At 45.9% G+C, this 57,671-nt stretch carries 57 protein-coding genes, 2 tRNA genes and 1 pseudogene (2 of these 60 cut by a window edge); 17 read left to right on the top strand and 43 right to left on the bottom strand.

Annotated features, from left to right (window positions below; all coding sequences use genetic code 11):
* The 5 genes from EAE30_RS08650 to EAE30_RS08630 form a co-directional block, all read right to left on the bottom strand.
* On the bottom strand, positions 1 to 290 hold the 5' end (the start) of the coding sequence (locus EAE30_RS08650; RefSeq protein WP_123015563.1) for a flagellar hook assembly protein FlgD. It extends 421 nt beyond the left edge of the window; 290 of the gene's 711 nt are visible here — the first part of the coding sequence; the start codon lies at positions 288 to 290; the stop codon falls past the left edge of the window.
* A gap of 11 nt (positions 291 to 301) precedes the next feature.
* Positions 302 to 715: a flagellar basal body rod protein FlgC gene (gene flgC, locus EAE30_RS08645; protein ID WP_123015562.1), complete on the bottom strand. Its 414-nt coding sequence runs from the start codon at positions 713 to 715 to the stop codon at positions 302 to 304.
* 4 nt (positions 716 to 719) lie between these two features.
* Entirely contained in the window at positions 720 to 1,118 is a 399-nt protein-coding gene (gene flgB, locus EAE30_RS08640; protein ID WP_123015561.1) for a flagellar basal body rod protein FlgB, read from the bottom strand.
* A 267-nt stretch (positions 1,119 to 1,385) separates the two neighbouring features.
* Positions 1,386 to 2,216, bottom strand: a complete 831-nt coding sequence (locus EAE30_RS08635) for a CheR family methyltransferase (RefSeq protein ID WP_123015560.1) — start codon at positions 2,214 to 2,216, stop codon at positions 1,386 to 1,388.
* 11 nt (positions 2,217 to 2,227) lie between these two features.
* Entirely contained in the window at positions 2,228 to 3,154 is a 927-nt protein-coding gene (locus EAE30_RS08630; protein ID WP_123015559.1) for a chemotaxis protein CheV, read from the bottom strand.
* Between the two features lie 78 nt (positions 3,155 to 3,232).
* Between EAE30_RS08630 and flgA the strand changes: the two genes are divergently transcribed.
* From flgA to EAE30_RS08615, 3 genes are all read left to right on the top strand, one after another.
* Positions 3,233 to 3,976 (top strand): flagellar basal body P-ring formation chaperone FlgA, encoded by a 744-nt coding sequence (gene flgA, locus EAE30_RS08625; protein WP_123015558.1) that lies wholly within the window; start codon positions 3,233 to 3,235, stop codon positions 3,974 to 3,976.
* A gap of 108 nt (positions 3,977 to 4,084) precedes the next feature.
* Positions 4,085 to 4,408 (top strand): flagellar biosynthesis anti-sigma factor FlgM, encoded by a 324-nt coding sequence (gene flgM / locus EAE30_RS08620; protein WP_123015557.1) that lies wholly within the window; start codon positions 4,085 to 4,087, stop codon positions 4,406 to 4,408.
* A 28-nt stretch (positions 4,409 to 4,436) separates the two neighbouring features.
* The gene (locus tag EAE30_RS08615; RefSeq protein WP_123015556.1) at positions 4,437 to 4,862 is read left to right on the top strand and encodes a flagella synthesis protein FlgN; all 426 of its coding nucleotides are present in this window, start codon (positions 4,437 to 4,439) and stop codon (positions 4,860 to 4,862) included.
* Between the two features lie 79 nt (positions 4,863 to 4,941).
* Here EAE30_RS08615 and EAE30_RS08610 read toward each other — a convergent pair whose 3' ends face one another.
* Both EAE30_RS08610 and EAE30_RS08605 read right to left on the bottom strand, forming a co-directional pair.
* Complete coding sequence (locus tag EAE30_RS08610; protein WP_123015555.1) at positions 4,942 to 5,382, bottom strand: LPP20 family lipoprotein; 441 nt, start codon at positions 5,380 to 5,382, stop codon at positions 4,942 to 4,944.
* Positions 5,383 to 5,392: 10 nt separating this feature from the next.
* A complete protein-coding gene (locus EAE30_RS08605) occupies positions 5,393 to 6,028 on the bottom strand; it encodes a FlgO family outer membrane protein (RefSeq protein ID WP_164711818.1) in 636 nt (211 codons plus the stop codon).
* Between the two features lie 165 nt (positions 6,029 to 6,193).
* Between EAE30_RS08605 and EAE30_RS08600 the strand changes: the two genes are divergently transcribed.
* The 3 genes from EAE30_RS08600 to EAE30_RS08590 all read left to right on the top strand — a co-directional run bounded on the left by EAE30_RS08600 (position 6,194) and on the right by EAE30_RS08590 (position 8,278).
* Complete coding sequence (locus EAE30_RS08600) at positions 6,194 to 7,342, top strand: flagella assembly protein FlgT (RefSeq protein WP_123017311.1); 1,149 nt, start codon at positions 6,194 to 6,196, stop codon at positions 7,340 to 7,342.
* 126 nt (positions 7,343 to 7,468) lie between these two features.
* Positions 7,469 to 7,544: transfer RNA gene (locus EAE30_RS08595), tRNA-Arg, on the top strand.
* Positions 7,545 to 7,771: 227 nt separating this feature from the next.
* Entirely contained in the window at positions 7,772 to 8,278 is a 507-nt protein-coding gene (locus tag EAE30_RS08590; RefSeq protein ID WP_123015553.1) for a Fe3+-citrate ABC transporter substrate-binding protein, read from the top strand.
* 143 nt (positions 8,279 to 8,421) lie between these two features.
* Here EAE30_RS08590 and gltX read toward each other — a convergent pair whose 3' ends face one another.
* On the bottom strand, positions 8,422 to 9,855 hold the full coding sequence (gene gltX, locus EAE30_RS08585) for a glutamate--tRNA ligase (protein ID WP_123015552.1): 1,434 nt from the start codon (positions 9,853 to 9,855) through the stop codon (positions 8,422 to 8,424).
* A gap of 240 nt (positions 9,856 to 10,095) precedes the next feature.
* Between gltX and EAE30_RS08580 the strand changes: the two genes are divergently transcribed.
* Together EAE30_RS08580 and EAE30_RS08575 are read left to right on the top strand one after the other, a co-directional pair.
* Positions 10,096 to 12,801 carry a heavy metal translocating P-type ATPase gene (locus tag EAE30_RS08580; protein ID WP_123015551.1) on the top strand — a complete coding sequence of 902 codons (2,706 nt, stop codon included), beginning with the start codon at positions 10,096 to 10,098 and terminating at the stop codon, positions 12,799 to 12,801.
* A 149-nt stretch (positions 12,802 to 12,950) separates the two neighbouring features.
* Entirely contained in the window at positions 12,951 to 13,826 is an 876-nt protein-coding gene (locus EAE30_RS08575; protein WP_123015550.1) for a TraB/GumN family protein, read from the top strand.
* 147 nt (positions 13,827 to 13,973) lie between these two features.
* Here the strand turns inward: EAE30_RS08575 and EAE30_RS08570 are convergent.
* Positions 13,974 to 14,050: transfer RNA gene (locus tag EAE30_RS08570), tRNA-Pro, on the bottom strand.
* 443 nt (positions 14,051 to 14,493) lie between these two features.
* Between EAE30_RS08570 and smrA the strand changes: the two genes are divergently transcribed.
* The gene (gene smrA / locus EAE30_RS08565; protein ID WP_123015549.1) at positions 14,494 to 15,072 is read left to right on the top strand and encodes a DNA endonuclease SmrA; all 579 of its coding nucleotides are present in this window, start codon (positions 14,494 to 14,496) and stop codon (positions 15,070 to 15,072) included.
* 94 nt (positions 15,073 to 15,166) lie between these two features.
* Positions 15,167 to 16,075 (top strand): annotated as a pseudogene (gene rluF / locus EAE30_RS08560) (23S rRNA pseudouridine(2604) synthase RluF); the annotation flags it as partial.
* 162 nt (positions 16,076 to 16,237) lie between these two features.
* Here the strand turns inward: rluF and upp are convergent.
* Complete coding sequence (gene upp, locus EAE30_RS08555; protein WP_199287084.1) at positions 16,238 to 16,864, bottom strand: uracil phosphoribosyltransferase; 627 nt, start codon at positions 16,862 to 16,864, stop codon at positions 16,238 to 16,240.
* 246 nt (positions 16,865 to 17,110) lie between these two features.
* Here upp and purM point away from each other — a divergent pair, with 246 nt between their 5' ends.
* Entirely contained in the window at positions 17,111 to 18,151 is a 1,041-nt protein-coding gene (purM, locus tag EAE30_RS08550; protein ID WP_123015546.1) for a phosphoribosylformylglycinamidine cyclo-ligase, read from the top strand.
* Positions 18,152 to 18,154: 3 nt separating this feature from the next.
* Positions 18,155 to 18,793 (top strand): phosphoribosylglycinamide formyltransferase, encoded by a 639-nt coding sequence (gene purN / locus EAE30_RS08545; RefSeq protein ID WP_123015545.1) that lies wholly within the window; start codon positions 18,155 to 18,157, stop codon positions 18,791 to 18,793.
* Positions 18,794 to 18,869: 76 nt separating this feature from the next.
* Here the strand turns inward: purN and EAE30_RS08540 are convergent, their stop codons facing one another.
* The 4 genes from EAE30_RS08540 to dnaQ form a co-directional block, all read right to left on the bottom strand.
* Complete coding sequence (locus EAE30_RS08540) at positions 18,870 to 19,712, bottom strand: class II glutamine amidotransferase (RefSeq protein WP_123015544.1); 843 nt, start codon at positions 19,710 to 19,712, stop codon at positions 18,870 to 18,872.
* A 67-nt stretch (positions 19,713 to 19,779) separates the two neighbouring features.
* A complete protein-coding gene (lpcA, locus tag EAE30_RS08535) occupies positions 19,780 to 20,355 on the bottom strand; it encodes a D-sedoheptulose 7-phosphate isomerase (protein ID WP_123015543.1) in 576 nt (191 codons plus the stop codon).
* Between the two features lie 169 nt (positions 20,356 to 20,524).
* Positions 20,525 to 21,775, bottom strand: coding sequence for a TIGR03503 family protein (locus tag EAE30_RS08530; protein ID WP_123015542.1), 1,251 nt, complete (start codon positions 21,773 to 21,775; stop codon positions 20,525 to 20,527).
* Between the two features lie 8 nt (positions 21,776 to 21,783).
* The gene (dnaQ, locus tag EAE30_RS08525) at positions 21,784 to 22,518 is read right to left on the bottom strand and encodes a DNA polymerase III subunit epsilon (RefSeq protein ID WP_123015541.1); all 735 of its coding nucleotides are present in this window, start codon (positions 22,516 to 22,518) and stop codon (positions 21,784 to 21,786) included.
* 58 nt (positions 22,519 to 22,576) lie between these two features.
* Between dnaQ and rnhA the strand changes: the two genes are divergently transcribed.
* Entirely contained in the window at positions 22,577 to 23,044 is a 468-nt protein-coding gene (gene rnhA, locus EAE30_RS08520; RefSeq protein ID WP_123015540.1) for a ribonuclease HI, read from the top strand.
* Here the strand turns inward: rnhA and EAE30_RS08515 are convergent.
* Positions 23,036 to 23,797, bottom strand: a complete 762-nt coding sequence (locus EAE30_RS08515) for a class I SAM-dependent methyltransferase (protein ID WP_123015539.1) — start codon at positions 23,795 to 23,797, stop codon at positions 23,036 to 23,038. The two genes, rnhA and EAE30_RS08515, sit on opposite strands and share 9 nt — an antisense overlap.
* Positions 23,798 to 23,834: 37 nt before the next feature.
* On the opposite strand from EAE30_RS08515, the gene gloB reads away from it, so the two are divergent.
* Positions 23,835 to 24,593, top strand: a complete 759-nt coding sequence (gene gloB, locus EAE30_RS08510) for a hydroxyacylglutathione hydrolase (RefSeq protein ID WP_123015538.1) — start codon at positions 23,835 to 23,837, stop codon at positions 24,591 to 24,593.
* 72 nt (positions 24,594 to 24,665) lie between these two features.
* Positions 24,666 to 26,240 carry a lytic transglycosylase gene (locus tag EAE30_RS08505; RefSeq protein ID WP_123015537.1) on the top strand — a complete coding sequence of 525 codons (1,575 nt, stop codon included), beginning with the start codon at positions 24,666 to 24,668 and terminating at the stop codon, positions 26,238 to 26,240.
* Between the two features lie 33 nt (positions 26,241 to 26,273).
* Here EAE30_RS08505 and EAE30_RS08500 read toward each other — a convergent pair whose 3' ends face one another.
* The 21 genes from EAE30_RS08500 to rpsB all read right to left on the bottom strand — a co-directional run bounded on the left by EAE30_RS08500 (position 26,274) and on the right by rpsB (position 48,740).
* Positions 26,274 to 27,119: an endonuclease/exonuclease/phosphatase family protein gene (locus EAE30_RS08500; RefSeq protein ID WP_123017310.1), complete on the bottom strand. Its 846-nt coding sequence runs from the start codon at positions 27,117 to 27,119 to the stop codon at positions 26,274 to 26,276.
* 82 nt (positions 27,120 to 27,201) lie between these two features.
* Positions 27,202 to 27,540 carry a nitrogen regulatory protein P-II gene (glnB, locus tag EAE30_RS08495; protein WP_077311394.1) on the bottom strand — a complete coding sequence of 113 codons (339 nt, stop codon included), beginning with the start codon at positions 27,538 to 27,540 and terminating at the stop codon, positions 27,202 to 27,204.
* 95 nt (positions 27,541 to 27,635) lie between these two features.
* Positions 27,636 to 27,944: a c-type cytochrome gene (locus tag EAE30_RS08490; RefSeq protein ID WP_123017309.1), complete on the bottom strand. Its 309-nt coding sequence runs from the start codon at positions 27,942 to 27,944 to the stop codon at positions 27,636 to 27,638.
* Positions 27,945 to 27,990: 46 nt separating this feature from the next.
* Positions 27,991 to 29,307 carry a tRNA lysidine(34) synthetase TilS gene (gene tilS / locus EAE30_RS08485; protein WP_123015536.1) on the bottom strand — a complete coding sequence of 439 codons (1,317 nt, stop codon included), beginning with the start codon at positions 29,305 to 29,307 and terminating at the stop codon, positions 27,991 to 27,993.
* Positions 29,308 to 29,410: 103 nt separating this feature from the next.
* Positions 29,411 to 30,370: an acetyl-CoA carboxylase carboxyl transferase subunit alpha gene (gene accA, locus EAE30_RS08480; RefSeq protein ID WP_123015535.1), complete on the bottom strand. Its 960-nt coding sequence runs from the start codon at positions 30,368 to 30,370 to the stop codon at positions 29,411 to 29,413.
* Positions 30,371 to 30,412: 42 nt separating this feature from the next.
* Complete coding sequence (gene dnaE / locus EAE30_RS08475) at positions 30,413 to 33,892, bottom strand: DNA polymerase III subunit alpha (protein WP_123015534.1); 3,480 nt, start codon at positions 33,890 to 33,892, stop codon at positions 30,413 to 30,415.
* Between the two features lie 76 nt (positions 33,893 to 33,968).
* Positions 33,969 to 34,589: a ribonuclease HII gene (gene rnhB / locus EAE30_RS08470; protein ID WP_123015533.1), complete on the bottom strand. Its 621-nt coding sequence runs from the start codon at positions 34,587 to 34,589 to the stop codon at positions 33,969 to 33,971.
* The gene (gene lpxB, locus EAE30_RS08465) at positions 34,582 to 35,730 is read right to left on the bottom strand and encodes a lipid-A-disaccharide synthase (RefSeq protein ID WP_123017308.1); all 1,149 of its coding nucleotides are present in this window, start codon (positions 35,728 to 35,730) and stop codon (positions 34,582 to 34,584) included. The genes rnhB and lpxB overlap by 8 nt, the downstream gene beginning before the upstream one ends.
* A gap of 128 nt (positions 35,731 to 35,858) precedes the next feature.
* Positions 35,859 to 36,647, bottom strand: a complete 789-nt coding sequence (gene lpxA, locus EAE30_RS08460; protein WP_123015532.1) for an acyl-ACP--UDP-N-acetylglucosamine O-acyltransferase — start codon at positions 36,645 to 36,647, stop codon at positions 35,859 to 35,861.
* Position 36,648: 1 nt separating this feature from the next.
* Positions 36,649 to 37,080 carry a 3-hydroxyacyl-ACP dehydratase FabZ gene (fabZ, locus tag EAE30_RS08455; RefSeq protein WP_199287100.1) on the bottom strand — a complete coding sequence of 144 codons (432 nt, stop codon included), beginning with the start codon at positions 37,078 to 37,080 and terminating at the stop codon, positions 36,649 to 36,651.
* A 114-nt stretch (positions 37,081 to 37,194) separates the two neighbouring features.
* Entirely contained in the window at positions 37,195 to 38,226 is a 1,032-nt protein-coding gene (gene lpxD, locus EAE30_RS08450; RefSeq protein WP_123015530.1) for a UDP-3-O-(3-hydroxymyristoyl)glucosamine N-acyltransferase, read from the bottom strand.
* Between the two features lie 8 nt (positions 38,227 to 38,234).
* Positions 38,235 to 38,744: an OmpH/Skp family outer membrane protein gene (locus tag EAE30_RS08445; RefSeq protein ID WP_123015529.1), complete on the bottom strand. Its 510-nt coding sequence runs from the start codon at positions 38,742 to 38,744 to the stop codon at positions 38,235 to 38,237.
* Between the two features lie 14 nt (positions 38,745 to 38,758).
* Positions 38,759 to 41,173: an outer membrane protein assembly factor BamA gene (bamA, locus tag EAE30_RS08440; RefSeq protein ID WP_123015528.1), complete on the bottom strand. Its 2,415-nt coding sequence runs from the start codon at positions 41,171 to 41,173 to the stop codon at positions 38,759 to 38,761.
* 47 nt (positions 41,174 to 41,220) lie between these two features.
* Complete coding sequence (gene rseP / locus EAE30_RS08435; protein WP_123015527.1) at positions 41,221 to 42,579, bottom strand: sigma E protease regulator RseP; 1,359 nt, start codon at positions 42,577 to 42,579, stop codon at positions 41,221 to 41,223.
* Positions 42,576 to 43,784, bottom strand: coding sequence for a 1-deoxy-D-xylulose-5-phosphate reductoisomerase (gene ispC, locus EAE30_RS08430; protein WP_123017307.1), 1,209 nt, complete (start codon positions 43,782 to 43,784; stop codon positions 42,576 to 42,578). The genes rseP and ispC overlap by 4 nt, the downstream gene beginning before the upstream one ends.
* 51 nt (positions 43,785 to 43,835) lie before the next feature.
* The gene (locus EAE30_RS08425; RefSeq protein WP_123015526.1) at positions 43,836 to 44,681 is read right to left on the bottom strand and encodes a phosphatidate cytidylyltransferase; all 846 of its coding nucleotides are present in this window, start codon (positions 44,679 to 44,681) and stop codon (positions 43,836 to 43,838) included.
* 15 nt (positions 44,682 to 44,696) lie between these two features.
* A complete protein-coding gene (locus EAE30_RS08420) occupies positions 44,697 to 45,449 on the bottom strand; it encodes an isoprenyl transferase (protein ID WP_123015525.1) in 753 nt (250 codons plus the stop codon).
* A gap of 99 nt (positions 45,450 to 45,548) precedes the next feature.
* The gene (gene frr, locus EAE30_RS08415; RefSeq protein WP_123015524.1) at positions 45,549 to 46,106 is read right to left on the bottom strand and encodes a ribosome recycling factor; all 558 of its coding nucleotides are present in this window, start codon (positions 46,104 to 46,106) and stop codon (positions 45,549 to 45,551) included.
* A 25-nt stretch (positions 46,107 to 46,131) separates the two neighbouring features.
* The gene (gene pyrH / locus EAE30_RS08410; RefSeq protein WP_123015523.1) at positions 46,132 to 46,872 is read right to left on the bottom strand and encodes a UMP kinase; all 741 of its coding nucleotides are present in this window, start codon (positions 46,870 to 46,872) and stop codon (positions 46,132 to 46,134) included.
* A 164-nt stretch (positions 46,873 to 47,036) separates the two neighbouring features.
* A complete protein-coding gene (gene tsf / locus EAE30_RS08405) occupies positions 47,037 to 47,879 on the bottom strand; it encodes a translation elongation factor Ts (RefSeq protein ID WP_123015522.1) in 843 nt (280 codons plus the stop codon).
* A gap of 132 nt (positions 47,880 to 48,011) precedes the next feature.
* Positions 48,012 to 48,740: a 30S ribosomal protein S2 gene (rpsB, locus tag EAE30_RS08400; RefSeq protein ID WP_123015521.1), complete on the bottom strand. Its 729-nt coding sequence runs from the start codon at positions 48,738 to 48,740 to the stop codon at positions 48,012 to 48,014.
* A gap of 347 nt (positions 48,741 to 49,087) precedes the next feature.
* Between rpsB and map the strand changes: the two genes are divergently transcribed.
* On the top strand, positions 49,088 to 49,930 hold the full coding sequence (gene map / locus EAE30_RS08395) for a type I methionyl aminopeptidase (protein ID WP_123015520.1): 843 nt from the start codon (positions 49,088 to 49,090) through the stop codon (positions 49,928 to 49,930).
* 110 nt (positions 49,931 to 50,040) lie between these two features.
* Positions 50,041 to 52,665, top strand: coding sequence for a bifunctional uridylyltransferase/uridylyl-removing protein GlnD (gene glnD, locus EAE30_RS08390; RefSeq protein ID WP_123015519.1), 2,625 nt, complete (start codon positions 50,041 to 50,043; stop codon positions 52,663 to 52,665).
* A gap of 38 nt (positions 52,666 to 52,703) precedes the next feature.
* Here glnD and pgpA read toward each other — a convergent pair whose 3' ends face one another.
* The 7 genes from pgpA to ribD form a co-directional block, all read right to left on the bottom strand.
* Positions 52,704 to 53,204, bottom strand: coding sequence for a phosphatidylglycerophosphatase A (gene pgpA, locus EAE30_RS08385; protein ID WP_123015518.1), 501 nt, complete (start codon positions 53,202 to 53,204; stop codon positions 52,704 to 52,706).
* Positions 53,201 to 54,172 (bottom strand): thiamine-phosphate kinase, encoded by a 972-nt coding sequence (thiL, locus tag EAE30_RS08380; RefSeq protein ID WP_123015517.1) that lies wholly within the window; start codon positions 54,170 to 54,172, stop codon positions 53,201 to 53,203. The genes pgpA and thiL overlap by 4 nt, the downstream gene beginning before the upstream one ends.
* A 114-nt stretch (positions 54,173 to 54,286) precedes the next feature.
* Positions 54,287 to 54,757, bottom strand: a complete 471-nt coding sequence (gene nusB, locus EAE30_RS08375; RefSeq protein ID WP_123015516.1) for a transcription antitermination factor NusB — start codon at positions 54,755 to 54,757, stop codon at positions 54,287 to 54,289.
* Positions 54,757 to 55,227, bottom strand: a complete 471-nt coding sequence (gene ribH, locus EAE30_RS08370) for a 6,7-dimethyl-8-ribityllumazine synthase (protein WP_077311345.1) — start codon at positions 55,225 to 55,227, stop codon at positions 54,757 to 54,759. Before ribH ends, nusB begins: the two co-directional genes overlap by 1 nt.
* A gap of 139 nt (positions 55,228 to 55,366) precedes the next feature.
* Positions 55,367 to 56,476, bottom strand: a complete 1,110-nt coding sequence (gene ribBA, locus EAE30_RS08365) for a bifunctional 3,4-dihydroxy-2-butanone-4-phosphate synthase/GTP cyclohydrolase II (RefSeq protein ID WP_123015515.1) — start codon at positions 56,474 to 56,476, stop codon at positions 55,367 to 55,369.
* Positions 56,477 to 56,548: 72 nt separating this feature from the next.
* Complete coding sequence (locus tag EAE30_RS08360) at positions 56,549 to 57,205, bottom strand: riboflavin synthase (RefSeq protein WP_123015514.1); 657 nt, start codon at positions 57,203 to 57,205, stop codon at positions 56,549 to 56,551.
* A 15-nt stretch (positions 57,206 to 57,220) separates the two neighbouring features.
* Positions 57,221 to 57,671 carry the final stretch of a bifunctional diaminohydroxyphosphoribosylaminopyrimidine deaminase/5-amino-6-(5-phosphoribosylamino)uracil reductase RibD gene (gene ribD / locus EAE30_RS08355; RefSeq protein ID WP_123015513.1) on the bottom strand. The gene runs 662 nt beyond the window's last position, so the window shows 451 of its 1,113 coding nt (coding positions 663-1,113); its start codon lies off the right edge, out of view; its stop codon occupies positions 57,221 to 57,223.

Raw genomic sequence — 57,671 nt, 5'->3', positions numbered from 1 at the left:
AATGCTTTATTTGAGGTCATCGATGAGTTCAAGCTTTCGAACTGCTTATTCATCTTACCGATGCCATCCACAGTGGCAAATGATGCCATTTGGGCAATCATTTTGTCGTTGCCAACCGGCTTAAACGGATCTTGCTGAGAAAGCTGCTTGGTGAGCAAAGATAAAAAATCTTCTTGTTTCAGATCTTTTTTCCCTGTCTCTTCCGTGGGCTTTTTCTTATCTTGCAAGCTTTTAAGCTGGTCAACATAGGACAAGCCGCTTTGACCAACGTTATTTACTCCACCAGCCATACGTTATCCCCTTATTGACCCATCTGCAGCGTACGCAGCAGCATTTGTTTACTTGCATCAGCAACTTGTACATTCGTTTGATACGAGCGCGATGCTGAAATCATATTCGCCATTTCTTCCATCACATTGACGTTTGGCTTATAAATGAAGCCATCTTCATTGGCCAATGGGTGCTCAGGATTGTATTCCGCTCGTAGCGGCTTATTACTTTCTACAATCCCCAGCACTTTGACTGGAACATTGGGATCGTTACGGTTTGCTTTATTCAGTTCAGCACCAAAAATAGCGTGACGCGCTTTATACGTATCTTTCGCCGAGCTGCTGACACTATCAGCGTTCGCCAAGTTACTAGAGGTGGTATTTAGACGAACAGATTCTGCACTCATTGCTGAACCAGTCACATTAAATACATTAAATAAGCCCATCTTGTTACTCCCCTTTCAGTGCCTTGGTTAAACCTTTAAATTTTCCACCAAGAAAATCTAAAGACGCTTGATGACGCAATTGATTTTGCATAAACAGGTTACGCTCTAAATTGACATCAACCGTATTACCATCTCCGGTATCTGGTTGCGTTGGTGTGCGGTAAAGCACTTCTCCGGCAGCCATACTGGAAGAGGCAGAGATATGCCGACTGTTGGTTCTATCTAGCCCGATACTGGTACCAGATGTTGCCGCCTGCAATGCCTGTTGAAAGTCCATTCCTTTTGATTTGAACCCTGGAGTATCCGCTTGGGCAATGTTGGTCGCAATTAACTCAGCATTGCGCTCACGAAGGCCCACCGTGTATTGATGAATCCCAAGAGCTTTGTCAAAAGAAATAGCCATACTTGCCTCTTTAAATGGAAATGACCATTGTTAACCGTGTTGATAAATAATTAGCAATTTTCGTACCAACTTTTTCAAGTTATCACGGCAGCTCGCTTGTGAACTTTGCTTGCAATTGGCAAGCCAATTTTTGGAATGTCAGTACTATTTATATACCACTAGCGTCAATCATGATACATCTCTCAATATCATGCCCCAGAGCGTATCAACAAAAAAGCCCAAGCAACAGGGCTTGGGCTTTGGCTTTCATTGATATTACAAACTGAATTAGGCTTTAAGCTTATAAATGATACCAGGGTTACAACGCACCATCTCAAAGCGATCGGTTAAGCCAGTTAGCGATTCAGACGCGCCTAACAGCAAATACCCACCGGGGTTCAAACTGCTTGCCATTTGATTGAGTACTTTAGACTTCATATCCGCAGAAAAGTAGATCAACACATTACGACAGAAAATAATGTCAAACTTGCCTAAGGCTGAATAACTTTCCATTAAGTTCTGAGGGCGGAAGCTCACCAAGCGCTTTGCATTGTCTTTGATTTTCATACGACCATCACCCGCATCTTCAAAGAAGGCACGACGACGCTCCGGCGACAAACCTCGGCCTAATGCCAAGTTGTCATACACCCCAAGGCGACACATGTCCAACATGCTTGCGGAAATATCAGTGGCGGTAATCGATACATTCGGTAAAAAACCGGGACGCTTCTGCTGCATTTCCAATACGGTCATTGCCATAGAGTACGGTTCTTGACCAGAGGAACTGGCCGCAGACCATATTTTAATCGGTCGCTTGTTGGCGGCCATTTCTGGCAACAACCGTTCAGCAAGGACTTGGAATGGGTAAGTATCACGGAACCAGAGTGTTTCATTGGTCGTCATTGCATCAACAGCAGCAACACGCAACTCTCGATTACGCCCAGTTACGACATCTCGCAACAAGCTTGATAACGAATCACATTTGAATTTCGTGATCAGAGGACTCAATCGGCTACGTACGAGATACTGTTTACTATCTCCGAGTACAATGCCGCATTGAGATTCTAAAAACCGACAAAAATCACGATATTCTTGATCGCTTATTGTTATAGCAGTCATTCAATTCTCTTTTATTTAATAAGTGCCGTTTTAACCGCATTACCAAGCTCATCTGGGTTGAATTTCGCAATAAACGAATTTGCCCCTACCCGCTCAACCATCGCTTGGTTAAATACCCCACTCAGTGAAGAGTGTAGAATCACGTACAGATCTTTCAATTCACTGTTACGTCGAATTTCAGCAGTCAAAGTGTACCCATCCATCTCAGGCATCTCAATATCAGAAATCACCAAAGATATCTGTTCATAGATACTACCTTCTTTCGCCATTTCTTCTAATTTTTCATAGGCATCCTTACCGTCTTTGGTAAGGATACACTCGAAACCGATAGATTCAATAGCTCGTTGCACCTGTTTTCTTGCCACCGTCGAGTCATCGGCAATAAGAATGCGACGAACAATATCTGTATCTTGTTCAGCTTCAGCAAAAGATTCAGTGATGGATGAGTCCATCGTTTCATTCACTGGAGCGATTTCAGCGAGAATTTTTTCAACATCGATAATTTCGACCAGCTCGTTATCGATATTCGTTACAGCCGTTAAATAATTCGAACGACCCGCGCCACTTGGCGGGGGTAAGATCGCTTCCCAATGCATATTGATAATGCGTTCTACCGAGCTCACTAAGAACGCTTGGATAGTGCGGTTAAACTCCGCAATCACGACAAAACTTTTTTCAATGTCAGCGGTTGGACGTCCCCCCGTCGCGAGGCTCATGTCGATCACAGAAACCGTTTGACCACGAATGTGCGCGACACCGCGCACAAGACGGTGTAAATTTGGCATGGAGGTCAATTTGGGGCACTGCAACACCTCTTTAACTTTAAAGACGTTGATTCCATAGCGTTGTCGTCCATTTAAACGAAATGTAAGTAATTCTAATCGGTTCTGGCCGACGAGTTGCGTACGCTGATTCACAGAATCGAGAATACCCGTCATAAGCTTATCTCCATCTCAAACTTTTCTTTTAAAAGTGATAGTCTACTAGTGGCTATTAAAGAAACTAGAGAATTAATCATGAAAACAAAACCACATTTTGCCTTGCATGCTTCTCTTAAGTGTAGAACTTCCTATAAAACTTTTAATACCTTTATCGGCTTTTTATTGCTTTTCTTTAGTACAAATGTGCTATCTGCAACAGTCCAACAAATAAAATCAATTCAGCATGCTGCAGAACAACACGTTTTGAACACAGTTGACGCTCCTAGGGGTGGCAAGGTCAGTGCTGTTGCGGCCGATATTGACCGTCGAGTGTATGCCACTCAATGTCCCCAGCCTCTGCAGACGTCCTCGTCTTCCCATAATGGTTCTGCCAGCCATATTACCGTCTTGGTCGAATGTGCGGCGGATAACTGGAAGTTGTATGTTCCCGTTAAATTGACGTTGAGAGTCCCGATGGTAACGGCGGCAACGTCACTTGCCCGTGGACAAATCATTACGTCCCAAAATATTAGTATAAGTATGGAAGATATGCTGCGTTTTCGTCGCCAAAGCTTTAGTGTGCCCGATATGCTTTTCGGTGCTAAAGTGAAACGAAGCCTGCAAGTTGGCGATGTGATCACACAAAACGATGTATGCATCATCTGCCGCAACGATACCGTCATCATTCATGCAGGGTCCGGTGGTATGTCGATTACTACGAAGGGAACGGCGTTAAGCGATGGTATATTGGGGGAGCAAATAAAAGTAAAAAATAATAAATCCAACCGCATTATTGATGCAAAAGTGAGCGGAGTTGGTAAAGTTTTGGTACAATTTTAATGGGTGTATACACAAGTGCAGATATTTCTGGTAAAACTGCTAAAGAAAATGTATGCAGGGTCGATACTAGAAAAGACAATACTACTACTTTGATTAAAGGCTCCGCTTATGGCAGGCATTGATAATATACGTTCAGGACAATCGTTGACGACAACGAATCGCAGTTCTGTGCGTTCAGAAAACAATGTTTCTTCTCATCAAGCTGGCGAAACAAAGCAGACATCACATCATCGTCATGATGCCGTCTCTTTAAGTTCGCAAAGTAAAGCAATGGAAGAAATGAAAAGCAGTATGGCAAGCAGCCCGAGCTTCGATAGTGCAAAAGTTGCCGCGATTAAAGACGCGATTGCGAATGGCTCTTATGTGGTTGATCCAGATAAACTCGCTGATAGTATGATCAGATTTGAAAATGAGTTAAATGGTCAAATTTAATCACGGCACACTGGTGGCGAAATAACTTATGGCAGCATTAAGAGATTTAGTCGAGTTTCAACTTCAGAACGCGCAAGCGCTCAATGAACTGTTAGAAAACGAAAAAATAGCGATTACGTCGCGCGTTTCTGCAGACATAGAAGCCTGTGCCAAACAAAAGCTCACGCTGGTTTCACAGTTAAATAATACGGACCAGCGTATTGCCAACCATCCTGAAGTGTCGACCCTTGCCGAAGATAACGAACTCAGCCAGATGGTCACAGAGATTCGTACTTTGGTCGCTCGCTGCCAAGAAGCGAACACCGTCAATGGTGAAGCGTTAGCGCGCGCAAAAATGAGTTTCAATAAGCTCAACAACCTAATGCAGCAAAGCTTAGGGAAAACAGGCATGACTTATACAGAAACAGGTAAGACGCGCGGTGTCTCAACTTTGGGCACCAACCTAAAAGCCTAACACCAAACCAGACTGCCGATAAAAAACGCCCAGATAAAATCTGGCCGTTTTTGTGAAGAGAAGATGAAAGAGTAACGCTTTAGTATAAAGTGGATTGTCGGTTATCTGGAACTTGTTGAATTTCGCCAAAGCCCCGCAGTTTGGACATAACCTCGACATTCACTCGCATTTCAGTGACATAGCTATCTCCCACTTTATAACTCCGTACGACTTCGGCACCACGAATGATACCATCGACGGAATTTTTCGTTTCCTCTAATCCCAAGCGTTGATCTCGAACATTGGCACGACCACTGACTCTGACTCCATACACTTGCTCTGCTAGCTCTTTATAGGCGTCCATTTTTGATGCGCGCATCGCTCTGACTTGCTTTTCGTGCTCATCACGACCTTTTTGTTCACTGATCGTCGCATACCCCACCGCGTTGAGATACACCGGCTTATGCATTGCGGTTAAAGGCTGACATCCTGCAAGTGCACATAAGGCAAAGATAACCAATACACTATAAATTGATTTCATGGCTCTCTCCTTAAGGACGTAAGATGACCGTATTTGGGTTAGAAATATGAGGGTTAGAGCGAATAATCACCCCATCTTTGGTTCTCATTGAATCCAGCGTATCGAGATCTCGGCCAATACGATCAGCAGGTAAGAAACCTTCCGCGGTGGCCACGACAATGCGCGATTGTAACCCAATGACACGTGCATTCACGAGCACCCCATCATCTTGACGCACCATCGTCCCTGTCACGATATATTGAATTTGCTGCTCTTTCGATAGCTCTTTCCAATCACGACTCAACACAAAATCGCCTTCTCCCGTCACTTGTATTGAGCCGGTTGTTTTAAAATCAATGACTTTAAAACCGCGTTGCTGAAATTGATTAATAAACCCTTCAGAAACGGTATTGCCCAACCAATTGGTTGCATCTAAATTCTGCAAATCTACAAATGAGGCGATGGCAATCGGGGTCTGAGCTGTCACACTCGTATTCGATTCGAGCAAATCTTCTGTCATACTCTCCACAAAATAACTTAACGTATGTTGTGGACTTGTCATCAACATAAACCTCGAACCATTATACTGTTTTTTACCGGTATAGATGGGTGAGTATGCGCACGCAGTGAGCAGTATCACAGGTACCAAAATCAGCCACTTTTTCATTCTCTTCATCTCCAATCAAGGATTACGATATAGGCGCTCATTTTCCAACAATGATCAAAACTGGAACGCTCTTTGCTTTTCTCTATGTCACAATGCATACAGAATAGCGATATCTCCATCAGCTATACTAACCAAGCAAGATTTGTACCTAACTGGTAAATAATGATGAAAAAACGACTCTCTTTGCTTCTATCCATGGCTTTAGCCATGACCGTCACGACCCCAGCGGTTGCCGCTTGGTATGAAGTCACTGGCACGGCTCCGATGGTTTCTTCGATTGAAGATGCGCGTACTAATGCCATTAAAGATGCCCTATATCGTGCCGTGAACTTTGCCGGTGGAGACTTAGGTAACATACCTAATATCAGCAAGTTAATAACAAACAACCGCAATCAATATCAGTTTGCTAATAATGAAATACGCTATATGAGCATCGATAAAGTCGACACTCACCGTGGCAACATTCGGGTGAATGTCCGTATTGATATTTACCCGGAGGCAAGCACTTGCCATACCCAGCAGTACAAAAAAACCTTGCTGTTTACGCATATAAAAGTGGACTCACCACAACAAGCGGTCATGGGCAGTATTTACGATGTTGGAAAAAACTTTACTAAAGTATTCAGCCGCCAAGTTGAATTGGATTCACACAGCTTCGTTTCGCTTGGTGCGACCCAATATGATGTCAACGCTCATACCCCAGAGCGAGTCAAAATGATCGCCGAAGATACTGGGGCGCAGTATATTGTGACTGGTGATATCACAGACCTCAGCGCGACCTATCTAAAATATGGGGATTCGAATATGAGCATTAATCGAGAATTTGCCATGAAAATACAAGTCTTCGATGGAAAAACAGGGGTGCGAGTAATGGACAACAATTATCGTGATGCGGCACTTTGGCCTTTCGCCCGTACCAGCCAAGTGGATACGTCCACCGCTCGCTTCTGGGAATCAAGCTATGGACATATGCTGCGCCAAATCAGTCGTGATGCAATGCTGGATCTCGAAAATGAATTAGCCTGTAAGATGACCTTGCCAGAAGTGGTCGCTCGTTTTGGCAATACCGTGACGCTAAACCTTGGGCGCATTCATGGTGTTCAACCCGGGGATAAACTGCAACTTTGGCATACAGGTTCGTTCATCGATCAACGTGGCATCGCTCGCACCAAAGTCACGCGCAGTGAGATCTCACTCACGGTATCAAGGGTGTATGAAAATGACGCTGAAGCGACGATCAATCAAGCCGATTTAGCCGCAAGCGTACAAATTGGTGATGTCATGAATAAGCCACTGCCCAACACCTATAACTAACCACAAGGCACGATACTCTCTGTCATAGAACTATACAGGGAGTATCTCATCACCCAGCAGCGCTTAAAGTTTACAGTTCTGTATTCAATCTCAAGCAAAAATACTATATAGTACATATCCTTAAGTGTCCCCTTAGTTCAGCTGGATAGAACAAGGACCTCCTAAGTCTTAGACGTGAGTTCGAATCTCGCAGGGGACACCATCTCAACAATCCATCCATTTTCCGTTCTTTGCTATTCGCCTTTCGTAGCAAAAAACCTGAACCGAGTTCACATAAGCCTTATTGAACAACAAGTGCTAACTTAATATCGCATATTCTTGACCAAAATCTGAAATACATACGTTATCTTCTTGTTTTGATCAGTCGATGATTCCGACATGTTGCTACTAATCATATTATTTGATTAATACAGACCGATAGATAAGAAAATGAAGAAAAGTAATTTGGAGACCAATACCGGTCATCGATTCATCTCGAAAGCAAAAACCGCCTATAAAATTCATATTCATACTCCGGATGATAATGTATTACATCGCTCGGTTGGCTTTGTGCGCATTGGTGAAAAGCGTGGTTTACAGAAGGCAATAAAACTGCGGAATGAACTGGGTTCAGAGATGTGGGGCAAACATTGGCGAAGGATTTTAAAAGATCCGTATCTCATGACCCGCCTTCCTCATAGCTTAGAACCTAAAATCATTTACAAGCCTCGACCCACACTTGATAACCCTGACTGTCGTGATGCCTGCTACATCGCAGCATGGCGCCACTACGATGACCAAGGTAAATGTACGTTTAAAAGTGTCGTGTGTTCGATTAATAAACACGGCAAGTTAGCGGCGTATAGCAAAACAAAGAAAGCATTATTGGATGCACATAAAGAGTATCTAGATATTCTGGTGTACATGGGACGCCTCAACAGTATCGATCTCAAATAAGGATGCGTTCCTTATGGCTGTTTTGCGTATGTCTACTCTCAAGTAGACTCGTGTCATTTGTCAGTGCTTGACGCCATCAATAACGAAAAAGCCGCAACGTTATCCGTTGCGGCTTTGCTATGCTAGCTATTTAGCGAAGTGTCTTACTGTGCGTTTGCTTCGCGCTGAGCAATGTAATCCAATGCCAGTTTAATGCGTTGGATCATGCGTTCTTGACCAATTAAATGCATAACCGCGTCAACCGATGGCGATTGGCCTGCGCCCGTTGCTGCAACACGTAGTGGCATACCAACTTTGCCCATACCAACCTCAAGTTCCGTACAAACCGCTTCAATCACTTGATGCAAGTTTTCCGTCGTCCATTCGCTCTCACTGAGCGCTTCAATCTTACTAAGTGCTAATTCAAGCGGCGCCTTAGCGACACCACGTAGGTGTTTTTTCGCTGCTTTTTCGTCGAATTCAGTAAAATCTTCGTAGAAGTAACGCGATTGCTGGGCAAGTTCAACCAGAGTATGAGTACGTTCACCCACCAGTTTTACCACCTCAGCCATGGCTGGACCGGTATCTTTATTGATGCCTTGATCGTTAAAATGCCACTCTAAGTGTTTCGCCACATAATCGGCATCCAATGTTTTGATGTAATGGTTATTCAACCATTGCAGCTTGTCTGTATTGAAAGCAGACGCCGATTTAGAAATATCATGTAAATCAAAGAATTTTATCATTTCTTCAGGCGTAAAGATCTCTTGGTCACCGTGGCCCCAACCTAAACGAACTAAGTAATTCATTAACGCTTCAGGTAAGTAACCTTGATCACGGTATTGCATTACCGAGACCGCGCCATGTCGTTTTGATAATTTTGCCCCATCATCACCAAGAATCATCGCACAGTGTGCGAATGTAGGCACTGGCGCGCCCAACGCTTCATAAATGTTAATTTGACGCGGGGTATTATTGATATGATCTTCACCACGAATCACATGAGTAATGCCCATATCCCAGTCATCGACAACCACACAAAAGTTGTACGTTGGAGAGCCGTCGGTACGACGAATAATCAGATCGTCCAACTGGCTATTACTGATTTCGATGCGGCCTCGAATTTGGTCGTCAAAGACGACACTGCCTTCTTTCGGGTTACGGAAGCGCACGACGCATGGGTCGCCTTCTTTAGCCGCTTCATTCACCGCTTTAATTTTTGGATGATTCGCATCGTAGCGCGCCATTTCTTTATTGGCTTCTTGCTCAGCGCGAATTTCATCCAGAAGCTCTTTCGATGCGTAGCATTTATAGGCTTTATCTTGCGCTAAAAGCTGCTCTACTGCTTCGTTATAACGCTCATAACGATGAGTTTGATAATAAGGTCCTTCATCCCAATCTAACCCCATCCACGTCATGCCTTCGAGAATGGCATCAACCGCTTCTTGCGTTGAACGTTCAACATCAGTGTCTTCAATACGCAATACGAATTCACCACCTTGGTTTTTCGCATATAACCAAGAATACAGCGCGGTACGAGCACCGCCAACGTGAAGATAGCCTGTTGGGCTAGGAGCAAAACGAGTTTTAACCGTCATTATGAATACCTTTCTATGAACCTTACGCCAAATCGACAGCGTAAGTGAAATTTAGCCATAGTCTACCACTGCGAGGATATTAACGACAATTGTCGTTTAGCGTATCGGCTTTTATTCGTCGCTCAGTAAGCAAAACGCATGCTGTGATCATGACATCCTTGACCTTGACGTAAGGGCAAGGTTTATGATGAGTGATAGACAAAGTCATCGACCTCTTTTTTCCTTCACTAAGGAGCACACATGCGACATTATGCACTGGCACTCAGCGGACTTCATTGCATGGGGTGTGCACGAAAATTAGAACGCCAGTTAAACCGTGATATTCAAGACCTAGTGATACATGAATTATCTCCAACCTTCATTGAATTAGACGCAGAAGCGACCTTTGGTGACCTGCTGCAAAGTATGAACGAACTGGGCTACTCCGCAGGTAATGACTACACCTTTTCTCTTAAAGGATTACACTGCGCAGGCTGTGTTAACACGCTCACACACTATCTTGAGCCAGATGAAGATATTGCCAATCTCTCGGTCACACAGGAAACACTGTCATTATCCACCCCTCTATCCAAATCTGAGATTCAGGCCAAAGTTGCCGAGGCAGGTTACCAAGCGGTGGATGAGGACACTCAAGAAGATAGCGTGTCATCTACCGAGACGCACACACACACCACCGATGCGCGTCACGGTCAGCAAGATGTGAACAATACACCAGCGACAAAAGATCAGGACAGTGTCTCTCTCATGGTCGAAGGCATGAGCTGTGCCAGTTGCGTGTCGTCCGTGGAAAAAGCGATGCTATCGGTATCAGGCGTCGACCGCGCACAAGTGAACTTAGCCGAGCAAAGTGCATTAGCGATTGGGCAGGTTGAGGATATCGATGCCTTAGTCAATGCGATTGAACAAGCCGGCTATCACGCCCACCCGGTCGAAGATCCAGCCGATCAGCAACGCCAACAACAAGAGCAACTGCTCCAAACGAAACGACGCCATTTACGTAATGCTGTTTTAGGTCTGGCTACAGGGTTGCCTCTGATGCTATGGGGCGTCTTGGGGGGCGATATGTCAGTCACTTCAGACTCTCAACGGCTCGCCTGGGGAGTCGTTGGCATTGTCTGCTTTGCCGTGCTCGCGACGGCAGGTCGTCACTTCTACGTCAATGCGTGGCGCTCTCTTGCCCACAAACGCGCGACCATGGATACCTTAGTGGCATTGGGCACGGCCGTCGCTTGGATGTATTCCATGACGGTGATCCTCATCCCCAACTGGTTCCCCCTTGCTTCACGGCACGTTTACTTTGAAGCCAGCGCGATGATTATCGGGCTGATCTCATTAGGGCACTATATAGAAACCAAAGCCAAAGCACGGACAACGCATTCATTACAAGCCCTGATAAAACTGCAACCTCATCAGGCGACCGTGATTCGCGATGGAAAAGAAGACACCATTTCTGCCGATCAGATTCAGCAAGGGATGAAACTGCGCATTAAGCCAGGAGAAAAATTTCCGGTTGATGGCGAAGTCGTGAGCGGTGATTCTTACGTGGACGAAGCCATGCTCACCGGAGAACCGATGCCGGTGCATAAAGGTCAATCCGATACCGTATCCGCCGGAACGCTTAACCAAGATGGTACATTAGTCATTGAAGCGACGAATATTGGCGCTCATACCCTGCTATCGCGCATTATCCGAATGGTACGTCAAGCTCAGAGCAGTAAACCGAAAATCGCAACGCTCGCCGATCAAATTTCGGCCGTGTTTGTCCCTGTCGTCATCGCCATTGCATTCCTCACAGCACTGGCTTGGTACGTGATGGGCCCAGAGCCAACATTGAGTTATATGCTGGTCGCGGCCACCAGCGTCCTCATTATCGCCTGCCCTTGTGCGCTCGGCCTTGCCACCCCATTGTCCATCACCGTTGGTGTGGGCAAAGCTGCTGAACTTGGCATGCTGATTAAAGACGCTGACGCCTTACAAACCGCCAGTCAGGTTTCCGCGGTGGTGTTTGATAAAACAGGCACACTCACTCAAGGTCAACCTTGCGTACAGGACGCCACCTTTGTGGCGGCAGAAAAGGATGTCATCGGCTTAGCCTATGGTCTGGAGCAACACTCAGAGCATCCACTTGCACAAGCCATTTGCCAGTATGCCATCAATCAGTCCGTGACACCGGCCGAAATCAGTGATTTTAACAGCCAGCGAGGCAAAGGGATCGCGGCCCGTTACCAAGGGACTACGGTCTCAGTGGGGTCTATCCGCTACATGCGCGATCTGGGCGTGGATTTGACCGACATTGAATCAACGTTAGAACACTATCAAAACAATGCATGGACGCCCGTTCTCATTGCTCGTGAGCAAGATATTCTAGGCTGCTTTGCTATTTCTGATCCACTGAAGGACGATGCTCACGCGACCGTGCAAGCGTTAAATGCCCGAGGAATTCATACGGTGATGTTGACAGGAGATAATCAAAACGTCGCCGAGGCGATGGCATCGAAACTGGGGGTACAACAAGTCATCGCTGGCGTACTGCCTGACGAAAAAGCCCAACACATTGAACGCTTACAACAACACTATGGCATTGTTGCTATGGTAGGCGATGGTATGAATGATGCGCCTGCACTGGCGCAAGCCGATGTCAGCATGGCCATGGCTTCGGGAAGTGATATCGCCATTGATACCGCATCAATCACATTGCTGCATTCATCACCGATGACCCTAGTTCACAGCATCGACTTATCAAAAGCGACGATGCAAAATATCAAACAAAACTTATTGGGTGCCTTTTTCTATAATACGCTCGGCATTCCAATCGCAGCAGGCGTCCTCTACCCTGCCTTCGGTTTCATGTTAAGCCCTGTCGTAGCAGGCACAGCCATGGCATTATCTTCAATCACTGTTGTGACCAATGCCAACCGCCTACGCTGGTTTACGCCTAAACAGTAAGCCCCACATGATATCAGCCACGTTAACGGCCGAAAGAGGCCTTAACGTGGCAATCTCACATCGTTGCCCGTTAAGCACACGTCACACTTCTCATTAAGCCCGAAAGTCCGTACAGTATCCTCATCCATTATTAAGAACTTGATATTGCTATGCGCTTAACCTTTCCGATTGGCTTAGTCGCCAGTATATTGACTGCCTTCTCTTTTACATCCAAAGCCGAACCGCTGTATTGGCATTTAACCAAGGGCGAACGAAATATCTATGTCATTGGCTCCGTTCATGTCGGCACTCAATCGATGTACCCACTGCCACATGCGATTACGCAAGCGCTTGAGCACAGTGATGGATTGATCGTCGAAACCGACATTCGCCAAACCAAGGGGATTCACTATCCCAAACAAAACGTAAAAACCGAAGAGGTGCTTGATAGCCAACAACTCAAAACTCTCAATAAAGTCACAGAGCAACTTGGCGTCAATAACCAGCAATATCGCAACATGTCTCCATGGGCTGCCGCGCTCTCCATTCAACAGTTAACCATGCAGCAACTCGGTTATGATGCAACACAAGGCGTCGATAGTTATTTACTCTCTCAAGCAACGCAACAACATATCCCCGTGCTCGGTTTAGAATCCTTACAATCGCAAATTAATTTGTTAACTCAGCAAGCCGATCAAGGCAAAGCTTTATTACTGTCTGCGATCACTGACTGGAAAAAAAACCGCCGAGTCATGCAATGCTTAATTAAAAGCTGGACCTCCGGGGATGAGAAGCACTTGTGGACGTTTGCCCAGAGCGATCCTTTATCCAAAAGTATGCAAACGGAGCTAGTAGAAAAGCGAAATGCAGCGTGGGTAAAAACATTAAGCACAGACGATTTTTATCCAAAACCGCAAGGGACTTATGTCATGGTCGTCGGAGTCTTACACCTGATTGGTCCAAACAATGTACTCAATCAATTGGAAAGTCGGGGATTTCACGTTGAGCGGCTCAACAAAACGACGCGAGTGGGATGTCAATTTTAACAACGCCCCTCAAAGGGCATCACTTAGGCTCAATACCGGAAGCAAGCCGATTGAGCCTTATCACCAGCGTCAACACAAAAGACGATAAGCCGCTGATAAAAAGCCGATACAAAAAAGCCCCGACATCACTGTCGAGGCTTCGTAATATGGTCGGTGAAGAGGGATTCGAACCCCCGACCCTCTGGTCCCAAACCAGATGCGCTACCAAACTGCGCTATTCACCGAGTTGTTGCTACTGCGTTTTATCGCTGACAACGAGGCGTATAATACGGATTCTATTACAAGGTGCAAGGACTTTATGACAATTGCCTTTCCACTCGTACAAATAGCCATCAATTCGCTAATAATGTGAGCAAGTATACAGCAACGCAATCAGACAAACGTCTCCCCACATCCTTTTGATCTGGATCATGAACGGCTCCCATCGCAGTGCTATGGTAGAACAGTCGTCAGGCATAATAGTGAGTGCCTACCTGCTGATTAACAAAGATTCATTACTATGCTGACGACACATCTCCTCACTAAGCCTCTAAACAACGTGTATTTGTTGTCCAACGGAGTAGTCTCTTTCTGCTCCGTTTTTTTGTCCCTTCTTTTCTAGATATCTTATCTCTGTGCTTGATATAATTGCCTCTGTCCCATGACAGCAGAGTAAGAGGTGCGAGCAATGGCTGAAGACGATTTTCAACTGTTCCAACAAATGATGCAAGATGTGAAACCCTTGACCCACGACACCGTCACCTGCCAAACGCAACATCAAATCACGCAGGCTCACCAAGCTCGTCAACTCGCGGCGACGCGTTTCACCGAACAGGACTCAGACTATTTATCATTAGACTCCGCTCCCATGCTCAAACCGGAAGCCATGCTGAGTTTCAAACGTAATGGTGTTCAAGAAGGTGTGTTCCGTAAACTGCGCTTAGGCAAATACGCTATTCAAGCACGCCTTGATTTACATCGACGTACGTTGTCACAAGCCAGAGAAGAGATCCTCACCTTTGTTAAGCAATGCCTACGTATGGAACTACGTACCGTTATCATCGTGCATGGTAAAGGGCAACGCGCTGACCCTCCCGCGCTGATCAAAAGCTATGTCGCCCATTGGTTACCACAGATTGCAGAGGTACAATGCATGCATAGCACGCAACATTATCACGGTGGGACGGGCGCCGTTTATGTCTTGTTGAAAAAGACACCGCAGCAGAAATTAGAAAACAAAGAGCGTCATCAAAAACGGCTTGGTTAAATATCGAGACCTGTTAGAATGCGCGCTCGTTCCAACACCTACATAGTCTGATTAGGCGTTGTACCCTTATTCCGATGAAATTTGAGGAGTTCCCATGTCCCAACTCGCTGAGAAGCGTCTCAATAAGTACATCAGTGAAACTGGCTTTTGCTCACGTCGAGCCGCCGATAAACTGATCGAAGAAGGTCGAGTGACCGTCAATGGTGAACAACCTCAGATGGGCGTTAAAGTCACGACGTCGGATAACGTCTGTGTCGACGGAAAGCCGATTGGCAGTAAAGAAAAGCCCATTTATATCGCTCTCAACAAACCCACCGGTATTACCTGTACCACGGAACGCGATATTCCTGGCAACATTGTCGATTTTATTGGTCATTCAAAACGTATTTTCCCGATTGGTCGCCTTGATAAACCTTCCGATGGCCTGATTTTTTTGACCAACGATGGCGATATCGTCAATAAAATTCTTCGTGCTGGCAACCATCATGAAAAAGAGTACGTGGTGCGTGTCGACAAACCCATCACTGAGGCGTTTTTGCAGCAAATGGCGGCTGGCGTTAATATTCTCGATACCGTCACCCTACCTTGTAAAGTGACCAAAGAAACCAAGTTCAGCTTTCGCATCGTACTGACGCAAGGGTTAAATCGCCAAATTCGTCGCATGTGTGAAGCACTGGGGTACGAAGTGTTCAAATTACGTCGTGTGCGCATTATGAATATTTCATTGGATGGCATACCAAATGGCGAATGGCGCTACTTAACCGATGAAGAAATTACGACCATCTTAGCGATGTGTGAAGGTTCTGTCAGTACAGAGGAAGCCTCTCGACAAACTGAGCAAGGCCGACATATTCGCAAAGCAACCGATGCCAAGCTCTACGATAGCCGCGAAGAAAATCAAGCCTCCAAAGCACGTCGTAACCAAAATCCGCGCACGTTCCGTGGCAATAATGCTGAGAGCTTTCGCCATGCGCCTAACTCCAAAAAAGGGCGCGGTTCATCTTCATCTGCCATCAAAAAATCCGACAATCATCGCCAGCACCAGAAAAGCGGTGGCACGTTAAGTTTAAAAAATAAACGTTCTACATCGTAGTACTATCACCATAAAAAAAGGGAGCCGAGCTCCCTTTTTTTATTTCGTGTCTAGACACGTCATGTCTCACAATTACACTGTGCCGAAAATCTTATCACCAGCATCACCAAGACCAGGTACGATGTAGCCTTTCTCATTGAGCTTTTCATCAATGGCAGCGGTATAAAGTTCCACATCCGGATGCGCTTTTTCAAGAGCCGCAATGCCCTCAGGTGCAGCAACAAGTACTAATACTTTAATGTGCTCACAACCTTGTTCTTTGAGCAAATCGATCGTCGCGATCATTGAGCCACCTGTCGCTAGCATCGGGTCAACGACTAACGCCATACGCTCATCGATGTTAGAGGCTAACTTATTAAAATACGGCACAGGCTCTAATGTGGTTTCGTCACGGTACACACCGACAACACTGATACGTGCACTCGGAATGTGCTCTAACACGCCATCCATCATACCAAGACCAGCACGCAAAATCGGCACGACGGTCACTTTCTTACCTTTAATTTGATCGATCTCTACTGGACCCATCCAGCCTTCAATGGTGACTTTTTCGGTTTCAAAGTCAGAGGTTGCTTCATAAGTTAAAAGGCTACCCACTTCCGTTGCTAACTCACGAAAACGTTTCGTACTGATTTGACCTTCGCGCATCAACCCCAGTTTGTGTTTTACCAGCGGGTGTTTCACTTCAACAACTTTCATTTCCATCTCCGGTATAATTTAAATAAACCTGCGGATTATACACCCATTGTTCGCAGTTTTACATGACAATGTAAACCATTACTTAACCACACACATGACATCGTGCCATTCACAACACATAGGCACAGTCATTGAGCAATATTTTCAGTAAAATTGACGAAAAAACTGACGCAAACGTTTTCCTTTTTGTTTTAAGACTTGTAGAATATCGCCGTTTTCCCATTAAACTAGAACTGAGGATGTCCCGTGAGCGGTAACAACACTTCTCTTAGCTACAAAGATGCTGGTGTCGATATTGACGCTGGTAATGCGCTTGTTGATCGTATTAAAGGTGCAGTAAAACGTACTCGTCGTCCCGAAGTCATGGGTGGCATCGGCGGGTTTGGTGCTCTGTGTGAATTACCGACCAAATACAAACATCCCGTCCTAGTCTCCGGTACCGATGGTGTGGGGACCAAACTGCGTCTAGCGTTAGACCTGAAAAAACACGATACCATCGGTATTGATCTCGTTGCGATGTGCGTGAACGATCTCATTGTTCAAGGTGGCGAGCCCCTCTTCTTCCTCGATTACTACGCCACTGGAAAATTAGATGTGGATACTGCCGCCGATGTCGTTACTGGTATCGCGGAAGGCTGCCTGCAAGCTGGTTGTTCGCTTATTGGTGGCGAAACCGCAGAAATGCCTGGCATGTACGAAGGCGAAGACTATGATGTGGCTGGTTTCTGTGTCGGTGTGGTTGAAAAAGACAACATCATTGACGGAACAAAAGTAGCCGCAGACGATGCCCTCATCGCGGTAGGTTCAAGTGGCCCTCACTCAAATGGTTACTCGTTGATCCGTAAAATTTTGGACGTTTCTAACGCGGATAAAAATGAATTACTGCAAGGCAAAACCATTGGCGAACATTTACTTGAGCCGACAAAAATCTACATCAAATCCGCACTGAATTTGATTGAAGCTCATGATATTCATGCCATTTCTCATATTACTGGCGGTGGGTTCTGGGAAAATATTCCTCGCGTTCTCCCTGAAGGAACAAAAGCGGTGATTGATGGCAGTAGCTGGCAATGGCCACCTATCTTTGATTGGCTACAAGAAAAAGGCAACGTTACCCAGCATGAAATGTACCGTACTTTTAACTGTGGTGTGGGCTTAATTATTGCGCTGCCAGCCGATCAAGCCAGCGATGCAGTAAATCTTTTACAAAAAGAGGGTGAAACTGCTTGGGTTATCGGTACAATTGCCAACTCAAATGCGAATGAAGCTCAAGTCGAGATACAATAATTTATGAAAAGTGTAGTTGTTTTAATTTCAGGAAATGGTTCGAATTTACAAGCGATTATTGATGCTTGTGACTCCAGCATTAAAGACGGTAAAGTAACAGCTGTTTTTTCAAATAAAGCAACAGCTTATGGTTTAGAACGTGCAAAAAAAGCCGATGCTAAACCCGTATTTATTGATCCTACCGATTTCGAAAGCCGCACGGCTTATGACGTAGAATTAATGCGCCAAATCGATACATTTACCCCAGATCTTGTCGTGTTAGCTGGATTTATGCGTATCCTAAGTGATGGTTTTGTCCGTCACTTCAAAGGCAGAATGATTAATATTCATCCATCGTTATTACCGAAATACCCAGGACTGAACACCTATCAACGGGCTATTTTAGCCGGTGATGAAGAGCACGGAACCAGTGTGCACTTCGTGACTGAACAATTAGACGGTGGACCTGTTATTTTGCAAGCGAAAGTGCCCATTTTTGATGGCGATTCGATTGAAACGCTCACAGAGCGAGTTCAGACGCAAGAACATCGCATCTACCCTCTTGTGGTGCAATGGTTCGTTGAAGAGCGTTTGACGATGCAAGATGGCAAAGCCTATTTAGACGGTGAACTGCTCGGGATGCACGGTTACGCGGACGAATAAATCGGCTAACTGACTCGATAAAAAGGTTGATGGAACACATCAACCTTTTATTTTGTCTGCATTTTCGCCCCTTCGGCTACAGCGGTTGGCTTGGTGCTTGGTTGCCGGGTTTCTTCTCTGCAAATGGGACATCCGTTAACTCGTGAGCATTGGTATCCACTTGTTCACCTAAATAGAACACCCCATACTCGCCAGGTTTCATTCTTAACCAAGATTCATTCAGCGTTAGTGGCTGAGTCGCAATCACTGACACGACATCCGTTGGGGTTGTTTCTTCTTGAAAGTTCACTTCCACTTCTTCATCAATCAACGTCGCATGACCAAATGGCGCTTTACGTGTAATTCGATACAGGTGGTTGGTGCAATAGGCCATCACATACTCGCCGTCAGACAATAGCATATTAAATACGCCCTTCTGTCTCAATTCATCACACAGGGTTGCGACATAACGTAAGACTTCTAACTTGTTCTCGGGAGGCGTCGGAAAACGCGTTTCCATGGCATTAAGCAGCCAGCAAAACGCATACTCGCTGTCGGTCTCTCCGACTGGGCGACGTGAGCCAACGGGCAAGCTTGTATAATCGGTCAATTGTCCATTATGAGCAAAAGTCCAATAATTGCCCCAAAGCTCGCGTGTGAATGGATGGGTATTTTCTAAACTGATTTTACCGCGATTCGCTTGACGAATATGACTAATCACGGCTTGGCTTTTGATCGGATACTCTTGCACTAAGCGTGCGATAGGAGATTCATAGCTAGGATCGGGATCTTTAAAGGTTCGAAAGCCACGGCCTTCATAAAAAACAATGCCCCACCCATCTCTGTGAGGGCCTGTACGACCACCGCGTTGCACTAAACCAGTAAAGCTAAAACAAATATCTGTCGGCACGTTTGCGCTCATGCCCAGCAATTCACACACTGTGTAAACACTCCTCTATGCTGTCCCTCACACAAGGGTTAGGGACAGCATGCTCAATAAGTCCCGATTATGCCATCTCTTTTTCAATCAATTGAATAATAATATGGATAATTTTGATATGGATTTCTTGGATACGGTCAGCATAACCAAAATGCGGGACGCGTATTTCAATATCCGCTTCACCAGCCATCTTGCCACCATCTTTGCCAGTTAAAGCAATGGTTTTCATTCCTTTCGCTTTAGCAGCCGCGATCGCATTTAAGATGTTACCAGAGTTGCCTGACGTCGATAAACCAAACAGAACATCGCCACTCATGCCAACCGCTTCTACGTAACGAGAAAACACATAGTCATAGCCAAAGTCATTACTCACGCAAGACAAATGACTAGGATCTGAAATCGCGATGCCTGGATAACCAGGACGGTTCTCACGATAGCGTCCAGTGAGTTCTTCAGCAAAATGCATCGCATCACAATGGGAGCCGCCATTACCACAAGACAGCACTTTACCGCCTTGTTTAAATGAATCGGCGATCAATGTTGCAGCGGCTTGAATTTGCGCAATATTAGTATCATCACTCAAAAAGGCATTTAATACCTCTGCAGCTTCGCTCAGTTCTTGTTTGATCAAATCTTGGTACATAGGATAGTGTCTCTTTAGTTAATCATTCGACGGCTTGAATATCGATATTGGAACAGGCAAAGTTTACCGATTCCTTTGCCTCTGTCGATAGAAAATAGAAAAGAATTGGACATCCGCCCACACTCTGACTAATTAAAGTACAAACGCCATTTAACCTCGTTCAGCGCGCTTATTTTTTCGGCACCTCAAGTTGCATTTCTGGGAGCATGGCTTTTCTCGCTCGCACTTTGCGGACAATAAACCAAATCAATATGGCCAAGACAATCACCACGACATTACCGACAATGATATAAATGATGGCCTTTTTCCGCTGCTCAGCGCGTTGCTCTAAGATCGCTTGCTCTAGCTCTTTCTTACGACGCTCCGCTTCCTGCTTTTCTTGCATTAGACGAGCTTGTTCAAGATCGACTTCATGCACAATGCTGTAGGATTTCTCGCTCATAGGAAACACCAACGCGCGTTTGCTTGCCAAATCATTGGCATAGAGATTGCCTGACCAAGTATATTGACCAAACTCTTGCGTATTAGGAATATTGACAGACAGCGATAGAGAATCTTTGTCTGACTGAGCATCAAAATGCTCAACGTGCCCCTGTTCATCTTTGTGGGTGATCTGCATAACCAGCGAGCCGGGCTCCAGTGAGCCTTGCTCACCACTGACGACAACTTTATGAGGCTGCGATTTATCACGAGATTGAATCAGCGTATCGGTATAAGGGGTTGGATAGACCAACACCGTTTGCTCTTGTGCTCGCAAAAATACCCCGTTCCCAGAGGTAATGCGCGCGCGGTATTTCCCCGGCTCAATACTGATTGGCAATGCCACGGTAAACACTCCATCCCCCGCTTTTTCATCTAAGCCTCGCCCATCATCAGCGAACTCTCCGAGCACATCAGGAATAGGGCGAGCTTCTTTGGCAAGCGACTCTTCGTTTTCTACATACGGAGTAAACGTCACCTTGAGTTTGACCTTATCTAAAAAGTCTCTCAGCTTAAGTGGTTTATCGTTAGAGGTTAATTGCGCGGTGTATTTGAGCGTTTCACCTTGATAAAGCCGCTCAGGAAAATGATCCGACGTCAGTTGTAAATTGGAAATCAGCTTTATGTGATTATCAGGGGTGACTTTGCCCACCGCTTGCCACGGTCCGGGCATCGGCTTTTCAATCGAGATAATGTCCATGGAGGACTCTTGATACCATTTAACGTTATCTGGCGATTTCCAAGCGTAGTATTTTTTACCGTCAGGTCGCACTAAAACAACGGGACGAGAAGGATTTTTACGGTATATCACAAATGTGATCTGCTGAATGCTGGGATCGACACGAAACCGATTATCCAGTAGGGATATGGTCGATTCACTCGCAGCCCAAATACTGCTGCTCATCAGCCATACAACTATCCCAATTATCACCTTGTGCATACAAGCTCCTACTTTGTCCAAAGGCAATCGTTGACTAACTCCAACCTTTCTTGGTGTGCTTGTAGTTCATCGGCCGTGGCAGGTAATACCTTTAATGGTTTTCGCCCAGCCGCGACTCTTTTTATGACATTGCCCCCCGTTTCACCATTACCGTTACTCCCCGACGAAAACTGTAAGGAGGTTTGTCCCCCGGTCATAAATAAATAAACGTCAGCCAGAATCTCGGCATCGAGCAAAGCGCCATGCAACGTTCGATGAGAGTTATCTATACCGTAACGCTCACACAATACATCCAAGTTATTGCGCTTACCGGGGAAGATTTTCTTCGCCATTGCCAACGTATCGGTGATTTTGCAGACATCTTCCGTTTTAACGCTATTGGCATTGAGCTTGGCAAACTCATAATCCATGAAGCCCACATCGAAGGGCGCGTTGTGCGCGACCAACTCGGCGCCTCGAATAAAGTCGAGAAATTCGTCATGAACATCGCCATATTCTGGTTTATCAACCAGAAATTCATCGGTAATACCATGGATGGCAATCGCTTCTTCTTGTATGTCACGATCCGGTTTGAGGTATACGTGAAAATGGCGTCCGGTTAATTTACGATTGATGATTTCCACCGCACCAATTTCAATAATGCGGTGTCCTTCGTAGTGCGGTCCACCCTCTCGGTTCATACCGGTGGTTTCCGTATCAAGAACAATAATACGGTTGTACTCAGAGTTGCTGCTAGTATTCATTATGATCTATCTGTGTCAGACTATGTCAATTATGTGCGTTTATTAATAATATCAAATCATGAAGAAACACGTCGAAATTTTCACTGATGGTTCGTGTCTTGGAAACCCAGGTCCTGGTGGTTATGGAATTGTGTTGCGGTATAAAAACACCGAAAAGACACTCAATAACGGCTACTATCTTACCACGAATAACCGGATGGAAATGTTAGCGGCGATTGTTGCCTTACAATCCCTCAAAGAATCTTGTCAAGTCACTCTAACGACCGATAGCCAATATGTCCGTCAAGGTATTACTCAATGGATTCATAACTGGAAAAAGCGCCAATGGCAAACCGCCGCCAAGCAGCCAGTTAAAAATGCCGATCTATGGCAAGCATTGGATCGCGAGTCGCGGCGCCACGACCTGACTTGGAACTGGGTAAAAGGTCATGCGGGGCACCGCGAGAATGAGATGTGTGATGAACTTGCTCGTGCGGCGGCCGAAGCGCCAAGCAATGATGACACGGGGTATCAGGCATCACGATGAGGACGTATCATGAACATGATAGTCTATCGAGTCTTGTACCTTAAAGTTAACGCCTACAGGGTAAAAACGGCGTTTAAAGCGCCAGTGTGGCTTAATCGGTTGCAAGGGATACGTGCGTTTGCGAGCGACAATAAAATATAAACAACCAAAACGCGCTCCCCACCCGCCTAACGAGTTTTCTAGCCAAGTCCACATGGTACGATAACGATGGATAGGAAAGGTCGCATACTGGTCGCAAGAGACCACTTGATAATTCAGTAGTCCCAACCAATCTTTGACTCGTGTGGGCGTAAACATGCGCCCACTCCATGGCAAGCTTTTTTTCTTCCATGGTAGTAATCGTTCAGCGCCCATCCAACTGACCGGATTGAAGCCAGTAATGATTAACGACCCATCATCAATCAATACACGATCCACTTCACGTAGCAAACGGTGAGGATCATGACAAAAATCCAATTGATGCGATAAAATAACTGCATCAATGCTTTTTTCTAGGAACGGTAAGTCATAGTAATCGGCGATCACCGTATGCGCTGGATTCGTCAGATCTAGATGAACTTGGTGTTGAATATTACACTGACTACTGGCAAGCTCACAACTTAAACCACCAAGCTTGAGCATATGATACCCAAACAGTTTAGGGCTCCATTCATCAAGGCGCATTTGAATCGACTCACTCACCCATTGGCCATTTTTTAGCTGTGACCAAGTATGAGGTTGTTCCATTTTTATTTTACTGCGTGCTGGTTTCATTGCTAACTCACTTCACCTGAGCGACTGGAGATAACTCATGTTACATATCAAAAGCATACCTGCATTCGATGATAATTACATCTGGCTAATTCACAATGATGAAAATCGTTGTGCCATCGTCGATCCCGGCGAGGCTGCGCCAGTTCTTGAGTATCTACAAGAACACCAATTAACTCCAGATGTCATTTTAATTACTCACCACCACTCTGACCATATTGGTGGCGTTCCCGATATTGTTCATCATTACCCGCAGGTCAATGTGGTGACGCCGAAAAACGAACCGATCCCGACACAAACTCATGCCGTATCAGAAGGTGACCAAATCGAGCTATTCAACCATCGCTTCAGCGTAATGGAATTACCCGGCCATACGCTCGGCCATGTCGCCTACCTCGGTGACAATAAACTGTTCTGTGGCGATGTGCTATTTTCTGCTGGCTGCGGACGCGTGTTTGAAGGAACTATGGCGCAAATGTATCACTCTCTAAACAAATTGATGACATTACCAGAAGAAACCGAAGTATATTGCGCTCATGAATACACCACGAGTAATGTTGCGTTTGCCATGGCGGTAGAGCCAGACAATCAAGCATTAAAACATTATCGGGACGACGTCATTCGCTTAAGAGCGCAGGACAAATCCACATTACCAACAACATTGAAAGTACAAAAAGCGATTAATCCTTTTTTAAGAACAACGGAAAACACCGTAATTAAATCAGTCACTAATCGTACTCTTGATACGAAACCACTTTCCATTTTCACAGCACTACGTGAGTGGAAAAACGAATTTTAACGTTTTCTTACTTGTCAGCACAGTGAGCTGGCAAGTATTATCAGCTGCCATTCAGAAATAAGGCTGTCTTACATGCGAGTACATTTTCCTTGGGTCGTGGCTTTGTTGCTCTCGGGCTGCCAAGCCATCCCACCCGAGCACCAATCCACTTCGGAGACGAATGGGGATCCGACAACGTCTCAGACCGGGACGCCGGCAACGATACAAAGCCCAGCTCAACCGGTCGCTAAATCTGTAAAGAAGCCACGTAAACAGACACCACAAGAACAAACCGACTTGTGGAAACGCATTGGTATGCAGTTCAAACTGCAAGTTCCCAATACAAAGTCTGTACAATATTATCGCACTTGGTATTTAACCCATCCCAAACATTTGCAAATTGTCGCAGAGCGCGCCAAACCCTTCCTGTATTTAATTACACAAAAAATTGAAGATCGGGGGTTACCTCTGGAACTGGCATTGCTGCCTGTTGTTGAGAGCGCCTTCGATGCCTTTGCGTATTCCCACGGAAGTGCCGCAGGTTTATGGCAGTTTGTGCCAGCGACGGGCAAAATGTATGGTCTCCAGCAAAATTTTTGGTATGACGGCCGCCGAGATGTGGATGCAGCCACCGATGCAGCGCTGTCTTATTTAACCGTACTCGGAAAACGTTTTGATGAAAACTGGTTTCAAGCCATTGCTGCCTACAATAGTGGGGGCGGCCGTGTTTCACGAGCCATTCGACAAAATCGCCGACTCAACAAACCGACGGACTTTTTCTCGCTCGACCTTCCTGAAGAAACCAGTGGTTATGTACCCAAGCTCTTAGCTTTAGCGGACATCGTCGCGCATCAAGAAAAGTATGGAGTGGAGTTACCGCTGATTCCAAATAAGCCGGTATTACAACTGGTCGATCCGGACGAACAATTAGATCTTGCGATTGCGGCGAAATATGCAGGCATGTCGGTCAAAGAACTGCAAAGTTATAACCCCGCTTACAATCGCTGGGCGACGGCACCGAATGGCCCACATCAACTGTTAATTCCCGTTGGACACGTTGCTGAATTCAAGAAAAGCTTGGCAGCCCATGCGGGGCAAGGCTTGAAACTCGTTCGTTATAAAGTCAAAGCGGGTGACAGTTTAAGTGTGATCGCCAAACAACACCGTACGACCACACAAGTCATAGAAAAAGCGAATAACCTTTCCGGCTCCACCATCCGTGTCGGTCAATATTTGATGATTCCAAACTCCGTAAAAGACGCCAAAGCCTATGCGCTCACTGCGAAAAATCGTTTACGCCGATTACAGTCGATGGCACGAGGTCAGTATAAAATACTGCATACCGTCGCTTCTGGTGAAAGTTTGTGGACGATCGCTCGCAAAAATAATGTGCCCTATCGCTCACTGGCGAAATGGAATGGTATGAGCCCACTCGATACGTTGAGCATCGGACAGAAATTGGTGATTTGGAAAGATAGCTCAGAAGGTGCGATTATACGTACGGTCAACTACCGCGTACGTGACGGCGACACCATCAGTGCAATCGCAGCCAAGTTCAAAGTGAAAAGCAAAGATATTATTCAATGGAACAATTTAGCCAATCAAAAATATCTGCAGCCTCACCAAAAACTGAAACTGTATGTGGACGTAACCAAAGTCAGCATCTAACAAAAAAAGAGTCCAGCAATGGACTCTTTTTTTTTACTCAAGTTCAAACGACACCAGCATCGGATTATGATCGGAGGCATCTGACGTCGGAACCTGGGCTTTTTTCAACGTCAATCCTCGATAAAATACGTGATCGAGAACTAACCCTGTCATAAAACGAATGCGGTTATCAGGATGAAAAGAGACCTCCTTGAGCCCCATTTCCGTGAGCGCCTTATGCAGCACACGCATACGTTTATCACTCCAACTATTGAAATCACCAGCAATAATGATCGGCCCTTTATGTCGAGATAAACGATCAATAAGCCGCTGAATTTGCTCTTTATACTGAGCGGTTCCATACGTAAAGTTCACCGCGTGGATATTCACACTGGCCAGCGTTTGCCCATTACTGAGCGCGTATTCGGCATAAATACCCGATTTAGGCAAACGAATCCATGGCTCAACTTCCGTATAAGCACACGCCAAACTGGGCATCGTTTTCGCTAAGTTAAGCACCCCAGTCGAATCTCCCAAAATACGAAAGGCGTTCGCTTGCGTGCCATCCCAATGGTGTCGATTAATCCAATCCTTGAGACGATTGGTCATACTGGCCTCTTGTAAAAAGACCAGATCCGAATGCTGACTATACCGACTGAGTGCTTTGGACCACTGTTGCCGCTTTTGTTTGTAAATATTCCAAACTAATAAATTCAAACGCCCATTTTTATCAATGTGGGCAGACGATGGACTTTGGTAACAAACACTCGGGCTGACTTGTTTATCACGATTCACGGTCAGTAATTGTGGGTGTCTTGGCACAGAGAAGACGGATAAAAAACTCGTCACCCCTGAGCCAATAACCAACAAACCTGAATAAAAAACATATCTTTTTTTCATCGCGTTACCCCGCATAAAATAAGGAGCTGCTGCTCCTTATTACTCTCTTCACCAAGGTGGTCTACATCACTAGAGCGTCGGGTTAAATCGCCTCTTCGTCTTCTTCGCCAGTACGAATTCTCACCACGCGAGCAATGTCGGTGATAAAGATTTTACCATCGCCAATTTTACCCGTTTGTGCAACTTCAATGATGGTGTCCACGCACTGATCCACCACATCATCGCCCACTACGATTTCAAGCTTCACTTTTGGTAGAAAATCGACCATATATTCAGCGCCACGGTACAACTCAGTGTGACCTTTTTGACGACCGAATCCTTTTACTTCCGACACCGTCATCCCAGTAATCCCGACATCCGCCAATGCTTCACGAACATCATCAAGCTTAAATGGCTTAATAATCGCTTCTATTTTTTTCATGTTCATCCCTTAAACGTCTTTATCAACGGCATTATTATTCAGCTGGAAAAAACAATCAAACGAAAATCTGCTGTCTAATACCCTTGGTATATTGGTTACAAGTTCGCAAAATACGCGGCAATATCATCAATATCTTGATCACTAAGCCCGGCAACTTGTGATTTCATCATGCCTGCCAAACCGCCCGTCCGACGGCCTTTTTTATAGGCCTGCATCGATTCGACAAGGTACTGTTCATTCTGCCCTTTTAGATTGGGGTAGCCCGGTATGACCGCCACGCCATCTTTCCCGTGACACCCTAAACATCTCGCCGCCTTATTTTGCCCCGCAGCTGGATTACCAGCCGCATACGTTTGAGCACTCAAGCACACGCCGATGACCAAAGCGAGTGACCATACTTTCATTGACATTTCTCTCTATTCCTTCCTTTTCAGGCGAGCCCCTATAAAATTAATCTCGTTGCCATTTGAGCGTATATTCTTGACCTGAAAACGCCTGCGACACAAACAAACCCGCGACAGCAACGACCTGTTCATCATATAAAATAATCGGATACTGCCGTCTATGCCAGCTAGGAATCCCCATTTCTTGATAAAGCTTCTTTAATTTTCTCCGTCCGGCTCGCCCTTCAGGCTTAGCTTCGCGCCCACTCGGATCAAATGACACCCGCAATCGACTCGGTTCATATCCCTTGGGTAAGGTCATTGCAAGCCCATCTCCCGACCCAGTCTGTAAACTGAGCGTACCTAAATGATTGGGTAAATGCAGGGGACAATCACAATGCAATACGTGTTGCCACTGACTGATATCATCGTGATGAGGCACACAGTACAAGCGCCCTTGAAAGCGGCGAATATGATGTTCCCCCAAATTAAGCAAAGGATTGGCATCTTGATCGGCTTGCGCCACCTCATCCCATATCATTTGGGTATGGCGGCGGCTTGGCATTGCTACTCCCAGCCGATTCAACCAATGACGAAAAAGTTGATGACGCACAGCCGCAGACTCATCACATAGAGCTTGGATCGCTAAACTTTTATCCTCATGAAGAAGTGACTTAAGTTTATCTTTTAATAAACTCGCCATAACGTCTTCTTGTTCAGCGCACAACTCGGCTGAACGTTGAATCGAGGCATGAATATTAGGCCAGCGCGCGATCAAATTCGGCGTAATTTGATGGCGTAAAAAATTGCGATCAAAGCGCTCATCTTGGTTACTTTCGTCGCTCACCCATTGGAGATGGTGTTGCGTGGCATACGCTTCAATCTCGCTTCGGCGATGCGTCAATAAAGGTCGTAAACGCTGGCCATCGGCAAAGCGGTCGCATTTCGCCATCGCCGCCAAACCTTTCGGGCCACTGCCGCGCTTCATCGCGAGCAAGAATGTTTCCAATTGATCGTCTGCATGCTGACCAAGCAGTAAACAGGTTTCGGCTTGAACATGTTTCGCAAGCAGTGCATAGCGTGCCTCGCGCGCCACCTGCTCAAGACTCATGCCGGACTCTCGTTGAATGTCCGCATACTCGGTCACCACAGGAATCCCCGTTTGCTCTCCCCAGTATTGACACCGCTGAGCCCAATCGTCAGCATTTGGACTTAAGCCGTGGTGCACATGGACAGCCAAACATTCACAATGATGTTCCCGCTGATAACGCGCCAATAGATCCAGTAATACCCGTGAATCAACCCCGCCACTAAAGGCTAATACGAACCGAGTCGACGGCATTGCGCGCAATTGCTGCTTAAACGTGGTGTAAAGAGAACTCATAATCATCTTCTAAGAGCGGTCGGGTATTCAGTCTACCGCGTTGTTTGAAAAACAAAAAGGGCTGACCTTAGTCAACCCTTTTTCATCCAATCTTGGCGAAAACTTAGCAGTAACCGTATTGCATTAAACGGTTATAACGACGATCCAAAAGTTCGTCTGATGATAAGTTATCCAGCTCAGCAAGCTGACGCAACAATGTTGATTTCATATTTGCGGCCATGAGTTTGTAATCACGATGAGCGCCACCAAGAGGCTCTTCAATGATTTCATCGATAAGCTCCAGTTCTTTCAAACGTGGGGCTACCAAACCCATCGCATCAGCTGCTTGAGGGGCTTTATCAGAATCACGCCATAAAATCGATGCACACCCTTCCGGTGAAATAACCGAGTAGGTCGAGTACTGCAACATGTTGACATAATCACCCACACCGATCGCCAAGGCGCCACCAGAGCCGCCTTCACCGACCACGTTACAAATCACTGGAACATTCAGACCAGACATCACTTTTAAGTTGGTTGCGATCGCTTCCGATTGACCACGTTCTTCTGCGCCAACACCAGGATAAGCACCAGCCGTATCAATAAACGTAATGATCGGCATATTGAAGCGCTCAGCCATTTCCATCAAACGCTTCGCTTTACGATACCCTTCCGGTCTTGGCATACCAAAGTTACGCTTCACTTTTTCGCGTGTTTCACGGCCTTTCTGATGACCGATAATCATCACAGGACGACCATCTAAACGAGCCATACCACCGACAATCGCTTTATCATCGGCAAATGCACGATCACCGGCAAGTTCATCGAACTCAGTCAACATCTGTTCCACGTAGTCCAATGTATGAGGACGCTGTGGGTGACGGGCCAGTTGAGCAACCTGCCAAGCGCCTAAATCACCAAAGGTTTTCTTTTTAAGCTCTAGGCATTTTTTCTCTAACTGTTCGATCTCTTTATCAAGATCCACAGCCGTATCACCACCGTGAACAGAGACATCACGCAGTGCCTGAATTTTGGCTTCCAGTTCTACAATCGGTTTTTCAAAATCTAGGAAATTGAGGCTCATCTAACGATCCTTTCTTACTCAACTGCTTATCTATCGTTGAGTCTAGTTAAATTCAAGTTCTACCTGGTCATTACCAAGTAACTGTTTTAATTCATCTAACAATGTATCGTTGGGCGTGACACGCCACTCGGTACCAAGAGCTATCCGTGCACGTGCATTCGCGCGCTGGTAATATACATTGACAGGAACTGTTCCTGCTCGGTGAGGTTCTAATATCTCATTAAAACGCTCAAAAAACGACCCATTTACTTGTGATTGTTCAAGTGATAGCGATAGGCCCCGGGCATATTTTTCACGCGCGCTGCCCAAATCCATGACTTCACGCGCTGACATTTTAAGACCACCATTGAAGTCATCAAAGCTGACCTGTCCGGAAATTACCAGTATTTTATCTTTTTCCAATAATTCCGCATAGCGATCTAGCGCATCAGAGAACAACATGACCTCCATTCGTCCCGAACGGTCATCAATGGTCATTAATCCAATCCGCGAACCACGTTTTGTGGTCATTACGCGAGCTGCAATCACCAACCCAGCGACGGTCACTGACTGATCGCGACGTGTTGGTACCGCCTCGTTCAGGCGACAATCCGTGTAGTTTTTGAGCTCACGTACATATTCGTTAACCGGATGTCCGGTTAAGTATAGTCCAAGGGTATCTCTTTCCCCTTCTAGCCATACTTTTTCTGGCCACTTAGGGACTTGTATGTATTTTTGCTCGACTTCTTCAGGCGCATCCATCAGCACACCAAACATGTCCGTTTGGCCGTAAGACTCCGCCTGATGGAATTGGTGCGCAGATTTTACCGCTTCTTCAACCGAGGCCATCATCGCCGCACGGTGTGGACCGAGACGATCTAACGCTCCGGCTAAAATCAGTTTTTCAATAACACGCTTATTCACGCGTTTTAAATCGACGCGGGCGCAGAAATCGAACAAATCTTTAAAATACCCGCCTTTTTCGCGAGCTTCTAAAATAGCATCGATGGGGCTCTCGCCCACGCCTTTGACTGCGCCAATACCATACACGATTGCTCCGTCATCGTCGACGGTAAAACGATACTGCCCCACATTGACGTCAGGAGGCAATACCGAGAGCTTCATGCGCGCACATTCATCGACCAAACCAACGACTTTTTCGGTGTTATCCATGTCGGCCGTCATCACGGCCGCCATAAACTCCGCAGGGAAATGGGTTTTTAGCCATAAGGTCTGATACGACACCAATGCATAAGCGGCGGAGTGAGATTTGTTAAAGCCATAACCTGCAAACTTCTCAACCAAATCGAATATTTTCATGGCAAGTTCGCCATCAATACCGTTTTCTTCCGCTCCCTTTTGGAAAATAGCCCGTTGCTTGGCCATTTCTTCCGGCTTTTTCTTACCCATTGCACGACGCAACATATCCGCGCCGCCTAAGGTATACCCCGCTAGAACCTGAGCAATCTGCATGACCTGTTCTTGGTACAAGATAATGCCATACGTCGGTTCGAGAATTTCTTTTAACGACTCATGCTGCCACTTTACATCGGGATAGGAAATCTCTTCATTACCGTGCTTACGGTCAATAAAGTTATCCACCATCCCCGATTGCAATGGCCCGGGACGGAATAAAGCCACCAAAGCGATGATATCTTCGAAACAGTCTGGCTGGAGGCGTTTGATCAACTCTTTCATTCCTCGTGATTCCAGCTGGAATACGGCGGTGGTTTCTGAGTTTTTCAAAATCGTAAAGGACGCGGGATCTTCCAAATTTATCGCATCAATGCAAACCGGCTCTAAGCCTTGTTTTTTCTGACGTGGGTTAATCATACCCAACGCCCAATCAATGATGGTGAGGGTACGCAAGCCTAAAAAGTCAAACTTAACAAGACCTGCGGTTTCCACATCATTTTTATCAAACTGGGTAACCGGATGATTGCCTTCGGCATCACAATACAAAGGGGCAAAATCGGTGATCGCAGTGGGAGAAATCACCACCCCACCCGCGTGTTTACCTGCATTTCGAGTCGATCCTTCCAAGATACGACACATGTCGATAAGTTCTTTGATTTCCTCATCGCCTTCATAGGCTTCCACCAATGCAGGTTCCGCTTTAAAGGCCTTTTCCAGCGTCATTCCGGGATCAGGCGGCACCATCTTTGAAATACGATCCACAAAGCCGTAAGGATGCCCAAGAACCCGGCCCACATCGCGAATTACCGCTTTTGCGGCCATCGTACCAAAGGTAATGATCTGCGATACGGCATCTCGACCATACATATCCGCCACGTGGTCGATCACGAGATCGCGCTTATCCATACAAAAATCGACATCAAAGTCGGGCATGGAAACACGTTCTGGGTTCAAGAAACGTTCAAACAGCAAATCGTAGCGCAACGGGTCTAAATCGGTAATTTTCAACGCGTACGCCACCAAGGAGCCCGCACCGGAGCCTCGACCTGGTCCCACAGGAATATCGTTATCTTTTGACCACTGGATAAACTCCATAACGATCAAAAAGTATCCGGGGAAGCCCATTTGGTTGATAACGCCTAACTCTCGCTCTAAACGCGCATCGTATTCCGGTCGTTTCGCTTGTCTCTCTTTCTCATCGGGATAGAGAAATTCCAAGCGCTCTTCTAATCCTTCCCAAGATTTCTTGATCAGAAAATCGTCTATTTCTAAACCGCCAGTTGGGAAATTCGGCAAGAAATACTCACCAAGACGAACCGTCACGTTACAACGTTTGGCAATCTCGACGGTATTTTGTAGTGCTTCTGGAATGTCGGCAAACAGCTCACACATTTCGTCTTCACTACGCAGATATTGCTGCGGGCTATAATGTTTGGGACGACGAGGGTCCACTAGGGTATAACCATCATGAATCGCAACACGTATCTCATGAGCGTCGAACAAATCTTCTGAGAGGAACACCACATCATTCGTCGCAACGACAGGAAGATCATAGTCATGCGCGACATCTAAGACAAAGTGCAAGTAATTCTCTTCGTCGAGGCGACCTGTTCGGGTTAATTCTAAATAGAAATGATCAGGAAAATGCGTCTGATAGAACTGGGTGCATTCCTGCACTGTTTCCATATTGCCTTTGAGTAAAGCTTGACCAATTTCCCCCCACTTACCACCAGAGAGAATAATCAGGCCCTCAGCGTACTTGGCTAACCATTCTTTCTCGATAACAGGCTGGTGCTGGACATGTCCACGTAGATAAGCATCCGAGATCAGCAGGGTCAGGTTTTTGTAACCAATATTATTTTTTGCCAACACCGTGATTTTGGTCAGTTCATCCCCAAAGGCGGCTGAACGCATAGCAAAATCGGCACCAATGATCGGTTTAACACCATTTTTATGGGCATTATCATAAAACTTAACCAATCCACATAAGTTAGTGAAATCGGTCAATGCCATGGCTGGCATACCCATCTCAGCCACTTTCTTAACTAATGGCGGCACTTTGCCTAAGCCATCGACCATGGAGTAGTCACTGTGAATGCGTAAATGAATAAACTTGGGGTCTGACATTCAATTTAATCCTGGCTACTAAGCGTTATATTGGTTCATAGTTATGTTACGAGAAATAGACGGCGAACAACAGCGTTTACGCAAGCCCTAAAGCGCGCTTAACCGGTCCAAAACTTTTACGATGCTGCTCAATCACGCCATGTTGCTCTATTGCCGCAAAATGGGCTTTGGTGGGATAGCCTTTATGCTTGGCAAAACCGAACTGGGGATATTGCGCGTCGAGCTCGTCCATTTCTTTATCCCGCACCACTTTGGCAATAATGGACGCGGCACTGATTTCTGCCACGCGCAAATCCCCTTTCACCACGGCTTGAGCCGGCATGGGCAATTCAGGGGTACGATTACCGTCGATCAACACCATCTCAGGCGTGACAGGCAGTCCTGCAACAGCACGTTGCATCGCGACCATTGTGGCTTGCAAAATATTAAGCTGGTCGATTTCCTCAGGAGAACAGCGCCCAACCGACCATGCCAATGCGTTAGCCTTGATTTCAACAAATAATGCTTGGCGTTTTTTATCCGACAGTTTTTTTGAGTCGGTCAACCCAGCAATGGGACGTAACGGGTCAAGAATCACCGCGGCGGTCACCACATCTCCCACTAACGGCCCTCGACCTACTTCATCGACTCCAGCAAATACGCGAAAGGTTGGCGGGTATTCAAAAGGGGGTAACTCTTGTTTGGCAGCATTAGGCATGAGATCGTCCAATCAGGTTTAACACAGCTTGAGCGGCTTGCGTATCAGCGTCTTTACGAATCCACTGGTGCATGTCATCAAATTCATCCAGCATGGCCTGATTCTCGCTATCCAGTAGCTGCGCGACATGATACGTCAGATTATCCACCGTACATTCTTCTTGAAGTAATTCTTTGACTAATTCCTTTTTCGCCAAAATATTCGGCAATGACACATAATCGGTTTTCAGTAAACGCTTGGCCAAAAAGGCAGTGATCGCATTCACTTTGTAGCCGACAACCATCGGTCGTTTCAGTAACATGCACTCCAAAGCTACCGTTCCAGAAGCCAACATAACCGCATCTGAGGCGGTGATAACATCAGTGGCCGTATCGTTGACCAGTACAAAGTTAAGCTCTGGTGCGACCCGTTGCCATACTTCTTCAAATTCGGCGCGGCGCTTTTCATTCACCAAAGCCACGACAAATTCCAGCCGATCGTGAGATTGCTTTAGTCGGCGACACGTTTCAATAAACGGCTCCGCTAACAACTTCATCTCCGCCCCACGACTGCCAGGCAAGACAGCCAACCATTGAGAATGAGGATCTAACCCCAGTTTCGCTTGAGCCGCTGTTTTATCGGTACGCATCGGGATGGCGTCAGCTAGGGTATGGCCAATAAATTCACAAGGCACATTAAAGCGATCATAGAACGCTTTTTCAAACGGTAGAAAGGCTAAAACTAAGTGTGTTGCGGCGGCAATTTTGTGAATGCGATTTTGCCGCCATGCCCATACCGATGGACTCACATAATGCACGGTTTTGATGCCCGCATCTTTTAAATTGCGCTCTAAACGTAAATTAAAATCTGGCGCATCAATGCCCACAAAGACATCGGGCGGATTGTCAGTAAAATAACGAACTAACTCGGCTTTGATCTTTAATAAACGCGGCAGGCACCCTAAAACTTCAACCAGCCCCATCACTGATAACTCTTCCATATCGAACAAAGATTCGCAGCCAAGTGCCTTCATCTTTGGGCCGCCAATGCCGACAAACTCAGCCTGGGGATACTGAGCTTTAATGGCTTTGATAAAGCCCTCTCCTAAGGTATCGCCCGACATTTCTCCGACAACAATACCGATACGCAATGGTTTTTCCAACGTGCTCATCCTCTGGTAACACTCACTAGGGGCAACTTTATGGATAAAGACTCAGAAGTCCCTATTCATAAAATACAAAAGATCGCTCCTCGAAAGCAGCGATCTTTTTATCTCAAGCCACACTCCGATTAACGAATAATACCGCGTGTGGAGTTTGAGAGGAAATCAAGAAGGTGCTGAACAACAGGGAAATCTTCAGCATCTTTCGCGATTTCAGTCTTGGCTTCAGCTAAAGTCAGTCCCGAACGATACATCGCTTTGTACGCACGACGAATGGCATGAATCTGAGGCTTTTCAAAACCACGACGCTTTAACCCTTCGATATTCACACCAAATGGTGCGCAGTGATTGCCTTGCGCCATCACAAAGGGAGGAACATCTTGCACAACGATAGATCCGCCACCTAGCATCGCATGAGCGCCAATTCGACAGAACTGATGAATCGCACACATTCCACCAACAATCGCATTGTTCTCCACGATCACGTGTCCAGCTAAGGTCGCATTATTGGCAAAGATGCAGTGATCCCCAACGATGCAATCATGAGCGACGTGGGCATTGATCATGAACAAGTTATTACTGCCAACCTGCGTCAGTCCTGAATCTTGGATGGTGCCTCGGTGCATAGTGACACTTTCGCGGATCATATTGTTGTCGCCAATGACCAAGCGCGTGTCTTCCCCTTTGTATTTCAGGTCTTGGCACTCTTCGCCGATAGAAGCAAATTGGAAAATACGGTTGCCTTTACCAATTTGAGTCGGGCCTTTAACCACAACATGCGAGGTTAGTTCGGTGCCTTCACCAATCTCAACTTTGCTATCAACGTAGCAAAATGGGCCGATTTTGACGTTAGCGCCAATCACGGCTCCCTCTTCAACCACCGCGGAAGGATGGATTTGTGCTGATTCGTGGATCATATTAAAACTCTCGACGCGCACATTTTAGTTCAGCCGAACATACCACTTCACCATCAACAGTTGCGGTACCATTGAATAGCGCGATACCTCGACGCTCTTTTAAGAAATCAACTTTTACAATTAATTGATCACCGGGTAATACTGGGCGACGGAATTTCGCGTTATCAACGCTCGCGAAATAATACAATTCGTTTTCTTTTGGCGCACCAAAGGTTCTAAACGCTAATAAGCCAGTCGCTTGTGCCATAGCTTCTAAAATAAGCACGCCAGGGAAAACCGGTAACTGGGGAAAATGCCCCGTAAACTGTGGCTCATTGACTGAAACGTTTTTTAGACCTACTAAATAATTGCCTTCTTCATAATCCGTTACACGATCAATTAATAAAAATGGGTAACGGTGAGGAAGGAGAGACTGAATTTCAGTAATATCCATCGTTTTCTTTTCGGTAGTCAAAGTCATAGTCCTATTCATTATATCAAGATTATCTGCGGGCATTATAGACGAAAAAAGCTCGCGACATGCGAGCCTTTTTAATAAAAAAGCGAATTAAACGTCTGTTTTTTGCTCACTCTGCTTTTCTAAGGTCCGTAATCGCTTGAAGAGATCATCAATACGATGTACGCGAGCGGCTGTTTTCCGCCACTCTTTATTGGTTTGTAATGGGATACCAGAGGAATAGACGCCTTTCTCTTCGATACTACGCATCACCATTCCCATACCGGTAATGGTCACCCCATCAGCAATTGAAATGTGACCATTAAGCACTGCTGCGCCACCAATAATACAGTACTTACCAATGCTGGTGCTTCCGGCAACAATGGTTCCACCAGCTATCGCGGTACCATAACCGATATGCACGTTATGCGCGATTTGCATCTGGTTATCCAGAATCACATTATCTTCAATGATGGTGTCATCAAGCGCACCACGGTCAATCGTCGTACACGCACCAATCTCAACTCGATTACCAATGATCACCGAGCCCAGTTGAGGGATTTTCACCCACTCACCTTTCTCATTGGCATAACCAAAGCCATCCGAACCAATCACAGTATTGGCTTGCACTAAACAATGCTCACCAATCACAACATTGTGGTAAATAGAAACATTTGACCATAATTTGGTATGTTGACCTATTTTGGCATTTTTACCAATGAAACAGCCGGCGCCAATTACCACATCATCACCCAGCTCTACACCGGACTCAATGACCGCATTCGCGCCGATTGAGACGTTGTTACCAACGATAGCGTCATCGGCAATCACTGCCGTTTTTGCAATGTCGACTGCGGGCGAAGGCGTCAAATCCAAAGCCTGTGCAACCCGAGCAAATGCAACGTAAGGATCCGGCACAACGAGTACGTTAGACGAACATAAATCGCGTTCTGAGGCTTTCACCATGATAACGGTTGCTTTGCAATCCGCGAGGTATTGGCTGTATTTTGAGTTCGACAAGAAAGAAACATCGCCTTCCCCTGCGCGCTCCATCGGAGATACTGATGAGACGACCGCATCACGATCGCCATAAAGCTCTCCGCCTGTAATAGTCGCCAATTCGGCTAACGTTAATGTACTCATAGTTTCGATTACTTAATAGATTTAATGACTTCTTTAGAAATATCGTATTCAGGCTTGCCATATTGCATCGCACTGATATCAATGATCATATCATAGCCATCTTTTTTCGCGACTTTTTGCACGGCATTTTGAATGACTTTAAACAGTTTTTGTTTTTCTTGTGCTTCACGACGCTGAGTCGCTTTCTCTAAAGATTGACCTTTAATTTTATAATTGCTTTGTAACTGGCTGATTTCAACACGTAATTTATCACGATCATCATCGCTCATCAGTGAAGAGTCACGCTTAAGCTTTTCCATCTTTTTTTCAGCTTGAGACTTAATGCTTTTCAGCTCTGCCGCTTTATCTTTAAATTCCGACTGCAATTTTTGTAGTACGACTTTACGTTGTGGCAACTCATGGAACACTTGAGCGGTATTAATATAGCCAATTTTTTGCGCTGCTTGAGCCGCATTGGCAAAAAATGAAGAGCTAAGAATAACGAGGCTTACACCTGCTGCTTTGAAGATATTGTTCAAAATTAAATCCCCTATTAAAAGGTTTTGCCAATGGTGAAGGTAAAGAATTCTTCATCATCACCTTCGTATTTTTTAATTGGTTTCGCCACAGAAAAGACCAACGGTCCCATCGGTGAAATCCACTGTAGTGCAGCACCATACGATGAACGATATTTGGTTGGATCCGAATAATCGTAGTAGTACTTATTGCCGTACGAGGCGCCATCTTTGTTATATTGGAATTCAGTATCCCACACACTCGCCATATCAAAGAAGACACTGGTGCGTATTTGATTTTGCATCTCTTCAGACACAAATGGCGTTGGCACAATCAGTTCAGCACTGGCTAACGCTACCGCGTTCCCGCCGACTGACTCTTTGGTCGCAATTTCGGTACCGTTGTTGCTATCAGAGTAGCTACGATATACCGCTCGTGGTCCGGCAGAGTTTGAACTAAACCCTCGCAAGGTCGAAAAACCACCCGCATAGAAGTTCTCATAGAACGGATAGAGGTTATCTTGACCGTCCGTCTTACCGTAACCATTGCCGTAACCTAAACGCCCACGCAGAAGCAAGGTGTAATCTTGTTTTTCTGTTAATGGGAAGTACTGGCGTACGTCGTATTGCATCTTGTAATACAACGCATCTGACCCCGGTACTGTCATGTCATAATACGCACGCTGATAGTTCCCTTCTGTCGGGAAATATCCTTTGTTCAAGTTATTGCGTGTCCACGTCAAACTCACATCAAAGTCATCGGTTTCCAAACTGCCATCACTGGTCAAGTTGCTTTGCTGAGACTGCAAGAATTGCTCGACCTGCACATACGGTCTTAAGTTACCGATCTTATTATGTGTATAGCCTACACCAAACTCAAATCGATTAAGTTCATCGAACGGAAAGCCCCACGTTAATTTACCGCCATAACTGGTATTGTCGTAATCCACAATCCCCGCATCAGACGCTTCAAATTTATTCAGGAAGACTTTTCCACCTAAGCTGACCCCATCAAGAGTCCAATAAGGATCACGATATTCTAAGGTAATATTTTTCTGATAATCATTGGTGGTGGCACTGACACTGACGCGATTACCGGTTCCCAAGAAGTTATCTTGCGTTAAACCAACTTGGAAACTCACACCGGACTCGGTGCCGTAACCAACGCCAAAGTTCACACTGCCTGAGTTCGCCTCTTCAACACTGTAAACCACATCGACTTGATCGGCACTGCCTGGAACACGTTGCGTTTTAACATTCACCGTTTTAAAGAAACCTAAACGGTTCAGGCGTGACTTACCAGTCTCTACCGATTTTGAGTTCAACCAGCTGCCTTCCATTTGACGCATTTCACGGCGCAGAACTTCATCTTTGGTGATGCTATTACCGACAAAACGGATATCTCGGACGTACATCCGTTTGCCCGGATCAATTTGCACCACTAATGAGACTTGTTGTTTCTCATCATCAAATTTAGGGATAGTGCGAACTTTAGGATACGCGTATCCGGCTTCACCCAAGACTTTCTTGATATTTTCTTCTAGCGCAGTTACGGCGGCACCATTGTAGGTACTGCCCATCTTAAACTTCACCAGTGATTCGAACGTGTCTTTTTTACCGATTAAATCGCCTTTAAATTCCACGCTGTTCACCGTATAAGGTTTACCTTCATGAACATTTAGAGTGATATACACCCCTTTTTTGTCAGGGGAAATAGACACGTTGGCCGATTCAACTTTGAACTTCAAATAGCCGCGATTGAGGTAAAAGCTCTTCAACTTCTCTAAATCGCCCGCTAATACCTGTTTCTGGTATTTGTCGCTCGACATGAAATTCCACCAAGATACATCCGCATCTAAGTCAAATTTCGCGCGTAACGTATCATCGGAAAACACATGGTTACCGAGGATATTAATCTGTTTAATCTTTGCGGAAACACCTTCAGTAAAGACAAATTTGAGATCGGCACGATTTCGAGGCAAAGGCGTGACAACCGCTTTTACTGTCGCATTGTATTTACCAACACTGTAGTAAAAATCTTCTAGCGCTTTTTCAATACTTCTTAATTTCGTTCGATCGAGCGACTCCCCCACTTGAATACCCGAGGCATCCAAGTTTTTTTGTAATTGTTCTTTTTTCACGGATTTATTACCGGAGAAAGAAACACTAGCAATCGTTGGGCGCTCTTTAACTTGTACCACTAAGGTCGAGCCATCACGATAGACTTTGACGTTTTCAAAGTTGCCGGAAGCATAGAGGGATTTAATAATATCGGAGATATCTTGAGAATCGACACTGTCACCCACTCGTACTGGCATTTTTAGCAATGCAGCACCTAAAGCGACACGTTGTAATCCCTTAATCTGAATATCTTGAACAACAAAGTTTTCAGCACCATGTGCGGACATGCTTGTTGCGAGCAGTGTCGAGAGGAGAATTTTTTTCATCGCCATACTTGTTTGAGTTATTCCTTACTACAACCCTTGCCCAATGCGTAAAATCACAGGCGAGTAAAATCGTTAAATATTGCCACGGCCATTAAAGAAAAAATGATGGCGCCACCAATGCGATATCCCATTTCTTGAACTTTTTCAGAAACCGGACGGCGAATAATCGCCTCAATCGCGAAGAACAACAAGTGCCCTCCATCGAGCATTGGTAATGGGACTAAGTTAATAATGCCTAAATTAATACTAATCAGTGCTAAAAAGCCCAAAAAGTAGACTAAGCCGTAATCAGCGGTAGCTCCCGCTCCTTTTGCAATGGAGATGGGGCCACTGAGGTTATTCAAACCAACATCACCAACCACAAGTTTTTTCAACATACTGAGAGTGAGATCGATGACCTGCCCAGTTTTATCAATCGCTTTCCCCACCGACTCAACCACACCATATTGCAGGTCAAAACGGTAATTGGCCGGCCATTGTGCAACGTTCGGTGAAATACCTGCAAAACCAACAACTTGGCCATCAGCAATTTTTTTACGCTCAGGCACCAATGTGACAGCCACTTCCCGTCCATCACGCATGACGGTCACATTCAGTGGCTTATTCGGGTGTGACTGAATACGGCTCACGACTTGTTGCCAATCTTGTACTTGCGAGCCATCAATGGCTGTCAAGGTATCTCCCGCTTGCAATCCCGCCTTTGCACCAGCGCCATTCTCTACAAGGTTAGCCAGTGTTAGAGAAATTTTGGGACGATAAGGTTTAAAACCTAACGCTCCCATAGCAGACTCTGATTCTGGGTTAAAGTTCCATGAAGAGAGGTTGAAAGTTTTGTTTTCTTTCATGCCAATGTCATCCGGAGAGGCCACCGTCAACGTGACTTGCTTGTCGCCGATATGTGAGGCCAACTGCATGTTGACCGCCTCCCAATCTGGCGTAGACACGCCTGAAACCGAGGTAATTTGCATACCGGGCGTCAAACCACCTTGAGCCGCGATCGAGTGCTGTTCTACACTACCAACCACCGGTTTTACGGTCGGCGTTCCGATCGTAAACACTAACCAATAAGCAAAAATAGCAAAAAGAAAATTAAATATCGGCCCCGCGCTCACAACCGCAACGCGTTGCCAAAGTGATTTATGATCAAAGGCTTGGTGTAATTGATCGTCCGGCACCGTCTCTACACGGCTGTCGACCATTTTGACATAACCGCCTAATGGGATCATCGCGATGGTATACACCGTGCCGTCTTTACCGACACGTTTCCATAATGCCTTGCCAAACCCGATAGAAAATGTCTCAACCTTAATACCACAACGGCGAGCCACCCAAAAATGACCAAATTCATGAACGGTCACCAAAATGCCTAATGCCACAATGAATGAGACTAAATTCCAAATGATGCCACTCATAGTAAATGCTCTTTTAATACTTGCTCGGCCAATCGTCGTGCCATTGTATCGACCTCGAGTAAGCTTTCCAAGTCATGAGAATGTAACGAACTATTGGCGGTACAAACGCTCGACAGTACCATGTTATTCACCGTACTAATGTCAGTAAACCGAATTGCACCCTGCAAAAATGCGTCAACTGCTACCTCATTGGCAGCGTTCAAGGATGTTGTCGCATGTTGTCCTTCATAACAAGCATCAATTGCCAATTTGAGACATGGGTAACGCTGATAATCCACTTCAAGGAAAGTTAATTCACTCAATGCGGTAAAATCGAGCGGTTTGACTCCAGCTGAAATACGCTGTGGGTAATTCATCGTCACCGCAATCGGCGTCGCCATCTCTGGTTCGCCCATTTGGGCTAACACCGAACCGTCTCGGTACTGCACCATCGAGTGAATCACGGATTGAGGATGAATGACTACTTGCAGTTGTTCACGGCGAGTATTAAAAAGCCAACGCGCTTCAATATACTCCAACCCTTTATTCATCATCGTGGCGGAATCGACTGAGATTTTAGGCCCCATTGACCAGTTAGGATGCGCGATCGCTTGTTGTGGCGTGACCGTATCTAACGTAGCGATCTCGCTATAGCGAAAAGGCCCGCCTGAGCCTGTCAGTAAAATTGAGGACACCCCAGCACTGTCTAAATCACAGCGCCCCATGCGCGTTTGAATATCCGTAGGTAAACACTGAAAAATCGCATTGTGTTCACTGTCTACGGGTAACAACTCTGCCCCGTATTGCTCGACCGCGTTAATAAATAGCTGTCCAGACATCACGAGCGCTTCTTTATTGGCGAGCAAAATACGCTTACCCGCTTTTACAGCGGCCATCGTAGGCATTAATCCAGCAGCCCCGACAATCGCCGCCATCACCGTATCCACTTCTTCTAAAGCCGCGACTTGGCACATGGCCTGTTCACCGTACAGCACTTCGGTACGCGTGCCGGATTGCTTGATCAACACTTGCAATTCTTGGGCGGCCTCGGCGGTCGCCATCACCGCATATTTAGGTTGCCATCGATGACACAACTGCTGCATTTTTTCGACGTTCTTGCCTGCAACCAAAGCCACAATAGAAAACTGTTCTGGATTTTCAGCGACCACGTTTAACGTGCTGTCACCAATTGAGCCAGTGGCTCCGAGAATCGTTAACTTACGCATAGTGAGACCATTATTTAGCCAAAAAGGGCAAGCCATAGCTTGCCCTCTGATTTAGAGAATGAAATATAGGAAAGCGAAAACAGGAAACGCAGCGGTTAAGCTATCAATACGATCTAACACACCACCGTGTCCAGGAATGATATGACTGCTATCTTTAATGTTTGAGACGCGTTTGAACATACTTTCGACTAAATCACCTAATACTGAAATGATTGCCGTGCAGAAAATGACAAAATACATTGCCAAATCTGAACTAAATTCGATCTCAAAGGCTTTCGCCAGCCCAGTACCAACGAGCACAGCTAAAATCAAACCACCAGCAAGCCCTTCCAACGTTTTATTCGGACTGACCGCTGGGGCCATTTTATGTCGCCCCAAAAATTTACCCGAGAAGTAAGCACCGCTGTCCGCGGTCCAGACGATTAGACAAACAAAAATCACCAACTGCGCACCATGCCACATGTTCACAGACATGGCCTCGGCTCGTAAAAATACGATACTCCAATAAAAAGGCAAAAGGGTCAATATACCAAAACAATGGCGCAGACTGTTACAGCGTTCCCATCCAGGACGAGAACGTGGATAAGTAATCGCAAGAAGGCTGGCGATAACCCACCAAGCCGTTCCAATCAACAAAATAGAATAATGGCGAGTGGTTAAATCATTTAAGCTGGACATTGTGGGCTGGACCCACCAAACACTGGCCCCACTGACAACCAAAGCGGGAATTAAAGCCAAAGTACGTGATTGAGGAGCATTTACAAATTGAGTCCACTCCCAAAATCCGATCAAGGTAATGACTGCTAATGCAGGCATAAACCAAGCAAGGGGCAAATAAATAATGCCCAAAAGAACAAGAGGGGCAAGTATGAGCGCTGTAATAATTCTTTGCTTCAAACTTTCGATCCTATTTTATTTTTCCATTAGCGCTTTAATTTGCTCACCAGTACAACCAAAACGGCGTTCACGATTCACAAACCAAGAAATAGCTTCAAGTAAGCTATGCTCTCCAAATTCAGGCCAATAGATAGGGGTAAAATACATTTCTGCATAAGCCATTTGCCACAGCAGAAAATTACTAATTCGACATTCACCACTGGTGCGGATCAGTAAATCCACATCGGGTAAATCAGACATCACAACATGCTTTGCAAGCATGTCTTCCGTAATATCATCAGGGAGGAGTGTTCCTTCTGCGACTTGATGAGCTAAGTGTTTGGCCGCTTGGGTGATATCCCATTTGCCGCCATAATTGGCTGCAACATTCAAGACCATGCCAGTATTGTGCTTAGTCAGCGCTTCCGCTTGCGCAATTTTGTTTTGTAATCGTTGACTAAAACGAGACACATCTCCGACTATCTGTAATCGTAGATTATTTTTGTGCATACGTTTGACTTCGGACGACAAGACCGCGATAAAGAGTTCCATCAATACCCCGACTTCCTCTTGAGGGCGTCGCCAGTTTTCACTGCTAAACGCAAACAGGGTAATCGCTTTGATCCCAAGTTTAGCCGCAGTAGAAATGGTATTGCGAACAGCATCTACGCCTTTTTTATGGCCAAAAACACGTGGTTTCCCTCGCTCTTTTGCCCACCGGCCGTTGCCATCCATAATGATAGCAATATGTTGAGGTAACACCTCAGATGAGAGTTGTGAATCTAGCATTATTAATTATTATAGTATTTTGAAACCAAAGACGTATCGTCATAATAAATAAACGCTGCACTGTACGTACAGCGTTTACTCTATGGAGAGAAATGAGGCTTATACTTCCATCAATTCAGCTTCTTTCTTCGCAAGAACTTCATCAACACTTTTCACCGCTGAATCCGTCATTTTTTGGATTTCTTCTTGTGCTTTACGGTCTTCATCTTCCGAGATTTCTTTCTCTTTCAATAAGCCTTTCAGGTCACTGTTCGCATCACGACGAATGTTACGAATAGCCACACGACCGCCTTCTGCTTCGCCACGTACCATTTTCACTAAATCACGACGACGTTCTTCTGTTAGTGGTGGAAGAGGAACACGAATAACCGTGCCTGCTGACATCGGGTTCAAACCCAGATCCGCCGTCATAATGGCTTTTTCTACTTTCGGCGTCAGCTCTTTATCAAAGACAGTGATTGCCAAAGTCCGTGAATCTTCCGCGATAACGTTGGCCACTTGGTTCAATGGCGTTGGCGCACCATAGTATTCAACTGAAATACCGGCCAAGATACTCGGGTGAGCACGACCAGTACGCACTTTGCTTAAATTATTTTTCAGCGCTTCTACGCTTTTATTCATGCGCTCTTGAGCGTCTTTTTTGATCTCATTAATCACGATATCACCTTACTATTGTTCGTCTCTAGAGTGATTTTACTTCAGCGCTGATTAGCGTACCTTCAGTTTCGCCCATAACAACACGGCGTAATGCACCTGGTTTGTTCATGTTGAAAACGCGGATTGGCATTTGATGATCACGAGCAAGCGTAAATGCTGCTAAGTCCATCACCTTCAGCTCTTTTTCAAGTACATCATTATATGCCAGCTTATCATAAAGCTGAGCGTCTGGGTTGGCTACCGGATCAGAATCGAAAACACCGTCGACTTTGGTCGCTTTTAGAACAACGTCCGCTTCAATTTCAATACCACGTAAACATGCCGCTGAATCCGTCGTAAAGAATGGGTTACCAGTACCAGCCGAGAAAATAACAACTCGTCCGTCACGCAATTGACTGATAGCTTCCGCCCAGTTGTAATCATCACAGACGCCGTTTAACGGAATCGCTGACATTACACGAGCATTCACATAAGCACGATGCAGAGCATCACGCATCGCCAAACCATTCATTACCGTCGCGAGCATCCCCATGTGATCCCCAACAACGCGATTCATGCCTGCTTGAGCAAGCCCTGCGCCTCGGAATAAGTTACCACCACCGATAACAACCCCGACTTGAACGCCAAGTTCAACCAGTTCTTTGACTTCCTGAGCCATCCGATCAAGTACGGCTGGATCTATACCAAAACCTTCTGAACCTTGCAGTGCTTCACCGCTAAGTTTTAACAAAATCCGCTGATATGCTGGTTTGGGGTTCGTTGTCATGGTCTTACCTTTCAAAAAAGAGTGGTTAATTAACAGTCAAGAATTAATTCTAAAATAGATAATACGCCTTAAGAATCAATTCGTGACGGCAAATTCCCTTTGCGATAGTCGTGAAAAGACCGCAGCCTTGGCTACGGTCTTTAATTAGGCTATATCGCTAAGAATTAACCTTTTTGAGCTGCTGCAACTTCTTCTGCAAAGCTCATTTCTTCTTTCTTCTCGATGCCTTCACCTACTTCTAGGCGAACGAAACCAGTTACAGTTACGCCAGCTTCTTTAAGCATGTCGCCAACTGTTTTCTTTGGTTCCATAATGAACGGCTGACCTGTTAGAGAAATTTCGCCAGTGAATTTCTTCATACGGCCAACAACCATTTTCTCTGCGATTTCCGCTGGTTTGCCTTCGTTCATTGCAATTTCAACTTGAACTGCTTTTTCTTTTTCAACAACATCAGCAGGTACATCTGATGGTTGTAGGTATTCTGGACGAGACGCAGCCACGTGCATTGCAACGTGACGTAGTGTTTCTTCATCACCTTCACCAGCGACAACAACACCGATTTTCTCACCGTGACGGTAAGAAGCCGTTTTCGCGCCTTCTAGGTAAGCAACACGACGTACATTTACGTTTTCGCCAATTTTAGCAACAAGTTCAACACGAACTTGTTCAAATTTTGCTTGTAGGTCTTCGATAGACAGCTTCTCAGCCGCAGCCGCTTCTGCAACTTCGTTAGCAAACGTTTGGAAGTTACCATCTTTTGCTACGAAGTCAGTCTGACAGTTGATTTCAACAAGTGCAGCAAAACCTTCACCGTCTTTGATGATGATCGTACCTTCAGCAGCAACGTTACCTGCTTTTTTAGCCGCTTTAGCAGCACCGCTTTTACGCATGTCTTCGATCGCTTGTTCGATGTCGCCATCAGTAGCAACAAGCGCTTTTTTACATTCCATCATACCCGCGCCAGTACGGTCGCGAAGTTCTTTAACTAGAGCAGCAGTAACAGCCATTCTCTATTCCTCGGTTTAATTCTGGATGTGGTAAAAATTAGGGGCCGATGTTAAGGCCCCCAATGCTAACTATAACCTAGTTTACGTGGCCATTTGATGACACACCAAGCTAAGTATGACTAAGAGCCGTAATTATTCAGCTTCTACAAAGCCGTCTTTTTCAGCAACTTCAGCAACGTTTTGGTTGCGACCTTCATTCACAGCTTCAGCAGCAGCGTTTAGGTAAAGTTGTACTGAACGGATTGCGTCATCGTTACCAGGGATGATGTGGTCGATACCATCTGGGTTAGAGTTAGTATCAACAACAGCGATAACTGGGATGCCTAGGTTGTTTGCTTCTTTAACTGCAATGTGCTCGTGATCCGCATCGATTAGGAAGATCGCATCAGGAAGACCATTCATGTTTTTGATACCGCCAAGAGACTTTTCAAGTTTCTCCATTTCGCGAGTACACATAAGAGCTTCTTTTTTAGTCAGCTTGTCGAAAGTACCGTCTGCAGCTTGTACTTCTAGGTCTTTTAGACGTTTGATTGACTGACGAACTGTTTTCCAGTTAGTTAGCATGCCGCCCAACCAACGGTTGTTCACGAAGTATTGGTCACATGCAATTGCAGCGTCTTTAACAGCTTCAGATGCAGCGCGTTTAGTACCAACGAAAAGAACTTTACCTTTTTTCTCGCCTAGCTTAGAAAGCTCAGCAAGTGCTTCGTTGAACATAGGTACAGTTTTTTCTAAGTTGATGATATGAACTTTGTTACGAGCACCAAAGATGAATGGCTTCATTTTTGGGTTCCAGTAACGAGTTTGGTGACCGAAGTGAACACCAGCTTTAAGCATATCGCGCATTGATACAGTTGCCATTATATAATCCTCTATATGGGGTTAGGCCTCCACATCCCCCATGTCTCCGACTCTGTCTAAGCAGAGCACCCCGGAACACGTGACGGAATGTGTGTGATTTAAGTTAGTTGTAAACATCATCAGACACTGTCGCCAATATGAAGACAAGATACTGAGAGTTCGGCGCGCTTTATATCATATTTAGCCTACATATGGCTAGTAAAAAATCACCCAGCACGCGATGTCATCACACGCCAGCCCAAGATATTATAACGGAGTTGAATGACAATTATTGCGCTTCATCACGTCGCTGTTACAATAACCACTTCGCACGGTTGTGCTCTAAAATAACGAAATAGAGAAAGCTCATGTCTGTAATAATTAAGAATGCTGAAGAAATCGAAAAGATGCGCGTCGCTTGCCGTTTAGCCAAAGAAGTTCTCGAAATGATTGAACCCCATATCAAGCCGGGCGTGACGACCGAAGAGCTCGACGCTATTTGTCACAAGCACATCACAGAAGTTCAAGGCGCCATCCCTGCTCCTCTTAACTATCATGGTTTTCCTAAATCGATCTGTACGTCTATCAACCACGTGGTTTGTCACGGTATCCCAGCGTCTGAAGATAGCCAGTTTGGTCCTTACGTTCGCCCGGCCGTTCTCAAAGATGGCGACATTATGAATATCGATATCACCGTCATCAAAGATGGTTACCACGGTGATACGTCAAAAATGTTTTATGTGGGCGAAGTGACTCCGGCAGACAAACGTCTATGTGTGACCGCTCAAGAATGCCTATACGCCTCACTGAAAAAAGTGAAGCCGGGAGCTCAGCTTGGTGAAATTGGGACAACCATTGAAAAACTCATCAAAACCAATAATAAAAACAACCCACGCATGAAGTACTCGATTGTACGTGATTACTGTGGTCACGGTGTTGGTGCTGGCTTCCATGAAGAACCTCAAGTGGTTCACTATAAAAACAACGACCGTACCGTACTCAAAGAAGGCATGATCTTCACCATTGAACCGATGATCAATGCTGGCAAGTTTGGCTGCCGCTTAGATGACGAAGATAACTGGACCGTTTATACCGCGGATAACAAGAACTCGGCCCAATGGGAACATACCCTGCTGGTAACCAAAGATGGCTGTGAGATCCTTACGTTACGTGATGAAGAAACCATTCCTCGTCACTTCCATAATGCCTAAACGCCACCTGTAACAATAACTTTCTTATCCCCGCTCTCGCGGGGATATTTTTTTATTGGGCCCAATCTGCTACATTCTCTGCATTCGGAAATCTCGCACGGACTGCAGTTATGACTCTTCACTCCCCTAGTCATCTCGATGATGACGAACTGGCTATTCCTTACCTGAAAGATCAACTGGACCAATTTGCCCAAGAACAAAAGGCACAGTTTCTTCAACATCATTCGGTCAGTGAACTGGTTTACGGTCGTTCACACTACATGGATGAATTACTGACGCGCTTATGGCAAGCCCATCAGTTCAATGACATTGCTGATTTGTCACTGGTTGCGGTCGGTGGTTATGGCCGTGGCGAATTACACCCTCTCTCAGATATCGACATGCTGATCGTCTCCCAACAACCGGTCAGTGACGAGGTTGGGGTCAAAATCAGTCAGTTCATCACCCTACTTTGGGATTTGCGTTTAGAAGTGGGACACGCGGTGCGTACCGTACAAGAATGTTCAGACATTGGGCGTGACGATCTCACCGTGGCAACCAACCTGCAAGAAGCGCGCTTACTGTGCGGCTCGCCTGAGACGTTTGAGCGACTCAAAGCCGTCATCGTTTCTGACTCTTTCTGGCCAAGTGATGTGTTCTACAAGGCAAAACTGCAAGAGCAACGCGCGCGTCACGCTCGTTACCATGATACAACCTATAACTTGGAACCGGACATTAAATCGACCCCTGGTGGGCTACGAGACATTCATACCTTATCGTGGATTGCTCGTCGTCACTTTGGCGCGACCTCTCTCTATGAAATGAGTCGCCATGACTTTTTAACCGATGCAGAGTATAGAGAACTTGCTGAATGCCAAGAATTTTTATGGCGAGTGCGTTTTGCTTTACATATAGAACTGCGTCGTTATGACAACCGCCTCACCTTTGGTCATCAAGCCAACGTCGCCGCCCATCTCGGCTTTACGGGAGAAGGAAATCAGGCGGTAGAAAAAATGATGAAAGAGTTTTATCGCACCTTACGCCGTGTGGTAGAGCTCAATCGCATGCTATTAATGTTGTTCGATCAAGCCATTCTCAATCACTCCAGCAATGAACAATGCATCGTATTGGATGACGATTTTGCCCGCTGTGGCCCTTGGATTCAAGCTCGCCATCCGGCACTCTTTCAAGCACGCCCAGACAGCATTCTGGATATGTTTATCCATATGGCCGATGATACCAGCATTACAGGCGTCTCTCCGACCACCATGCGCCAGTTACGCACCGCTCGTCGTCGCCTGAATATGTTTTTGCATACCATTCCGGCCGCACGTGATAAATTCATGACCTTAGTGCAGCATCCAAATAGCTTACAAAATGCCTTTCCACAAATGCATGAGTTGGGGGTGATGGCAGCGTATTTACCGCAATGGAGTCATATTGTCGGACAGATGCAATTCGACTTATTCCACGTCTATACCGTCGATGAGCATACCATGCGCGTCCTCAAACAGTTACAGACCTTCCATGATCCGAATAACTACAATACTCACCCTATTTGCTGCGAAATATTCCCTCGCTACCAAAAATGTGAATTAATTATTCTCGCGGCTATTTTCCATGACATCGGCAAAGGTCGTAATGGCGATCACTCCGCAATCGGTGCGAAAGAATCTTATGAATTTTGCATTGAGCATGGGCTGTCTAAACCGGATGCCCGTCTGGTATCTTGGTTAGTGCAAAATCATTTATTGATGTCTGTGACCGCGCAACGACGCGATATTTACGATCCTGACGTGATTAGTGATTTTGCGAAAATCGTCCGAGAAGAAGACGCGCTGGACGCACTCGTATGCTTGACCGTCGCCGATATCTGCGCCACCAATCCAGAACTCTGGAACAGTTGGAAACGCACCCTACTTGCTGAGCTCTATTACTCCACACAGCGAGCACTAAGACGTGGCTTAGAAAACCCGGTCGATGTGAGAGAGCGCATCCGTCACAATCAACAAATGGCCTCCGCGCATTTACGCAAAGAAGGGTACACGCCACAATATATCGATCGTTTGTGGCTGCGCTTTAAAGCCGACTATTTCTTGCGTCACTCAGACAAACAAATTGCTTGGCACTGCTCCAATATTTTGAAATTAACCGATCACTCTCAGCCGTTAGTGCTTATCAATAAGCGTCCGACCCGTGGGATAACGGAAATTTTTGTTTATACCAAAGATCAGCCCGCGCTATTTGCCAACGTCGTCGCCGAACTCGATAGACGTAACTTAAATGTGCATGACGCCCAAGTGATGACCAGCAAAGATGGCTACGTACTCGATACATTTATGGTACTCGATCAAAATGGGGAAGCCATTGCCGAGGCCGAGCACGAGGAGTTAATCGAACATATTCATGATGCGCTCGCAAAAGGGAAGCAATCACAGCATAAAACTCGCCGTGTGCCGCGCCAATTAAAACACTTCCAAGTGAAAACACAAGTCGACTTTTTACCCACCAAAAGTAAAAAGCGTACCTTAATTGAATTGGTCGCACTCGATACTCCGGGATTACTGGCAACCATCGGCGCCACATTTGCCCAGCTCAATCTCGACTTGCACGGAGCGAAAATTACCACCATTGGTGAGCGTGCCGAGGATTTATTCATTCTCACGCGACATGGTGGTGGAAGGTTAAGTGAACAAGAAGCGGTGGAACTCCGTGAAGCCTTAATCGAAAATATTCTGGAACGCTCTCCTAACTAGAGAGGTGATGAGACATTTAAGGGCCTATGGCCCTTAAATTACCAACCCGCCCATTGCCCTAACATCATCAGCGCAATCGCAGAAAATACGCCCGCCAGCAGATCATCGACCATGATACCTAACCCACCATGAACGTATTTATCGAGCCAACTGATTGGCCACGGTTTGACCATATCAAAAAAGCGGAACAACACAAATCCGGCTAAGATCCAGTGCCAGTCGCCAACTGAGAGACCATAAATAGGAACGACGGACATGGTAATCCAAAATCCAGCGAATTCATCCCACACAATAGACCCATGGTCATGGACGCCCATATCATCCGCGGTCACCTGACAAATTTTTATGCCAATCAGGCTCACCAAAAGAATCACGATCAGATAGGCCACCAGCGGAAGCTGCGCAAGTAATAAAAATACAGGAATGGATGCGAGCGTTCCCATCGTGCCCGGCATTACGGGGGATAAGCCGCTACCAAAACCGGTGGCACACAAGTGCCAAGGATTTAAAAGTGAAAGTCGTTTTTTTGGATCGTTCATTTTGACGCCTTAAAATGATCATAACCGGATAATGCCCAATCAACGGCATGACCGGCATCATGTAACACGAGCTCGCCTTGGGGCGCTATTTGACCAATGCAATGCAGCTCGGTCTCTCCTGCTAACTCGCGTTCCACATACGAAGCATACTGCACAGGAACCGTGAAGCATAACTCATATTCTTCACCGCTGGTTAATGCGTATTGACGCGCGGTGACCTGATTGCCAACAAACGCTGCCATTTCGTTTGAATATGGCAACTGACTGACATCAATCCGTGCACCTACCTGTGAACGCGATAAGATGTGTTGTAAATCGGCCAAAAGTCCATCTGAAATATCAATCGCGGCTGAAGCAATGCCTAATAACGACTGGGCAAAATCCACCCGCGGGGTTGACAGAAAATGACGTTTTTCCAGCTCAGAGGCAAATGGCTTAGAGCGTAGAGACGGATCCAAAATGACATCAAGGCCTGCTTTTCGATCCCCCAATTTCCCTGTGACATAAATCCTGTCACCGACTTGAGCACCTGAGCGTAATAAAGCGGTATCCTGCGGGACAAAGCCTTGCACGGTTAAAGAAATACTCAGAGGACCTTTCGTCGTATCACCACCAATAAGTTGAATCCCATAGTCATCAGCCAAGGCAAAAAAAGCATCAAAAAAAGGTCGTAGCCATGACTCATCCAACTCAGGTAACGTTAGCGCTAAGGACATCCATGCAGGGCGAGCCCCCATTGCGGCCAAATCACTCAGGTTCGATGCCAACGCCTTATGCGCCACCCATTCAGGAGGAGCTGACAGCAGAAAATGAGAACCCCCAACAAGAGTATCGGTACTCAATGCAATACGGGCGTTCTGCGGCGGACAAACAATCGCGCAATCGTCTCCCAATGCCAGTTGTACATCTTGACGTAACGTCTGTCGTTCAGACAAATACGCCTCAATGAAATCAAATTCCCCAGGCATAAACCTTCGCTCCTCATACGCATTTACTTCATCACGGCGTGCAAGCCCCAATATGGCGAGGTAACACACATAAAAAAGGCCAGCAAAATGCTGACCTTATCATTGTATCGCGATTTACGATTTAATGCGCACGTGTGGTGCCGCTTTATCAAGCACACCATTCACAAATTTATGGCTATCTTCTGCTGCAAATACTTTTGCTAGTTCAATCGCTTCATTAATAACCACTTTGTAAGGTACATCTTCACGACGTGTCATTTCAAACATCGCCAAGCGCAATAATGCTAGCTCCATTTGATCCAAATCTTGCATTGGACGAGACACGAACGGACGCAATTTGCTGTCTAAATCTTTGTAGCTGAGTACCACACCTGTGAAGACTTCACGGAAGTATGTCACGTCTGTTTCTGGCGCACTCAACGAGGGTTCAGATGCACGAAGCTCTTCGTCATCGTATTTACCACCAGATAAGAATTGCTCTTCAATTGTGGCAACATTTTCGTTAGAAAGCTGCCAAGAGTATATTGCTTGCAACGCAAATTGGCGTGCATTATGACGTGCGGCTGGTTTCACACGGGCCCCCATTAGGAATCGATTTCAGAAAGAACATTGATCATTTCAAGTGCGCTTAGTGCGGCCTCTGCACCTTTATTACCAGCCTTGGTTCCTGCGCGTTCAATGGCTTGATCAATGGTATCAACAGTTAGCACACCAAAAGCAACAGGAAGACTGTACTCCATGGAAACTTGTGCCAAACCTTTATTCATCTCACTGCTAACATACTCGAAATGTGGTGTACCACCACGAATGACAGTCCCTAATGAGATAATCGCATCGAATTTGCCAGTTTTTGCTACGCGTTGAGCGACAAGAGGAAGCTCTACCGCACCAGGGCAACGTACCACTGTGATATTATCATCAGCGATTTGACCATGACGCTTCAAAGTATCGATGGCACCAGAAAGTAAACTTTCATTGATAAAACTGTTAAAACGAGAAATTACAATGGCAATTTTCGCAGTTGGTGCTGGGAAGCCACCTTCGATCACTTTCATAAGCTATCCTTTAAACTCTAATCATCACGTGAGAATCGCCGGATTCTAGCACAAATCTGTGAACCATATCTAATAGTATTTGAGCCTATTCCATCCGGCACGCTGCTGATTGCACATCAGCAGCACATCTCACCATTCATCACTGACACACATACTCAACGACATTCAATCCGAAGCCACCAAGTGCATGGTATTTTTTATTTTCAGACGATAACAGACGCATATCCGTCACCCCTAAATCGGCTAAGATTTGAGAACCAACCCCAACACGACGCGACGTCCCCGGTTTTTTCGCCATCGTAGGAGCTTCGCCATTATCTTGAGCTTCGAAGGCTTTGACTCGATTCATCAGTAAGTCGCTGCTTTCTTCTTTCCCCAAAATGACCAATACGCCCCCTTCTTGGCCGATGCGTTCCATGGCTTGATCCAAGCGCCAACTGCGATCCGAATTACGATTACTGTGCAACAAGTCGGTAAAGGTATCTTGTAAATGCACACGTACTAAAGGAGCACCTTGAGCAATCTCCCCTTTACACAAGGCATAATGCACTTGATTATCAATGACGTCGCGGAAAGTGACGAGTTCGAAATCACCATATTCGGTCGGTAGATGACAAGTGGCCACACGTTCAATCGTGGTTTCCGTATTATTGCGATATTCAATCAGGTCAGCAATGGTTCCCAGCTTTATCCCGTGAGCTTTGGCAAAGACTTCTAGATCCGGGCGACGTGCCATCGAGCCATCATCATTTAAAATTTCAACGATCACAGACGCCGGTTCTTTGCCAGCCAAACGCGCTAAGTCACAGCCCGCTTCAGTATGGCCAGCACGGACCAAAACACCGCCATCTTGGGCTGAAAGCGGGAAAACATGCCCCGGTTGCACCAAATCAGACGCTTTTGCGTTGTCGGCAGCGGCGGCTAATACGGTAGTGGCGCGATCGGCCGCTGAAATACCGGTCGTCACGCCTTCGGCGGCTTCAATCGAGACTGTAAACGCAGTCGAGAATTGGGCGCCATTATCTTCAACCATCGGATTGAGACCGAGACGCTTACAGCGCTCTTGAGTCAAAGTCAGACAAATAAGGCCTCGGCCGTGCGTGGCCATGAAATTGATAGCTTCAGGCGTGACGTCCTGAGCGGCCATAATGAGATCGCCTTCGTTTTCACGATCTTCATCGTCCATGAGAATGACCATCTTTCCTTGACGAATATCATCAATAATTTCTTCTGGTGTACTGATTGTCATGCGGTATTCCTATTCGTTTATAGCCTCAATGTCATTGAGACTATGACTAATTTCACTTACCTGAGCATCGTATTAAGCAAAACCGTTTTGTTGCAAAAATTCCATGGTAATACGAGACTCGGGTTCTTCTGAGGCTTGAGATGCGCTCATCAGCCTCTCCATATAACGCGCCAATACATCGACTTCCAGATTCACTTTTCGCCCGACTTGGAATTCATCGATTGTCGTTTCACTACTGGTATGCGGCACGATCGTCAATTTGAACGCGTCTTTACGCAACGCATTCACCGTCAAACTGATCCCATCCACGGTAATGGAGCCTTTTTCCGCGATGTATTTCATCAAATCCGCTGGGGTCTGAACCCATAACTCAATGGAACGTCCAACCCAGTGGCGTTCGCTTATCACACCGACACCATCCACATGCCCTGATACGATATGACCACCGAAACGGGTTGTCGGTAACATCGCTTTCTCGAGATTAACACGATCCCCTACTTGGCGTTCAGAAAAGCTGGATTTCTTTAAAGTTTCTATTGATAAATCAGCGCTATAGGTATTTTTATCAAACTGAACAACGGTCAAGCACACCCCGTTTGTGGCGATGCTATCCCCTAAGTTGACGTCTGACATATCTAACGCGCCGACATCCACCTTGATAGTGATGTCTTCACCTTTCGGCGTGATTGAGCGTAAACGCCCGACTGCTTCTACAATTCCCGTAAACATTGATTCTGCTCTTTATTATTCATTGGTTAGCGGTTGTGGAGCCAATACCACGCGGATATCACTGCCCACTTGGCGGATATCGCGGATAGAAAATTGCATCACCTGCTTCATGTCCATCAACCCTAAAGCGCCCAATAACCCACGACCATCTGAGCCCATGATTTTCGGTGCCAAATACACGATCAACTCATCGACAAGTTGAGCTTGTAATAAGGAACGGGCTAAGGTTGCCCCGGCTTCAACCCAAATGTGATTCAGTTGATGTTCATTCGCTAAACGGTGAAAAACATCCGGCAGTGATAATCGCCCATGCTCATCCGCGCCAACACAAAGATCGGCATTCTGCTCACTGACCGTCACAATAGGGCCAGCTTGCTGATACAGCTTGAGGTCAGCAAAAAGCTGATGCTGGCGATCAAGAATGACTCGCGTTGGTTGACGTAACTGCGCTTGAGGGTATATCGCT

This window comes from Vibrio zhugei, assembly GCF_003716875.1.
GTDB classification, from domain to species: domain Bacteria; phylum Pseudomonadota; class Gammaproteobacteria; order Enterobacterales; family Vibrionaceae; genus Vibrio; species Vibrio zhugei.
This window is presented reverse-complemented; position numbering and strand designations above follow the sequence as displayed.

Excerpts from the sequence above, each read along its gene's own strand:
- ribBA (WP_123015515.1), bottom strand. The coding sequence starts at position 56,476 with ATGACAATCAGTACACCAGAAGAAATTATTGATGATATTCGTCAAGGA.
- lpcA (WP_123015543.1), bottom strand. The coding sequence starts at position 20,355 with ATGTACCAAGATTTGATCAAACAAGAACTGAGCGAAGCTGCAGAGGTA.
- EAE30_RS08580 (WP_123015551.1), top strand. The coding sequence starts at position 10,096 with ATGCGACATTATGCACTGGCACTCAGCGGACTTCATTGCATGGGGTGT.
- thiL (WP_123015517.1), bottom strand. The coding sequence starts at position 54,172 with ATGCCTGGGGAATTTGATTTCATTGAGGCGTATTTGTCTGAACGACAG.
- lpxD (WP_123015530.1), bottom strand. The coding sequence starts at position 38,226 with ATGAGTACATTAACGTTAGCCGAATTGGCGACTATTACAGGCGGAGAG.
- EAE30_RS08610 (WP_123015555.1), bottom strand. The coding sequence starts at position 5,382 with ATGAAATCAATTTATAGTGTATTGGTTATCTTTGCCTTATGTGCACTT.
- map (WP_123015520.1), top strand. The coding sequence starts at position 49,088 with ATGTCTGTAATAATTAAGAATGCTGAAGAAATCGAAAAGATGCGCGTC.
- EAE30_RS08575 (WP_123015550.1), top strand. The coding sequence starts at position 12,951 with ATGCGCTTAACCTTTCCGATTGGCTTAGTCGCCAGTATATTGACTGCC.
- rnhA (WP_123015540.1), top strand. The coding sequence starts at position 22,577 with ATGAAGAAACACGTCGAAATTTTCACTGATGGTTCGTGTCTTGGAAAC.
- rseP (WP_123015527.1), bottom strand. The coding sequence starts at position 42,579 with ATGAGTGGCATCATTTGGAATTTAGTCTCATTCATTGTGGCATTAGGC.
- EAE30_RS08500 (WP_123017310.1), bottom strand. The coding sequence starts at position 27,119 with ATGAAAAAAAGATATGTTTTTTATTCAGGTTTGTTGGTTATTGGCTCA.
- ribH (WP_077311345.1), bottom strand. The coding sequence starts at position 55,227 with ATGAAAGTGATCGAAGGTGGCTTCCCAGCACCAACTGCGAAAATTGCC.
- ispC (WP_123017307.1), bottom strand. The coding sequence starts at position 43,784 with ATGCGTAAGTTAACGATTCTCGGAGCCACTGGCTCAATTGGTGACAGC.
- flgM (WP_123015557.1), top strand. The coding sequence starts at position 4,085 with ATGGCAGGCATTGATAATATACGTTCAGGACAATCGTTGACGACAACG.
- gloB (WP_123015538.1), top strand. The coding sequence starts at position 23,835 with ATGTTACATATCAAAAGCATACCTGCATTCGATGATAATTACATCTGG.
- flgA (WP_123015558.1), top strand. The coding sequence starts at position 3,233 with ATGAAAACAAAACCACATTTTGCCTTGCATGCTTCTCTTAAGTGTAGA.
- EAE30_RS08600 (WP_123017311.1), top strand. The coding sequence starts at position 6,194 with ATGAAAAAACGACTCTCTTTGCTTCTATCCATGGCTTTAGCCATGACC.
- upp (WP_199287084.1), bottom strand. The coding sequence starts at position 16,864 with ATGAAAGTTGTTGAAGTGAAACACCCGCTGGTAAAACACAAACTGGGG.
- EAE30_RS08635 (WP_123015560.1), bottom strand. The coding sequence starts at position 2,216 with ATGACTGCTATAACAATAAGCGATCAAGAATATCGTGATTTTTGTCGG.
- EAE30_RS08360 (WP_123015514.1), bottom strand. The coding sequence starts at position 57,205 with ATGTTTACGGGAATTGTAGAAGCAGTCGGGCGTTTACGCTCAATCACG.
- EAE30_RS08615 (WP_123015556.1), top strand. The coding sequence starts at position 4,437 with ATGGCAGCATTAAGAGATTTAGTCGAGTTTCAACTTCAGAACGCGCAA.
- flgC (WP_123015562.1), bottom strand. The coding sequence starts at position 715 with ATGGGCTTATTTAATGTATTTAATGTGACTGGTTCAGCAATGAGTGCA.
- tilS (WP_123015536.1), bottom strand. The coding sequence starts at position 29,307 with ATGAGTTCTCTTTACACCACGTTTAAGCAGCAATTGCGCGCAATGCCG.
- flgB (WP_123015561.1), bottom strand. The coding sequence starts at position 1,118 with ATGGCTATTTCTTTTGACAAAGCTCTTGGGATTCATCAATACACGGTG.
- EAE30_RS08505 (WP_123015537.1), top strand. The coding sequence starts at position 24,666 with ATGCGAGTACATTTTCCTTGGGTCGTGGCTTTGTTGCTCTCGGGCTGC.
- pgpA (WP_123015518.1), bottom strand. The coding sequence starts at position 53,204 with ATGAACGATCCAAAAAAACGACTTTCACTTTTAAATCCTTGGCACTTG.
- rpsB (WP_123015521.1), bottom strand. The coding sequence starts at position 48,740 with ATGGCAACTGTATCAATGCGCGATATGCTTAAAGCTGGTGTTCACTTC.
- lpxA (WP_123015532.1), bottom strand. The coding sequence starts at position 36,647 with ATGATCCACGAATCAGCACAAATCCATCCTTCCGCGGTGGTTGAAGAG.
- dnaE (WP_123015534.1), bottom strand. The coding sequence starts at position 33,892 with ATGTCAGACCCCAAGTTTATTCATTTACGCATTCACAGTGACTACTCC.
- rnhB (WP_123015533.1), bottom strand. The coding sequence starts at position 34,589 with ATGCCTAATGCTGCCAAACAAGAGTTACCCCCTTTTGAATACCCGCCA.
- EAE30_RS08490 (WP_123017309.1), bottom strand. The coding sequence starts at position 27,944 with ATGAAAGTATGGTCACTCGCTTTGGTCATCGGCGTGTGCTTGAGTGCT.
- EAE30_RS08590 (WP_123015553.1), top strand. The coding sequence starts at position 7,772 with ATGAAGAAAAGTAATTTGGAGACCAATACCGGTCATCGATTCATCTCG.
- purN (WP_123015545.1), top strand. The coding sequence starts at position 18,155 with ATGAAAAGTGTAGTTGTTTTAATTTCAGGAAATGGTTCGAATTTACAA.
- fabZ (WP_199287100.1), bottom strand. The coding sequence starts at position 37,080 with ATGGATATTACTGAAATTCAGTCTCTCCTTCCTCACCGTTACCCATTT.
- pyrH (WP_123015523.1), bottom strand. The coding sequence starts at position 46,872 with ATGACAACGAACCCCAAACCAGCATATCAGCGGATTTTGTTAAAACTT.
- gltX (WP_123015552.1), bottom strand. The coding sequence starts at position 9,855 with ATGACGGTTAAAACTCGTTTTGCTCCTAGCCCAACAGGCTATCTTCAC.
- tsf (WP_123015522.1), bottom strand. The coding sequence starts at position 47,879 with ATGGCTGTTACTGCTGCTCTAGTTAAAGAACTTCGCGACCGTACTGGC.
- smrA (WP_123015549.1), top strand. The coding sequence starts at position 14,494 with ATGGCTGAAGACGATTTTCAACTGTTCCAACAAATGATGCAAGATGTG.
- nusB (WP_123015516.1), bottom strand. The coding sequence starts at position 54,757 with ATGGGGGCCCGTGTGAAACCAGCCGCACGTCATAATGCACGCCAATTT.
- EAE30_RS08515 (WP_123015539.1), bottom strand. The coding sequence starts at position 23,797 with ATGAAACCAGCACGCAGTAAAATAAAAATGGAACAACCTCATACTTGG.
- EAE30_RS08530 (WP_123015542.1), bottom strand. The coding sequence starts at position 21,775 with ATGCACAAGGTGATAATTGGGATAGTTGTATGGCTGATGAGCAGCAGT.
- accA (WP_123015535.1), bottom strand. The coding sequence starts at position 30,370 with ATGAGCCTCAATTTCCTAGATTTTGAAAAACCGATTGTAGAACTGGAA.
- EAE30_RS08630 (WP_123015559.1), bottom strand. The coding sequence starts at position 3,154 with ATGACGGGTATTCTCGATTCTGTGAATCAGCGTACGCAACTCGTCGGC.
- glnD (WP_123015519.1), top strand. The coding sequence starts at position 50,041 with ATGACTCTTCACTCCCCTAGTCATCTCGATGATGACGAACTGGCTATT.
- EAE30_RS08420 (WP_123015525.1), bottom strand. The coding sequence starts at position 45,449 with ATGCTAGATTCACAACTCTCATCTGAGGTGTTACCTCAACATATTGCT.
- dnaQ (WP_123015541.1), bottom strand. The coding sequence starts at position 22,518 with ATGAATACTAGCAGCAACTCTGAGTACAACCGTATTATTGTTCTTGAT.
- glnB (WP_077311394.1), bottom strand. The coding sequence starts at position 27,540 with ATGAAAAAAATAGAAGCGATTATTAAGCCATTTAAGCTTGATGATGTT.
- bamA (WP_123015528.1), bottom strand. The coding sequence starts at position 41,173 with ATGGCGATGAAAAAAATTCTCCTCTCGACACTGCTCGCAACAAGCATG.
- EAE30_RS08605 (WP_164711818.1), bottom strand. The coding sequence starts at position 6,028 with ATGAAAAAGTGGCTGATTTTGGTACCTGTGATACTGCTCACTGCGTGC.